This window comes from Rhodococcus sp. NPDC003383 (genome assembly GCF_053589115.1).
The window spans coordinates 1-57,266 of the sequence record NZ_JBSFRG010000036.1; the positions used below are offsets into that span (position 1 = coordinate 1).

The window sequence follows — 57,266 nt, forward strand, 5'->3', positions numbered from 1 at the left end:
CGCCCGGGTCCGTGGCAACCCCCCCCCGGGTTTTGGGGCGCATGGTGGTCCACCACCTATGCCCCCCCCTCGCCCTCGTGCGCGGTTTCGGTAGCCCCCGCTACCGAAACCGCGCACGAGCGGTGGGGCCGACGCGAGGATCGCCGACCGCGCGCGGATGACCTACCCGGTCGGCCGGAAATGCGGACCCGGGTCGGTGGCGCCGGGGTGCCGATGGGTGTTGCGTGCCCGCGCCATCCGCCATTGCAGAACGGCCACCGTCGCCAGTGCAAACACCAGCAGCAGCACGAGTTGGACGACGTTGGCGTTCATCGCAACCTCCTGCGCTACCGGGCTTCTGCTCGGCTCACGTACCCACCGCGGCACCGGTTGAAACACCTCGGTGGTGTGCCTTTGTGGCGGTGGGGGGCGCCATTAGGGCACACCGGCGCGTCAGCGCACCGGTAGGCTCCGCTCCGGGGACCCGCGCACCCGGCGAAGGAGTGACTGTGGAACTCGACGTCCGCGACTCCGGAGATCTTCCGGCATCGAAGATCGAGGAGTTCTACGATTCGGTGCTCGCGCCGTCGTTCGCCGACTCCGAACTGATCCCGCGCGCCGAATTCCTTGCCCACCTGAACGATCCCGGTGGTGACACCGTTGCCTCCGTGGCATTCGACGACGCCGGAGAGATCCTGGGTGGCGCTGTGGGCCAATGGTTTCCTCAATGCCGGGTCATGCTGACCGCGTACCTGGCGATCCGGCCGGGGCGGCGGGGCGGCGGAATCGGGGGCAGGATCCTGCGGGCGGTGCTCGCGGACTGGCAGCGACGCGTCGATCCACTGTTGATCGTGGGTGAGGTCGAGGACCCGCGACACCACACCGACATCGGCTTCGGTGACCCCGAGAGGCGGCTGAAGTTCTACGCGGCCGCCGGCGCGAAAATCATCCCTGTCCCGTACTTCCAGCCGGCCATCCAGGCCGGCGGGGAGCGTGTCCCGCACCTGTTCCTCATGACGTTCGCGGTCTCGGACGAGTGCCGCCGCGGCGAACGCGGCATCGACGCCTCGCCGGTACGCGCCTTCCTCGAGGCGAACCTCGCCGGGAACGAGGGGAGCGTCGACCGGGACGACCCCGCCACCGCGGCGTTGTTCGACGCCGTGACGGGAGCGGCGGTCGAGCTCGTCGACCCCGCCGGTCTCCACGGTGACCGGTGACGAACCGCAACCGCTCGTCCTACCGTGGAACGAGCCGCACCTCCGGCGGCCCACAAGAAGGAGGCACCAGCCATGTCCGGCAAAGTTGTGCACTTCGAGATCCCGTTCGACGACGGTGACCGCGCCCGCAGCTTCTATCGGGAAGCGTTCGGGTGGCAGATCAACGAGATGCCCGAGTTGGACTACACGATCGTCGTCACCGGCCCGACCGACGAGACCGGAATGTCGTCCGAACCCGGCTACATCGGCGGCGGCATGATGCAGCGAGGGGAAGCCGCTGCACCGGTCGTCACCATCGACGTCGACAACATCGATCAGGCACTCGAAAAGATCGAATCACTGGGTGGGAAGACCGTCTCGCCCCGTACACCCGTGGGCACGATGGGTTTCGCGGCGTACTTCAAGGATTCCGAGGGCAACCTCATGGGGCTTTGGGAGACCGCGCGCGAGAACTGATACCCGCGTGCCTGCACGCCGACGTTCGCCGGACGAGGCTGCCGGTCAGGCGGTCGCGTCCGCGACGTCGCCGCGAGCGAAGAGCTGAACGAGTGCGTCCCCGGCGCGCATGCAGGGGATCGACGAGGCGGTCACGGCACGCAGGGTCGACGCCTCCGTGGGGGTGCAGACGCCACCCAGCACGTCGTCGGTCGCGATCGCGCACGTGATCAGATCCGGCGTGAACCGCCGGGTGGTCTCCCATCCCTGCTGCGAGGCCAGATCTCGCACGGACGTCCACTGGGAGATCTCGGCCTCGTCGGGATGACCGACGAACAACAGGCGCCTCTGGGTTGTAGTCACTGGGAACCCCCTGCCAACTCTGCGTGTGACCTCTCTATCGTGTGACGCTATCGCCCTTGTTACACGGAAGTGAGGTACGACACACCCGCTGTCGCGTTTCACAGGTCGGGCGAGCGGATCGGCAGGCGAGCGCCGGTGGCGCACCCCGGTCCGCCGCGGTCCGGTGGCCGGTCCTGCCGAGAGGCGGGTTCGACTGTGGGCTGTCACGAGGGCGCGGCGGGCCTCCACGTCGGCCGATATAAAGAGACAGATCTGTCTCTATTCGAATTCTCGGGAGGATGCGGATGTCCGGACGAGTTGGTGACGCGGCCTCGGCGACCGGGGTCGCCGCCGAACCGGTCGGGGCATCGTGATCGTCGGTGCCCGCGGTCCGGCGACCGCGACGATGCGCGCCGCGCGACACGAGACCTGGGGATCACCGCTCGAGGTGGTCGAAGTACCCCGCCCCGAACCCGCCGCCGGCGAGGTGCGGGTCGCGATGGCGGCCACCGGCGTGAACCCGATCGACATCTACACCGGGAAACACGCGGGGTACGAGCAGTCCATGCGGCTTCCGTTCGTCCCCGGCTGGGATGTCGCCGGCACCGTCGACGCCGTCGGGTACGGCGTGACCCGGCATCGCGTCGGAGACCGCGTCTTCGGCCTGGCGCTGTTCCCGCACCCCGCCGGCACCTATGCGGAGTTCGTCACCGTTCCGGCGCATCAACTGGTGCGGATCCCTTCCACGATGACCTTCGCGGAGGCGGGCTCCGCACCGATGGCAGCGTTGACCGCCTGGCAGATGCTCGACGCAGCAGGCGTGGTCGCCGGTCATCGCGTGCTCGTGGACGGAGCCTCGGGCGGCGTGGGTCACCTGGCGGTCCAGATCGCGGCGGTCAGGGGAGCGACCGTCGTCGCACTGGCGAGGCCGGATCACCATGACACGCTGCATGCGCTCGGCGCGGAAACCTGCGTGGACTACGAGGATCCGGGTGCGCTGCGGGAGATCGCCCCGGTCGATGCCTTCCTCGACTACGTCGGGCACGAGTTCGGGAGAAGCCTGCTCGACCGGGTGAAACCGGGCGGCACCGCGGCGTTGGCGACCGCGTGGTCGATTCCGGCCTATCCGGAGGATGCCGAGCGCCTGGGGATTCATGTCCGATCCTGCCTGGTCGAACCCGATCCGGCGGCGCTCGGCGAGTTCGCCGCACTCGTGGACTGCGGTGCCGTTCGCTTCGTGGTCGGCGCCGAATTCGATCTCGACCACGCCGCCGACGCGCAACAGGCTGCCGTGCGGCGCGGTGGCTTCGGCAAGACGGTCATCGCGACGGCCCGGCGGGAGCCGGTGTGAGCGACAAGCCCCGGCAGCTGCGCGGAACCGCTGTCCGCGACCGGCTGGTCGACGTCGCGACGGAACTCTTCTACGTCAACGGTGTCAGGGCGGTCGGCATCGACGAGGTGCTCCGGCGATCCGGGATCTCGAAAGCCAGTCTGTACAGATGGTTTCCGAGCAAGGACGACCTGATCGTGGCAGTGCTGCAACGCCGGAACGACATGTTCTGGCGGAAATGGGATGCAGTGGCCCGCGAGAACCCGGATGCTCGGGACGAACTGGTCGCGCAGGCGACGTGGATGCGGGACCTCGCGACCTCGGAGGGATATCGCGGCTGCGTATTCGTCAACACCGCAGCGGAATTCGATTCCGATCACGCCCGCATCCGGGACAGGTGCCTCGACCACGAAGCGGAGCTCCACCGCCGGCTGCGCGGACTCACCGCGCGCCTGGATGTGGTGGACGGCGACCTGCTCGCGGACCGGCTCCACGTCGCGATCGTCGGAGCGTTCGCCGTCGGCGGGGTGTACCCGGCCGGCGGACCCGCCGATGGGCTCCCCGACCTGGTGGACGTCCTCCTCTCCGCTGCGGTCCCGGTTGGTTCGCCTACCGTTCGATCCCTACCGCCGCTTCGAGATCCGACAGCGCCCGTTCCGTGAGCGGAATGAGCGTCTCGATGTCGGGAAGTTGTTCTCGCCCCGCGACGTACCCGATGTCGAGCTTGTCGTCGTACGAGCACACGGTGATGTTGAGGGCGAGACCGTCGTACACCGTGGAGACCGGGTAGATCGCCTCGAGGTGGGCGCCGTTCCAGTACCGGTCGGTGGGCGGACCCGGCACGTTCGACAACGCCAGGTTGAACGCCGGCCGCGGAGTCGGCGCGAACGGAACCTGGGGGAGCAGCACCGTCGGCGCGATGGCGGGCAGGGCCACGGCCAGCGACGCACCCGATCCGAGATCGGCGACCTGCTCTTTCGCCTCCGACATGGACCGATGGACGGTGGCGAGCCGCTGCGCCGGATCGTCCCGTTCGGTGCCGAGCGTGCACAGCGCGACACCGAACGCATTGGCGGCGGCGTCGTCCGCGGCGGCGTCGCGGGGCCGGACCGTGATCGGGCAGATCGCGACCAGGGATTCGTCGGGAAGTTCGTCGTGGGCGAGCAGCCAGTACCGCAGCACACCGGCGACGACGGCGGTCAGGACGTCGTTGGTGGTGGTGCCCGTTTCCTGGGCGACCGCGCGGACGCGGGCACGGGAGATCTCGGCCCCGGCGACGGAGCGTGCGGGCGCGAGCCTGCCGTTGAACCTGGTGTCGGGCGCCGAGAACGGCAGGGTCGCGCTGCCTCCGGTCAACGCCTTGAAGACGTTCAGGAATCCACCCTTGCCGAGCCGCACCGCGAAGTCCGCGCCTGCCGCCGCGGCCTCGACCGTCGAGCGGGCCAGTGCGAGCGGTCCCGGGAACCGGGTGCCGGCACTCGAATCCCGTTCCCGGGAGGGCGCGGTGAACAACTGCATGCCACGGCGGTCCGGATCGTCGCACACCCAGGACTCGATCATCCGGATGCCGCCGATGCCGTCGACCACCGAATGGTGCACCTTGACGAGCAATCCGATCCGATCGCCGTCGAAACCGTCGATCACGTGCACCTGCCACATGGGCCGCGACCGATCGAGCGGCTCGGCGTGCACGTCACCGACGAACGACCACAGTGCCTCCCGGCCCGAACCGGCCGGCAGCGTCCTCCGGAACACGTGCTCGCTCATGTCCGGGTCGGCGTCGCGCCAGGTCCACGCCCCGCCCGTGTCGACGCCGCGGTGCGGACGACGGCGCAGCCGCGGGTCGAGGAGGTCCGCGTCGACACGGCACGCGCGGTGGATCTCGTCGACGAAGGCAGACCCGGCACCCTCGGGCGGTGCCAGGACGATCAGCGCAGAAATGTGCATCGGATTCGACAGCTCCTCGGCCGTCATCATCAAGGCACCCATCGCGTCCATTGCCGCCATCGCACTACCTCCCCCGCCTGTGGCCCCCGCGTCAGGACTCCCCGCCGCAGCTTCGCACGTCGGCAACCGAACGGCTCGCCGCGCAGGCGGTGTGTCGCACGCGCCGCCTACCCGGGCGGCGCCGGTGGGGCGTGGTCCGGCGCGATCTGCGCACCGATCTCCCGGAACAGGGCCTGGGCCTGATTCGAGTATGCGCCGGTGTCGGCGAACGCTTCCGGACCGTAGGTCGCCGCGACCGCGATCGCGATCTTCCGGTCCGGCAGATACGCCTCGACCGCCGAGTACCCGGCGAACAGCGGGTTCTGCAGCAGCCAGTCGCCGGAGATCACGACGCCCAGCCCGTACGTGTAGCCCTCGGTCTGTTCGGCGCACGTCGCGCAGCCGGGTTGTGCGTGTGTCCTGCCGCGCAGATCGGTCGAGACCATCGCTCGGTGCGACTCGGGGGAGAGCAACCGGCCGGTGCCCACCGCGACCGCGGTGTCGTGGAGGTCGTAGATGTTGCTGGTCTGGACGGCGCCGTTCGTGATCGTCCACGACGGATCCCAGAAGCTGGTCTCCTCGTAGAACGGAGTGGTGGGAGGAATACCCAGGAACTGGCGGCGCTCCGAACTGAACGCGTGCAGCACGGGATCCGGGATCGCCGGGGTCTGCGTCGCCTGGGTGTCGTCGAGTTGCAGTGGGTCCAGGATCCGTTCCTGCACAAGCGTTTCGACGGTCTTACCGGTGATCTTCTCGAGAGCCAGGCCGAGGATCACGTAGTTGGTGTGCGCGTAGTTCCAGTTGGTGCCGGGCTCGTACAGCAACGGTTTCGACGTCGCATACGAGAGAAGCTCCTCGGGTGTCCACGACCGGAACGGATCGGCGTAGATCGCGTTCGCGAACTCGTCGTTGCCGATGACGTAATCCGGGTAGCCCGAGGTCATCTGCGCGAGCTGGCCGAGCGTGACGCGGTCGGTGTGCGGGATGTCCGGCAGCCACCGGGACACCCGGTCGTCGAGCGTCACCGTGCCCTCGTCGACCAGCTGCAGCAGCACCGTCGAGATGTACGAGATCGCGACGGCGCCGTTGCGGAAGTGCATGTCCGGGGTCGCGGGCACCCCGGTCATCGACTCGCCGACCGCGCGCGTGACGATCTCCTCGCCGTCCTCGGTGACCCGGACGATCACCGCCCGCAGGTGACGGTCCGCCATCGCCTGCTCGACGATCCGCATGATCGCGTCGGCCTGCGCGGGGTCGGCGCTCTCGACGCCGGCGGGTGTCCGCGCCGTGTCCTGCAACCCGTTCGACGACGAACACGCAGCCAGTATCCCGAACGCGCAGAACAGCGCGAGAACCCTCCACCCGATCGACATATCGGCAGTCTGTCAGGTCCGCCGCGACACTGCCGGTATTCTCGTCCCGTCGAACCTTCCGGGAACCGTGAACGGGCGGTGCACATGGCCGAAAACGGCGTGATGGTGGTCGGAGTCGACGGATCGCGGTCCGCCACCGATGCCGCGAAATGGGCGGCGGCGGTCGCGGCGCGTCGGCGATGCGGACTCCACGTCGTGTACGTCCTGCCGGAGCGGCGCCGCCCGAGTACCGCGCCCGAGGTGGGTGGCCGGGAACCGTTGGCCGAGGAGCAATATCGCGCAGCGGAAGCGATCGTCACCGACGTCGTCACCGTCGTGCGCGCGTATTTTCCGCGGCTGGAGGTCGAGGGCCGGGTCGAATCCGGGCCGGTCACCACGGCACTGGCCGCCGCGAGCGCAGGCGCCCACCTGGTCGTGCTGGGGCACAGCGGAAGCGGCAGCGGCGCACTCGAAGCACTGCTGCGCCGGTCCACGGCGCAGGACCTGGTGCGACGTGCCTCCTGCCCGGTCGCGAGCTGGCGGGGACAGCCGGGCCGCCTTCCCGACGACGAGCGTCCGGTCGTCGTCGGTATCGAACCGGGACCGCGCGGGGCGAGCGTCGCACTGGTGGCGTTCGAGCTGGCCGCACTGTTCGGGACCTCCGTGGTGGCGGTACACGCGTGGTTCTCGCTGCCGGGGGTGACCGAGCCGTCCCGCGGCGTGCCGCCGGAGGCCCTGGCCGCTGCCCGGGAGCGGTTTCCGCAGGTGCCAGTCGTCGAAGTGTCCGTCGAGGGCGATCCGGCCGACGCGCTGCTCGGGCACGCCGCCGATGCCCAGCTGATCTGCGTCGGCAGTCACGGCCGCGGCCGGTTCGCCGGCGCGGTGATCGGGTCGGTCGGCCGCGATGTGCTGCAGCGCAGCGGATGTCCCGTGGTGATCTGTCCGCCCGCGAGATAGGAATCCCGGCCGCGGATCCGGGTGCGGGCCGCGGTGTTACGAAATCCCGTCGGGGTTCGATACCCGCTCTGTGCTCGACACGCGAGCGCATCCGACGAAGGGATGGGGAATTGAGGGGGAAGACCACGGCCGCGTTGCTCAGCAGCGCGGCCGCGATCGTGGTGGCCTGCACTGCGGTGGGGAATGCGCAGGCTGCCGTTCCGGCGCGGGACGCGTTCCCGGCGCCGCTGTTCCGCGAGGACGCGCCGTGCGACGCGCAGATCGATCTCGCGGCACCCGAGGTGTTCGCGGCGATCGACGAGCTGTCTGCGCCGCAGCAGATTCCGGACGCGACCTGGCGCTACGCGTACAACGGCAACTACAACCGCTGCACCGACCTGAGCTACGCGCAGGTCGGGATCGTCGACGCCACCGGATGGTCGCCGACGCATCTGCTGTTGTTCCACCGCGGTAGCTATCTGGGCACGGCGACCGGATGCGCGCTGCACCCGACGGTCGTGGCGGAGACGGCCGACTCGATCCACGTCGAATACCACTACCCGCGGGAAGGGGAGATCCACGCTGCCGCGACCGGCTTCGCGGCGCAGACCTTCCGCTGGTGGGAAGGGGACGTGATCACGGAGGGCGGTCTGCCCCACGACTACCTCGCGATGAACTTCTGCGACGTGTGGTGACCGGCGCGCTCCCGGGCCCGTTCTCGTGACAGGCCCGGGAGCGCGTGCGATCGTGGGAGAGCACGGAGAGCGGGACGAACATGGTCACCCACACCCTCGACACCGATTACCTGGTGGTGGGCGCCGGCGCCGCCGGGATGGCGTTCACCGATGCGCTGATCGCCGATTCCGACGCCGACGTCGTGATGGTCGACCGCAGGCACGCGCCGGGCGGGCACTGGAACGATGCCTACCCGTTCGTGAGGCTGCACCAGCCGTCGGCCTACTACGGGGTGAACTCGCTGCCGCTCGGCGCCGACACCATCGATCGGACCGGGCCGAACGCCGGCATGTACGAGCAGGCCGGGGCCGCCGAGATCTGCGGATACTACGACCGGGTCATGCGCACGTCGTTGCTCGATTCCGGTGCGGTCCGGTACTTCCCGATGTGCGAATACGTCGGTGGGGAGCGCTACGTCTCGCGCCTGTCCGGCGAGTGCTTCGAGGTGAAGGTCCGGAAGGCGGTGGTCGACGCCACCTATCTCGAACCGGCGGTCCCGGCGACCACCGCGCCGCCGTTCGCCGTCGCCCCGGACGCCCGGTGCATTCCCGTCGGCGAGTTGCCGCACGTGGCGGGACCGGCCGAATGCTACGTCGTGATCGGTGCCGGCAAGACCGCGATCGACGCGTGCCTGTGGCTGCTGCAGACCGGTGTCGACCCGGACGCGATCCGGTGGATCAAGCCGCGGGAGGCGTGGCTGCGGAACCGGTTCTTCGCGCAGGGCGGCGAACTGGTGGACGATCTGATCGAAGGCATCGCGCGGCAACTGGAATCGGCGGCGCACGCGACCTCGCCGGACGACCTGTTCGCCCGGCTCGAGGCGAGCGAACAGCTGTTCCGGGTCGACGACCGCGTCACACCCTCGATGTACAAGGCGCCGACGATGAGCACCGCCGAGCTGAAGATGCTGCGGCAGATCCGGAAAGTGGTGCAGCTCGGGCATGTACGACGCCTCGACGGCCGGGAGATCCACCTCGACGGCGGCACGGTCGCGACCGTGCCGGACGCGGTGCACGTGCACTGCGCCGCCCGCGGCCTGAATCCGGCACCGGCCGTGCCGATCTTCGCGCCCGGCCGGATCACGCTGCAGCCCGTCCGGTCGGGGCTCGTCCCGTTCAACGCCGCGATGGTCGGGTTCGTGGAGTCGACCGGCCGTCCCCTCGACGAGAAGAACCGGCTGTGCCCGACGAACCGGCTGCCCGACGTTCCGCTCGACTGGGCGCGGGGTCTGCTCGTCGAGATGTCCGCCGACCGGATGTGGTCGAAGGAACCGGACATCGCGGAGTGGCTCGAACGCGCCCGTCTCAACACGGCCCGAGGGCTGCGGCAGCATGTCGACCGGCCGAAGGTGCAGGACGCGATGGCCCGGTACCTCGCGAACGTCCGTCCCGCGCTCGCGACACTGCGCGCGATGGTCCCGTAGAACGAGCCGCGGTTTGCGATGATCGACGGGCTCGAACGGGACGGTCCCGGCGGGCAGACCGGGCCCGACCCACGGCAGGAGAACGAGTGACGACGACCAGCCCCACCCCTCGAGTTCGCCCGCGTCGGCACGTCCTGCGGTGGGTTCTGGCAGTGATCGTCGTGGTGCTCGCGATCATCGCCGCGTCCTTCGCCCTGACGCCGACGCCCGGGGCGCTTCTGGTCCGCGTGCTGTTCGAACGTGGTGCCCGTGACCAGACCGCGAAACTCGAGGTCGGGGCCCCGGTCACCGATCTCGTCGCCGACGTGCCGTATCGCGCCGGCGACCCCGACGCGTATCTCGACGTCTACACCCCGACCGGAACGACGACCGCGCTGCCGACGATCGTGTGGACGCACGGCGGCGCGTGGCTGTCCGGGGACCGGACGAACTATGCCGGTTACTACCGGCGGCTCGCGGACGCCGGGTTCACCGTGGTCTCGCTCGGCTACTCGCTCGCCCCCGAACATCGCTACCCGACGCCCGTGCACCAGCTCAACGACGCGCACGCCTACCTGGTCGAGCACGCGGACGAACTGCACATCGACCCGGATCGCATCGTCCTGGCGGGTGATTCCGCGGGCGCACAGTTGTCGGCGCAGCTCGCCGCGGCGGTCACCGACCCGGCCTATGCCGCCGCGATCGGGATCACTCCGGCGCTGACCCCGGAGCGGCTGCGCGGCGTGGTGCTCAACTGCGGAATCTACGACGTTCCCGCGATGGGCGGCAGCGGCGGCCTGATCGGGTGGGGTGTGAAGCAGGCTTTGTGGGCCTACACGGGGGCCCGGGACTTCCGCTCCTCGGAGGCGGCCGCGCAGATGTCCACGCTGCGGTGGGTCACCGGCGAGTTCCCCGCCACCTACATCACCGGCGGCAACGGCGATCCCCTGACGAACACCCAGTCGAAACCGTTGGCTGCGAAGCTCACCGACCTCGGTGTCACCGTCGACGCCCTGTTCTATCCCGAGGACCACGAGCCGGAACTGGGCCACGAGTACCAGTTCGATCTCTCGCTCGAAGACGCTCGGATCGCCCTCGAGCGGACCATCGAGTTCGCCCGCAAAGTGACCGAATCGGAGCACCCGGGCGCCTGATTCTCCGGGCCGGACGGGCCCGCGGCAGGGCGTCGTCGGCTTTGCCGGGAGCGCTGTAGGCGACCCCCGCGGGGGACGCTATTGTTTGCGCCCATGTCCAAAGAATTTTCTTTCAGCGCCGATATCGACCACGACGTGGAGCGGGTCCACGCCGCCCTGATCAGCGAGGAGTACTGGAAGGGCCGCCTGGGCGGAAGCACGACCGGCTCAGTGGAAATCGCTTCCCCGGCAGGTCCCGGCACGGTCAAGGTCACGCTCACCGACGAGACCGACACCTCGGGACTTCCGGCTGTGGTCCGCGGCATTCTGCGCGGACCGCTGGTGATGCAGCGGACCGACGAGTGGGGCCCGCTCGAGGGCGGTGCCGCACAGGGGACGCTGACCGGTGGCTCGTCCAGCTTCCCGGTGTCGATCGAGGGGCGCTCCGAGCTGCGCGCTCGCGACGGCGGTGCGGTCCTCGAGGTCCGCGGCCAGGTCACCGTCAAGGTTCCGGTCGTCGGTGGCCAGATCGAGGGTCTGGTCCTGCAGATGGTCGAGGCCATCGTCTCCGGTGACGGCAACGCTCTGAACGAGATCCTCTCCGGAAACTGATTCGTCGAGGGGCGTCGCGGGACCGCGCGTGCGGTCCGGCGGCGCCCCGAACTTCTCAGCCGACCGGCACCGAGTCCTCGAGTGCCGTGGCTTCGACCACCTTCGCGACCCGTTCGGTGTCGGCGGTGGTCCACCCGTCGGGAGGCGCGATCGCGGCCCAGCCGTACGGGATCAGATCCTCGTAGTTGTGCCCGTGCCCGACCGGTGGTGAGGTGCCGCGCATGACATCGCCGGCCACCTGCCAGAACGTGACGATCGGATACCAGCGCATCGACGGAACCCGGTCCGGGCCGGGCGGTTCGGAGAGCCAGTCGGGGCGGGTGAACAGCAGGTCCGGGCCCCACCACACGACCGGATCGGACGCGTGCTGCAGATACAGGACCCGCGGTTCGAGCCACGGCTGCCCGTTCGGTTCCAGCGCTTCCACGCTGTCGGCGAACCGGACCTCGAGACCACCGTGGTAGGTGGGCAACACCTCGGTGCTGCCGGGATCGCGCCCGTCCACCAGCGAACGCCACAGGGTGTTCGAATTCGGTGGTCCCACGAACAACGCCCCGTCGACGGACGAGCGCAGGTCCGCGATGTCGTCGAACGCGGCCTCCGCGGACTGCGACCCGAGGCTCTCTCCGTAGACGAGCAGCCGGGGACGCGCATCCTCCGGCAGCTGCGACCACCGCTCCTGCACCCCGTCGATCAGCGCCTCGCCCGCGGAAGCTGCCGCGGACCCGTCGGTGAGGAACGAAATCCAGCTCGGCAGATACGAATACTGGATCGCGGCGATCGCGGTGTCCCCGTTGTACATCAGCTCGATCGAATCCGCCGCGACGGGATTGACCCAGCCGGTGCCGGTGGTCGCGGAGACCACGAGCACCTGCCGATCCCACGCCCCGGTGCGGTCGAGTTCGTCGAGCACCAGGTCGACCTGGGCGGCGGTGTCCGGCGCCGATTCCAGCCCCGCGTACACGCGGATCGGTTCACGCGCCGGAAGGCCGTTGATCGCGGTCAGTTCGGCGGCCCGTGCGCCGCCGTCGACGAACGAGCGACCCTGCCGGCCGAGGGTGTCCCAGGGGGCCGTCGACATCGGGCTGCCGGACCGCTCGGGTTCCACCGGCTGCGTGTCGCCGGGATCGGTGCTGTTGTTGTCGCCGGAGAAGACCAGGTTCGCGGCCTTGGAACTGCCGGCCAGCAGTACCTGGTCGACGAACACGACGACGAGGACGGCCAGCAGGACCGGGGCGACCACGTGGGCGATCGGAACCGGAATGTGCAGGCGCGCACCGAGAAACCGCGCGAACGCGTCGGCGAGGCGGCGCAGGCCCCGGGCGATCAGCAGCACCACGGCGAAGACGGCGGCGACGACGAGACCGGTGCGCAGATACGCGAACGAGGAGGTTGCGTCCATGCCCATGAGGGCTTCGATCTCGTTCTGCCGATCGGCGGCGACGAGCAGCGCCGCGACCACCAGTGCGACGACGAGCACCGCCACCACGGCCTGGGTGATCTGCCGGACCGTGTGGCGGCGGCGCCACCATGTCAGGTGCGGCACGATCCACCGTCGTGCCGGGTAGGCGATCAGCACGCCGATGCCGTAGCCGGTCACGGCGGTGATGCCGCTGATCAACCCCTGATACAACCAGTCCCGGGGGATCAGGGACGGGCTCAGGCTCCACGCGAAGAACAACAGGCCGACGACGAGCCCGACGAAATCCAGTCCGAGGACCGTCACGGGATGAGCGCGCGTGTCGTCTGTGCCGGGCGCGTCCGTGCCCGGCGCGTCGGGGGTTCGTGGGGCGTTCACCCGCCGACACTAACCTGCGCGGGTGCTTCGCGCCGTCGCGACGGAGCGCCGTCAGTCGCCCACCCGTTCGCCGGTCTCGACGTCGAACAGGTGCACCGTGCCTTCGCGCTTGCGCAGGTGCACGGTGTCGGCGAGTCGGGCGGGGGTTCGGGTCAGCGCCCGCGCGACCACCTGGTTCCCGCTGCCGGGAATCCGCGTATACAGATACGACTCGCTGCCGAGTTCCTCGACGAGCTCGACGACGGCCTCGACGCCCTCGTCGGCGATCTCGAAGTCCTCCGGCCGGATACCGGCGGTGACCTCTTCGATGCCGGCCGCGCGCAGCTTGGCGATCCGCTGCCGCTCGACGGGGACGACGGTGCTGCCGACGACGACGCCGTTGTCGGCGACCCGCGCCGTGAGCAGGTTCATCGAGGGGGAGCCGATGAAACCGGCGACGAAGGCGTTGGCGGGACGGTCGTAGAGCTCGGTGGGGCTGGAGAACTGCTGCAGCACCCCCTTCTTCAACACGGCCACGCGATCGCCCATCGTCATCGCCTCCACCTGGTCGTGGGTGACGTACACGGTGGTGGTGCCCAGGCGTCGCTGCAGCGCCGCGATCTCCGTGCGGGTCTGCACGCGCAGCTTCGCGTCGAGATTCGACAGCGGCTCGTCCATGCAGAACACCTGCGGTTCACGCACGATCGCGCGTCCCATCGCGACCCGCTGACGCTGCCCGCCCGAGAGCTTGGCCGGCTTGCGGTCGAGGTAGTCGGTGAGATCGAGGATCTTCGCGGCCTCCTCGACCTTGCGGCGACGCTCGTCGGCGCTCACGCCGCGCATCTTGAGTGCGAAGCCCATGTTCTCGGCGACCGTCTTGTTCGGATACAGCGCGTAGTTCTGGAAGACCATCGCGATGTCCCGGTCCTTCGACGGCACTCCGGTCATGTCCTTACCGCCGATCGAGATCGATCCCTCGTCGATGTCCTCGAGTCCGGCGAGCATCCGCAACGCCGTGCTCTTGCCGGAGCCGGACGGTCCGACCAGGACCACGAATTCACCGTCCTCGATGTCGAGGTTCAGCGAGTCGACCGCGAACGTGTCGGAGTTCTCGTAGATGCACGAGGCGTTGGCGTAGGTGATGTCAGCCATGATGGAAGTCCTTGCTGGTAAAGAGGTTCGGGTCTACTTGATGGCGCCGAACGACAGGCCGCGTACGAGCTTGTTCTGGGCGAGCCAACCGGCGAGGACGACCGGAAGTGCCGCCATCGTCGCCGCGGCGGACAGCCGCGCCCAGTACAGGCCCTCACCGGTGATGAAGCCGACGAGGAAGACCGGAATCGTCTGTGCCTGAACGGCAGTGAGGTTGACCGCGAAGAAGAATTCGTTCCACGAGAAGATCACGCAGATCAGGGCGGTCGCGGCGATGCCGGGGGAGACCAGGGGCAGGATCAGCTCCCGCACCGCGGTCCACAGGCTCGCGCCGTCCATGCTCGCCGCTTCCAGGAGTTCGCCCGGAACCTCGAGGAAGAACGAGCGCATCATCCACACCGCGATGGGCAGGTTCATCGCCGTGTAGAGGACGATCAGGGCCCAGATGTTGTCGAGCAGACCGACCTCGGCGACGATCACGTACAGCGGGATGATCGCGGCGACGATCGGCAGCATCTTGGTGCTGATGAAGAAGAACAGCACGTCCTTGGTCTTGCGCACCGGGCGCAGCGACAGCGCGAACGCCGTCGGAATGCCCAGCAGCAGAACCAGGATCGTGGAGACGATCGTGGCGAACGCCGAGTTGAGCAGGCTCGTTCCGACTCCGGTCTCGAACACTCCGCGGAACTGGTCCAGGGTGGGGGAGAAGAAGAACTTCGGCGGGTCGGAGTAGGCGTCGGCCTCCTGCTTGAAGGCGGTGAGCACCATCCAGAAGACGGGGAAGAAGAAGCCGATGGCCGCGATCCAGGCAACGACTCCCCACGGATTCATCCGGCGGTTCTTGCGCTTGCGCGCGGTCCGGGCGACGCGGCCGGTCGGTGCCGCGGTGTCCGATGCCTGCGGCGTAGTGACGGTGGTGCTCATGCCGCCTCCTCCTTGCCGGTGAACGATGTGAAGATCAGGCGCAGGGCGAAGGTCGCGACGACGATGGTGCCGACGACGACCACCACGCCCATGGCGGCGGCCTGACCGATGTCGAAGCCCAGGAATGCGCGCTGGTAGATGTAGAACGGCAGGTTGGCGCTGGCTGTGCCGGGACCGCCCTGGGTCATCATGTAGATCGCGTCGAACGTGTTGACCAGGTAGATCGCGCCGAGTACGGTGCCGAGTTCGATGAACCGGCGCAGGTGCGGCAGCGTCAGTTCACGGAACAGGGCGAAGGCCCCGGCCCCGTCGACCCGGCCCGCCTCGAGGATGTCGCGGGGCATCGACTGCAGGCCGGCGAGGATAAGCAGCATCATGAACGGCGTCCACTGCCAGATCAGCGCGATCATGACCGCGGGCAACGGGAAGCGGCTGATCCAGTCGACCTCGCCGACACCGAACGGCGAGAGCACGAAGTTGACGATGCCGAAGACGGGATCGAACATCGCCGTCTTCCACACCAGGGCGGCGGCCACCGGGGTGACGAGGAATGGTGTGATCAGCAGCGTCCGGGCGATGCCGCGCCCGAGGAAGGCCCGGTCCAGCAGCAGGGCGAGCATCAGGCCGAGGATTACCGAGACCAGCACCGTGCCGACGATGAGGACGACGGTGTTGATCGCCACCTGCCAGAACTGGCTGTCCTGGAAGACGTCGACGTAGTTCTGGAGGCCGACGAACCGGCGGGAGCCGGGGCTGACGAGGTTCCACGACTGCGTCGAGTAGTACAGGGTGAACAGGAACGGAACCTGGGTGACCACGATCGTGAAGATCAGGGCCGGGAGCAGGGGACCGCGCCGGCGCCAGCCCTCGGCCCGCGAGACCCTCTCCTCCTTGGAGTCCCGGAGCGAACGGATGCGCTCGGTCGTGTCCGGTGTCGGACGCTGCGCTGCAGGTGCGGTCATGACGACGCCTCCCGATAGGTCTCGCCGACGGCCTCGGCGTACTTCTGTGCTTGCTCGAGTGCCTCGTCGACCGTCTGACGTCCGGCGATGGCCGCGCTGATCTGCTGGCTGACTCGGGTGCCGAGATCCTGGAACTCGGGGATGGCCACGAACTGGATGCCCGTGTAGGGAACGGGGTCGACCGTGGGGTTCTTCTGATCGGCGGTCTCGATGGATTCGAGGGTGATCGGACCGTAGGCCGCTGCGGCCTCGGCGTATTCGGGAATCTCGTAGGTCGACAACCGGCTGCCCGGCGGAACCCGTTCCCAGCCGAGTTGCTCGCCGACGGTGCGCAGGTAGTCCCGGTCGGTCATCCACGAGATGAACTTCCACGCGTCGTCGGTGTGTTCACTGCTCGCGGGGATGCCGAGCGACCACGTGTACAACCAGCCGGAGGGGTCCTTCTCCTGCACCGGAGCCGCCGCGTACCCGATCTTCCCCACGACGTTGCTCGACGCGGGATCCTCGAGCGTCGACACCGCGGACGTCGAGTCGTACCACATGGCGACCCGGCCCTGGGCGAGTTGCGTTGCGCACTCGCTGAATCCGCTCGTGGCAGCACCGGGCTGGCCGTACTCGCGGACGAGATCGACGTAGAACTGCACGGCCTCGCGGAACTCGGGACTGTTCAGCTGCGCGTTCCAGTTCTCGTCGAACCACCGGCCGCCGAACGTGTTGACGACGGTGTCGAGCGGCGCGAGCAGTTCGCCCCAGCCGGGCTTGCCGCGTAGACAGATCCCGTTCACGTCCGGGCTGTCGAGTCGCGCGGCGGCGTCGGCGACCTCGGTCCAGGTCGGGGGATCGGACAGCGTGATTCCGGCTTCCTCGAACAGATCCTTGCGGTACATGAGGAACGACGATTCGCCGTAGAACGGCACCGAATACAGATCGCCTTCGTACGACAGTGCTTCCCGCAGCGAGGGGATGATGTCGTCCGCGTCGTAGCCCTCGGTCTGCTCGATGTACGGCGACAGGTTCGTCAGCCACCCGTACTCCGCCCACTGGGGCGTCTCGTAGTTGCTGATCATCACGACGTCGAACTCGCCCCCGCCCATCGCCGTGGAGGCGGTGATCTTGGCGCGGGCCTGGTTCTCGGAGAGGGTGACGAATTTCAGGTCGATCTCGGGATTCTCGGCTTCGAACTGCGACGCGAGTTGCTGTGCGTCCTGCATCTGGGAGTTCGACACCATCGCGATGGTGACGGTCCGGCCGGATGTGCCGAGGGATCCGGCGCCGGCGCACCCGCTGAGCGCGAGGCACAGGGTTGCGGCGCCCGCGACGGCCGCGCGGGTGGATCTTCTTGCTGTAGGCACGATGGACTACCTCGTTTCGGTGCTGTTCGTCCGTCGGCGACGGGTGCTGTTCGTCCGTCGGCGACGGGTGCTGTTCATCCGTCGGCGAAGGGTGCTGCCTCGTCGTGCACGGAGGCGGTCTCGGGTGCCCGATCCGTACCGAGCAGGTACTGGGCGCAGGCGATGTCGCACACGAGCATCGTGGCGAGCCCACCGCGGAGCGCGCCGAGGACGGCGCGGTGCTTCGATTGCCCTCCGGTGACGAGAATCGTTGTGGTGCAGTCTCTTACATCTTCGAGTGGAACGGACATCGTACGTGCCTCGAGGTCGCCGCGGACGGGGGTGCCGTCGGTGTGGAAGAACCGGCCGCCGATCTCCCCGACCGCGCCGAGGCTGTCGAGTTCGTCGAGCACGGTGGTGTCGAGGAAACTGCCCTCGAACAGGGTGGTGGCCGTGGAGACGGCGCCGACCCCGTAGATCATCATGTCGGCGCTGCGGCCGATTTCCAGGGTGCGCGAGATGAGCGAGTCGGCGCGCATCGACGCCACGGTCGCCGCGTCGGCGTAGAGGGGAGTGGGAAGCCGAAGCGGTTGTGCCCGGAGCTGTTCCGCGCACCGGCCGAGGACGAACTCGGTGCCCGTCTGGTAGGTGCTCGCGGAGGCCGAGCCGTCGAGCTGGACGATCCGCGCGCATGCGGCGACACCGGAGGGCAGGGCCTGCGCGACGGCGACGGTTTCCGGTCCCCACGTGAACCCGAGGGTATCGGTCGGGCGGATGCGGCGGGTGAGCAGAGCTGCGGCGGCACGCCCGAGTGCGGCGAAGCTCGCGGAGTCCTCGACCGGGCCGGTGTCGTCGACGCGGGCGCCGACCACCACGGCCTCGGTGAGGCCGTACCGCTCCTCGAGGGCGCGTTCGAGGTCGGCGTGCAGGTCGTCGCGCAGGGATGGCGGCACGGCGACCTCGATGCGGACGATTCCCTGGGCTCGGGCCCGGGCCACCAGGCGGCCCGCGGTGGGCCGGGAGACCCCGAGGCGTTGCGCGACCTCGGCCTGGGTGAGTCCGTCGAGGTAGTAGAGCGTCGCGGCGCGCACGGCGAGGCGCAGGTCCTCGGGTGTCGCCGAGGTGTCCTTCTCTGCGGTGGTGGTCGTGCCGGGCGTGGTCACACGCTCTCCTTGATTTGTGAGCATTTGCTCATAGGTGCGTTCATTTGCTCACTACGCTAGCATCGCAGTGTGACCTACACAACAGTCGTCGCTTCGATCCCCCGAACCATGCGCGCCGCGGTTCTCGTGGAACCGGGCCGAATCGAGATGCAGGAGCGACCCGTACCCGCTCCCGACCCCGGGGACGTCCTCGTCCGGGTCACCACGGTCGGGGTGTGCGGATCGGACACGCACTACTACCGGGAAGGGCGAATCGGCGAGTTTGTCGTCACCGGCCCCCTCGTCCTGGGGCACGAAGCCGCCGGGGTCGTCGTCGCCGTCGGCAAGGGTGTGCCCGCGCACCGGATCGGAGAGCGGGTGTCGATCGAACCGCAACGCCCCGATCCGCTCACCGAGGAGACCCGGCGCGGCGACTACAACCTGTGCCCGCACATGCGGTTCTTCGCCACCCCGCCCGTCGACGGGGCGCTGTGCGAGTACGTCACCATCGGCGCCGCCTTCGCGCACCCCGTGCCGGCGACCGTCTCGGACGACGCCGCGGCCCTGTGTGAACCGTTGTCCGTCGGCATCGCCGCCGTGCGCAAGGCTCGGATCACGGGCGGATCGCGCGTCCTGGTCACCGGGGCCGGACCGGTCGGCGTCGTCGTCGCCCAGGTCGCCCGGGCATTCGGTGCGCTCGAGATCGTGGTGACCGACCTCGACGAACGACGCCGCACGAGCGCACTGTCGTACGGTGCCACCCGCGCACTCGACCCGCGCGTGGACGACCCGGCGAGCCTGCAGGTGGACAGCTACATCGACGCCTCCGGCGCTCCGAGCGCGGTGGACTCCGGGATCCGGGCGGTCCGTCCCGGAGGCACCGTCGTACTCGTCGGCGCCGGCGCGGAGACGATGACGCTTCCGGTGCAGATCATTCAGAACCGCGAACTCGTCCTCACCGGCGTGTTCCGCTATGCGAACACGTGGCCGACGGCGCTCGCCCTCGTCGAGTCGGGACGGGTGGATCTCGACACCATGGTCACCGCGCGGTTCTCGCTCGACAAGACCGCCGAGGCGCTCGAATCCGACCGGACGCCCGGGAACATCAAGGCCGTCGTCGACGTGACAGATCGGCCCGGAGAGGAATGACCACCATGCGCGTGAGCCGGCAGACACTGCCCCACCTGCAGGTACCCGTACCGAGTTATCGCCGCGAGGACGTCACCGTCGGCATCGTGCACTTCGGTGTCGGCGGCTTCCACCGCGCCCACCAGGCCATGTACGTCGACCGGCTCCTCGAGCAGGGGCTCGCGCAGGACTGGGGCATCTGCGGCGTCGGGGTGATGCCGCGCGACCGCCGGATGCAGGAGGCCCTCGACGAGCAGGACGGTCTCTACACTCTCGTCCTCACGCACCCGGACGGCAGATGGGAGCCGCGGGTGATCGGATCGATCGTCGACTACCGTTACGCCCCCGACGATCCCGAGGCCGTCGTCGAACTCCTCGCGGCGCCGACCACGCGGATCGTCTCGCTGACCATCACCGAGGGCGGCTACAACATTCGGCACCACACCGGGGAATTCGACGCCGACGATCCCGCGGTCCGGCGCGACCTCGACTCCGGCGAGCCGCCGGCCACCGTGTTCGGGCTCGTCACCGAGGCTCTCGCCCGTCGGCGTGCCCGTGGACTGCGGGCGCCGACGGTGATGTCCTGCGACAACATCGAAGGCAACGGCGACGTCGCCCGGCGGGTGTTCACCGCCTACGCCCGGCTCGTCGATCCCGAACTGGCACAGTGGATCTCCGACAACGTCCGGTTCCCGAACTCGATGGTCGACCGGATCACCCCTGTCACGACCGACGAGGTCGTGACGGCGCTGTCCGAACGCTTCGACGTGCAGGACCGCTGGCCGGTCGCCGCCGAACCGTTCGCCGCGTGGGTCCTCGAGGAGGATTTCGCGGACGGCCGGCCCCCCTTCGAGAAGGCAGGGGTGCAGGTCGTCGACGACGTCGCGCCCTACGAACTGATGAAACTGCGCCTGCTCAACGCCGGTCACCAGGGGCTCGGCTATTTCGGGTATCTGATGGGATACCGGCTCGTCCACGACGCCGCGCAGGACCCGCTCATCGCCGGATTCCTCCGCGACTACATGGACCGCGAGGCCACACCCACACTGAAACCGGTGCCGGGTATCGATCTCGACGACTACAATCGCACGCTCATCGAACGATTCGCCAACCCCGAGATCCGCGACACCGTCGCCCGGCTGTGTGCCGAATCGTCCGACCGGATCCCCAAATGGCTGGTGCCGGTGATTCGGGAGAACCTGGCCGCGGGAGGTCCCGTGCGACTGTCCGCCGCCATCGTCGCGTCGTGGGCCCGCTACGCCGAGGGCGTCGACGAACACGGGCAACCCATCGAGGTGGTCGACCGGCTCGCCGACACGCTCGTTCCCCTCGCGCGCCGGCAACGGTCGCACCCCACGGCGTTCGTCGAGAACACCGAGGTGTTCGGCGATCTCGCCGGCAACCGCCGGTTCGTCGACGCCTACACCGGGGCGCTCGACACCCTGCACCGCGACGGTGCACGGGCCACGCTGGAAGAGCTTGCGGGAGAACACCGATGAACGGGCACGCGCTGGTGGTCGGAGAAGCGCTCGTCGACATCGTGCAGCGGGACGGGAAGGAACCCGTCGAACACGTGGGTGGAAGCCCGCTCAACGTCGCGGTGGGACTCGGACGTCTCGGCCGGGCGGTGCGGTTCACGACGCGGGTCGCGGACGATCCGCGGGGCACCCGCATCATCGACCACCTTGCCGGATCCGGCGTGAGCCTGACCCCGGGCAGTGCCGCCGCCGAACGCACCGCCACCGCACAGGCCACTATCGACGACCGAGGCGCCGCCCACTACGAATTCGACATCGCCTGGGATCCCGTCGAACCCCCGCCCACGGTCGACGCCGTCCTCGTGCACACCGGGTCCATCGCCGTCGTGCTGGAACCGGGCTGCGACCTCGTCGCGGAACTGGTTGCGCAGCAGTCGAGCGCATCCACGGTGAGTTTCGACCCGAACATCCGGCCGGCGCTGATCTCCGATGTCGCCCGGGGCCGGGCCCGCATCGAACGCCTCGTCGCGCTCGCCGACGTCGTCAAGGCCAGCGACGAGGACCTCGCTTGGTTCGCGCCCGACCGCGACCCACTCGACACCGCACGCGACTGGCTCTCGCGCGGACCGGCGATCGTCGTCGTCACCCGCGGCGCGGAAGGCGCCGTGGCGGTGTGCGCGGCTGGTGTCGTCGAGGTCCCGGCGGTACAGGTCGAGGTGGCCGATACCGTCGGTGCCGGCGATGCGTTCACCGCCGGACTGCTCGACGGACTGTGGACCCGCGGCCTGCTCGGTGCCGACCGGCGGGAGGCGTTGCGTGCCATCACGGTCGACGACCTGCGCGACGTGCTCGGGACGGCGGCGTGGACGTCGGCGCTGACTGTCGCGCGTGCCGGAGCCGACCTGCCCACCCGTGCCGAGCGGGACGCCGCGCAGGAGGGCGTCGCGTGACCCCCGTCGAGGGGGTCGGCTCGTCCGTGCTCGTCGCCGGAGTCGACTCGTCCACGCAGTCCTGCAAGGTCGTCGTGTGCGACGCCGAGACCGGTGCCGTCGTGCGCGAGGGCCGCGCGGCGCATCCGTCCGGCACCGAAGTGGATCCGGTGGCGTGGCGGTCGGCCTACGAGCTGGCGTGTGCCGAGGCCGGGGGACTCGACGACGTCGCGGCCGTCGCGGTCGGTGCGCAGCAGCACGGCATGGTGTGCCTCGACGTCGAGGGTGCCGTCGTGCGCGATGCGCTGCTGTGGAACGACACCCGATCATCTTCTGCTGCACAGGATCTCGTCGATGAACTGGGTGGCGTCGCGACGTGGGCCGACGCCGTCGGCGTGGTTCCGCTCGCCGCGATCACCGTTGCGAAGGCGCGGTGGCTCGCCGACCACGAACCCGGCAACGCACGGCGCACCGCTGCCCTGTGCCTGCCGCACGACTGGCTCACCTGGACCCTGCGCACCGACCGGACCCTCGACGCTCTGGTCACCGACCGTAGCGATGCCAGCGGCACCGGATATTTCGACGCGGCAACCGACACCTACCGCCGCGATCTGCTCGAACTGGCGCTGCGCCGCCGTCCTCCGGTTCTCCCGCGGGTCGCCGGGCCGGCCGAGCAGGTGGGGCGGACCTTGTCGGGCGCGGTACTCGGCCCGGGCGCCGGTGACAACGCCGCCGCGGCCCTGGCGCTCGATGTCCGTGAGGGCGACGTCGTCGTCTCGATCGGCACCTCGGGGGTGGTGTCCGCTGTCTCGCCGACACCCGCGCGGGACGCCGACGGTTACGTCGCGGGCTTCGCCGATGCGACCGGGCGGCACCTGCCGTTGGTGTGCACGCTCAACGGTGCCCGAGTTCTCGACGCCACGGCGACGATGCTCGGCGTCGACCACGCCGAACTCTCCCGCCTGGCACTCTCGGCCCCGCCGGGCAGCGGCGGCCTGGTGCTGGTCCCGTACCTCGAGGGGGAGCGGACCCCGAACCGGCCCGACGCCACGGGCGCCCTGCACGGACTGAACCTGGCCACCGCGACCCCGGCGCATCTCGCGCGTGCCGCCGTCGAAGGTCTGCTCTGCTCGCTCGCCGAGGGCATCGACCACATCGTCGCGCAGGGCACGCACGTGCGCCGGGTGCTGCTGATCGGGGGTGGAGCCCGCTCGCGGGCACTGTGTGAAGTCGCCCCCGCCGTCCTCGGTATGCCCGTCGACGTCCCCGAACCGGGTGAGTACGTCGCGCGCGGCGCGGCGCGGCAGGCCGCCTGGACGCTGCGCGGCGGTGACGAGCCTCCGGCCTGGGAGCCGGGCGCGGTCCGGCGTTTCGAAGCCGACCCGACTCCGGATGTGCGGGAGCGCTACGCGCAGGTGCGAGACCTGACCGACGGTGCGCCGGTTCAGAAGTTGCCCTCGGCGACCTGAAAACACACCAGGCCCATCCGCCGCCACATGCGCACCACCTGATCGCGATCGTCGAGGACCGCGACGATGCGGTAGCGGTGCCGGATGTGGGCGTCGAACAACTCGGCCTTGACGATCGAATCCTTGCGATTGTCACCGGCCGCGCGCATGTACAGCTCGTCGTACGGGATCTCGTGCCGGGCGAGCCACTCCTCGGTCTCGGGACGGCAGACGCCGTCGCGGCCCGAGAGCAGCACGACGGCGAACCCGTCGGGCGCGGCGGCGAACGCTCTGACCGCGGCCTCGACGGCGGGGGAGACGGTGTCCTCACCCACCCGGTGCCAGTGATAGGGACTGCGGTCGCTCATGTGCGCGAGAGTGCCGTCGATGTCGACGAGCCAGGCCGGGGGCAGCGTCGGATCCTCGACGTACCGCGCTGGTGGCGGAGCCGCCCCGCTCGGAGGACGATGCCGTTTCCTCGCCGGGTGCTCTCGGTGTCGGGTCTTCCTGGTCACGACCGTGGATACCACCTGTTGCCTTCGGTGGAACGGAGGCGCACTGTGGGATGGCGGCGGGACGTCCCAGGTGGTGTCCGGGTAGGGGGTTCGGTGGGTGCGCCATCCGACACATCCGATCGCAGCAGGTCGGCCGCGGCTCGCCGCGTGGGTTACGTCGTGGCGGTGCTGATCGATGCCGCGATGCTGTACGCGATCAACGTCCGGCCCGGCTGGGAGGTGGTGCCCTTCCTCACCGAGGACACACCGGCGGTGCTGGGATGGGTCAACGCCTCGATCGTCGTCGGTCTCGTGGCGAATCTGGTGTATCTGGTGCGGGATCCGCGGTGGCTTAAGGCGCTCGGTGACATCGCCACCACGGCGGTCGGTCTCGTCGCGCTGCTGCGGATCTGGCAGGTGTTCCCGTTCGATTTCGGGACCGACGCGTTCGACTGGCCGCTCGTCGTGCGAATCCTGCTGGGGCTGGGCATCGTCGGCAGCGGCATCGCAATTCTCGTAACACTGTTCACGGCGGCGCGGAGGCCCTGAGCTCACGGCTCAGTCGGGTGCCTCGTCCCCGGGTTCGACGGGTTCGACATCTTCCCGGTCGGACCTGCTCCCCGGAACATCGCGTTCGTCGCGCTCACGCTCTATCTTGCGTTCCAGGTCGTCCACGATGCCGCTGAGCTCGTGGCCCGGACCCTTGTCGTCGGCTCGTGTCCCCGGACCGCTGTCGTCCGCTTGTGTCACAGTGCTGCCCTCCTCGGCTCGGCGTGAGCCAGATACCCGCGGACCGCGCGGGGCAAACTCAGCCGGTGAGCAGGACCGCGGCCTGCGCCGGAAGCTGTGCGGCGCCGCGTCGGCGGAACAGTTCGGCGGGCCGGCCGTGGCCGGGATTCGACAGCCGTCCGGTGCTGTCGAGCGCCGCGACGACGTGGCGGCGGAACGAGTCCTTCTGCAGCGGCCGGTCGAAGATCGCCTCGTACAGCAGGCGCAGATCGAGCACGGTGAACTCCTCGCCGAGCAGCCGATCGGGGTCGACCTGTGCCGCGTAGCGTGCGCGCAGGTCGTCGACGGCCAGCCGCACCATGTCGGCGTGGTCGAACGCGAGATCGCCGTCGACCGTGCCGTCGTGGACGACGTGTAGTGTCGCGTCGTCGGGCAGGTCGGTGACGGGGACCGCGGCGGTGTGCGCCATCGAGATCACCCAGCCGCGTTCGTCGCGGTCGGGATCGTCGAACATCCGCAGCTGGTGGAACTTCAGGCCGGTGATGTGTGCCTTGTCCCGGAGTGCGCGCTCGGCGGCGTCGACGAGACGCTCGCCGCGGTGCAAGAAGGTGCCGGGGAGAGCGCGACCGCCGAGATGATGATCCACGACCAGGACCCGTAGCTCGCCGTCCAGACAGGTCAGCACCGCGACATCGACGGCGACGGAGGGGCGGTCGTAGTCGGCGAGGGTCTTGCCCGCCCGATCCTTCGGTTCACTCACGTTTGCATATTAGCGCAATGCTGATCTAAACTTAGCGCAATCTTGATCTAATGAGGAGGCTGTAATGAATGTGACTGCACAGCAGAAGGATCGGGCCGTCGGGGTGCTGCTCGGAACCGCCGCAGGCGACGCCCTCGGAGCCGGTTACGAATTCACCTACCCCTCGGCCGCCACGAAGATCGACATGATCGGCGGCGGCACGTTCGCGTGGGAACCGGGGGAGTGGACCGACGACACCGCCATGGCCCTGGCGATCGCGTCGGTCGCCGCGACCGGCGTCGACATCGGTCGCGGCCGCGGCCTCGATGAGGTCGCCGCGGAGTTCGTCCGCTGGTACGACTCGAACCCGAAGGACGTCGGCAACCAGACGCGCAACGTCCTGGGCCGTCGCGCCGGCGACGCCGCCACCATGCAGGCGCATGCCCGGGCGTTGACCGGACGCAAAGCCGGGAACGGATCGCTCATGCGTACCGCTCCCGTCGCGCTCGCCTATCTGGACGACGGGGCCGGATGCCTCGAAGCTGCCGCGCAGATCAGCGCGCTCACGCACGACGATCCGACCGCGGAACAGGCGTGCCGCCTGTGGTCCCACGCCATCCGGCACGCGGTGCTGTACGGAACCTTCGACGGTGTGCGCGGCTTCCTGAAGATCGCGTCACCCGAGGTCGCCGACTTCTGGCGCCCGCTGCTCGACGAGGCGGAACGCGGCACGCCCGCCGACTTCGCCAACAACGGCTGGGTCGTGCACGCCCTGCAGACCGCGTGGTGGGCGATCACCACCACCTCCGGTGCCGGCGAGGAGCACCTGCGCGGCGCGCTCGAGGCCGCGGTGCGGGCGGGCGGCGACACCGACACCACCGCCGCGATCGCGGGTGGGCTGCTCGGAGCGCGATGGGGCGCCGCGGCGATCCCGGCACGGTGGCGTCGCATGCTGCACGGCTGGCCGGGCCACACCGCCGACGACCTGATCCGGCTCGCGCTGGACACTGTGAACGGCGGCCCGCGGGGAACCGATCCGCGGCGCCGGATCAGGGTGGTGCAGGGAGACATCACAACCCTGCGCGTCGACGCCCTCGTGAATCCGACCGACCCGAATTTCAGCGGTGACGGCGGCGTGGATCGGGCCGTGCACCGGGCCGGTGGACCGGCGATCCGCGCAGCCTGCGACACGTTGCGCGCAACCACCCTGCCGCACGGGCTGAGCGTGGGTGCCGCCGTGGCGACGACTGCCGGCAACCTCCCGGCGACGTGGATCGTCCACACGGTGGGTCCGCGCTATTCGCACTCCGAGGATCGCACTGCGCAGCTGCGCGCGGCGTATACGCGAAGCCTGGCGGCCGCCGAAGCGGTGGGCGCCCGGACGGTCGCCTTTCCGCTGATCGCCGGCGGTGCCGCGGGCTGGCCGATCGACGACGCGGTGCGCCACGCCGTCGCCGCTCTCACCGAGGTGCACACCGCGCTCGAGCAGGTGACGCTGGTCGCGGCCGACGCTCGCGCGGCCGCGCTGCTGCGCCGGGAAGTCGGGTAGAAAAAGGCGAAGGTTACGCCGGGCCTGCCGCAATCGGCCACAAAATGTGATCGCAATCATAATTAATCGAATCGTGTCCGAGTTTTCGCAAATGTCTCCGAATTGCGCACAATGCGGGATCGAGGTAACAATTGATGCGGCGCACGACGGCGTCACTGAAATACAAGATCACAATTAGGAGTTACCCGTGCTCGATCTCGCCACGCTGGCCGACATCTTCAGCAACGCCGCCGACCTGTTCGGTGCCCTCGACTTCTTCTCGGGCCTGAGCAGCCAGTAGTCTTAGCGCATCAGAGACCTGCAGGTATGTACCTGCAGGTCTCTTTTGTTTTCCGGCAAGAGATTGCTTCCGAGCATTTTGTCGGATTCCGCACGGACGTCGCGGTTCGTTCAGGGACAAATGCCATTCGTGTAATTCCGATCGTGATTCGACCGTAATTGATCTTCTGCATTCGGAAACCGAACTTCCCGGCAGGACGAAACTGATCTTCCAGGATAGTGGAAAGTGATCTTCCGACCTCTCCGAACGATTCGTGGGAAAGCGTCGAAACGGTCCCGAAAACGCAAGAGCCGGATGCTCGTTCGAGCACCCGGCTTCGTTGTTGCGGCGTACGGCAGGTCAGCGCAGCGCCGGCGGATTGTCGAGGTCCGACGCCGAGTAGGTGTCACACGCAGCGACCTGGCCGGTGCGGTAACCGGCGAGGAACCACTTCTGACGCTGCTCCGACGAACCGTGCGTCCAGCCCTCCGGATTCACCCGACCCGTCGCGGCCGCCTGGATGCGGTCGTCGCCGACCGCCGAGGCCGCGGAGAGCGCGTCACGGACGTCGTCGTTGGTGAGCGGGACGAGGAAGGGCTGACCGGTGTTCGGGTCCGCCATCTTGTCCGCGTGGTACGCCCACACGCCTGCGTAGCAGTCGGCCTGCAGTTCCGTGCGCACCGCACCGGACTCGGGGCCGCGCGGGTCGGCCTGCGCGCGGCCGATATCGCCGAGCTGCGTCTGCAGATGGTGTCCGAACTCGTGGGCGACGACGTACTCCTGCGCCAGCGGGCCCCCGCTCGATCCGAAGCGGGTCACGAGCTCCTGGAAGAAGCTGGTGTCGAAGTACGCGGTCTGGTCGGCCGGGCAGTAGAACGGGCCGACGTCGCTGGTGGCGTTGCCGCACCCGGTGGATGTCGCGCCGGAGAAGATCTCGACCTCGGGACGCACGTAGCGCACGCCCGTCTGCGCCTGCAGCTGCGATTCCCACACCAGATCGAGGCTGCCCACGGTCGCGGCGACCCGGCAGTCCACATCCTCGTTGGCGTCGGCACCGGTCTCGCAGCCCTCCAGGGTCCCGGCCCCGGCCTGGGTGTTCGGATCGACCGTGCCCGATCCGAGCAGCGAGCCGGGATCTCCACCGAACAGCAGCGCCAGGATCAGCACGAGGATGCCGCCCACGCCGCCGCCGACGGCGATCTTGCCGCCGCGTCCGCCGCCGCCCTGGCGGACCCGGCCCGCCTCGATCCGTGCCCCGTCGTTGAACGTCATCGCATCGCCTTCTTGTTGCAGGTGCTACAGCCGCACAAGCTTGGCACGTCGAATCGGGTACGGGTGTCCTCGTCGCCCTCGTGTCTTTCGTAGGATTACAGCCGACGAAGAACCTCGTTGATCATTTCGAAAGGAATTCCGTGCTGCGCACCCATCTCGCCGGCTCGTTGCGAGCCGAGCACGCCGAGCAGTCCGTCACCCTCACCGGTTGGGTTGCCCGGCGGCGCGACCACGGCGGGGTGATCTTCATCGACCTGCGTGACGCATCCGGTGTCTCCCAGGTCGTCTTCCGCGACGCCGCGGTTCTCGAACAGGCCCACCGCCTGCGCGCCGAGTTCTGCGTCAAGGTCACCGGTGTGGTCGAGGTGCGGCCCGACGGCAACCAGAACTTCGACATTCCGACCGGTGCCATCGAGGTCAACGCGACCAAGCTCGAGGTGCTCAACGAGGCTGCGCCGCTGCCGTTCCAGCTCGACGACCAGGCCGGTGAGGAAGCGCGCCTGAAGTACCGCTACCTCGATCTGCGTCGCGAAGGACCGGGCAAGGCCATCCGCCTGCGCAGCAAGGTCAACGCCGCGGCCCGCGCGGTCCTGGCGCACCACTCGTTCGTCGAGGTCGAGACGCCCACGCTGACGCGCTCCACGCCCGAGGGCGCCCGCGACTTCGTCGTGCCCGCGCGCCTGCAGCCCGGCAACTTCTACGCACTCCCGCAGAGCCCGCAGCTGTTCAAGCAGCTGCTCATGGTCGGCGGCATCGAGCGGTACTACCAGATCGCCCGCTGCTACCGCGACGAGGACTTCCGCGCCGATCGCCAGCCCGAGTTCACCCAGCTCGACGTCGAGATGGCCTTCGTGACCCAGGAGGACGTGATCCTGCTGGCCGAGGAGATCCTGCACGCCCTGTGGCGGCTCGTGGACTTCGAACTCCAGACTCCGATCCCCCGCATGACCTACGCCGAGGCGATGCGCCGGTTCGGTTCCGACAAGCCGGATCTGCGGTTCGACATCGAACTGGTCGAATGCAAGGACTTCTTCAAGGACACCACCTTCCGGGTGTTCCAGGCCGAGTACGTCGGCGCCGTCGTCATGCCGGGCGGCGCGAGCCAGCCCCGCCGCCAGCTCGACGCCTGGCAGGAATGGGCCAAGCAGCGCGGCGCGAAGGGTCTGGCCTACGTCCTGGTCGGCGAAGACGGCGAACTCTCCGGTCCGGTCGCGAAGAACCTCACCGACGCCGAGCGCGCCGGCCTCTGCGACCACGTCGGCGCGAAGCCCGGCGACTGTATCTTCTTCGCCGCCGGCGCCACCAAGCCGATGCGCGCGCTGCTGGGCGCCGCGCGCGGCGAGATCGCCCGCAAGCTCGACCTGATCGACCCCAAGGCATGGGCGTTCGTGTGGATCGTCGACGCGCCGCTGTTCGAGCCCGCCGCCGATGCCACCGCGTCCGGCGACGTCGCGCTCGGCTCGTCCGCGTGGACGGCGGTGCACCACGCGTTCACCTCGCCGAAGCCCGAGTTCCTCGACACCTTCGACACCGATCCCGGCTCAGCCCTGGCCTACGCCTACGACATCGTCTGCAACGGCAACGAGATCGGTGGCGGCTCGATCCGTATCCACCGCCCCGACGTGCAGGAACGCGTCTTCAAGGTCATGGGCATCTCGGAGGAGGAGGCGCAGGAGCAGTTCGGCTTCCTGCTCGACGCCTTCAAGTACGGCGCCCCGCCGCACGGTGGCATCGCGTTCGGGTGGGACCGCATCACGGCCCTGCTCGCCGGAGTGGACTCGATCCGCGAGGTCATCGCGTTCCCGAAGTCCGGCGGCGGCGTCGACCCGCTGACCGACGCGCCCGCCCCGATCAGCGAGGCCCAGCGCAAGGAGTCCGGCATGGACTTCAAGCCCGAGCCGAAGAAAGACGCGGCGAAGAAGGACGATTCCGCGATCTCGGCCCAGTAGAAGCGACCGGTCCGCGCCGGGACCTCGGGGCCGTACCGCTGGAACCTGCCGGTCCGTGCCCCCTGGGACCTGCCGGTCCGTGGCGTGTCGACGTCCTGCGCCGACACGCCACGGACCCGGGCAATCCGGACCTCGACCGGCCGGATCCGTCGTTCCGTCCGCCGGAGCGTCGACCGTGACGGACCTGCGGAATCGTGCGTCCGTTCCGTGTCCTTCGAACCTTAGGTCCTAGTCGGATCGAGACTTCTGCAGGACCTGCCCGAGCCTCACACCAGGTAGATTGTGAGGCGATGACTGCAACATTGGCAGACCCCATTTCAGAGGTTGTTCAGGCGGCGGAGAAGCTGCTCACCCGGCGCACCGGTGCGCCGGTGACCCTCGCCGACCCCGTGGACCTGGGTGGCAGCGGCCTCTCCACCGTCCTCCGCGTGCGAGTCGCGGCCAACCCCTTCTCGCTTCCCCGGACCCTGGTCCTCAAGCAACTGCCGCGCACCCGCGGTATCGGACACGTCGACTTCCGCGGCGCCGAAACCGACGAGGAGGTCGCGTTCCTGCGTGAGGCGGTGTCCTACCAGTTCGCGACCGCCCTCGCGAAGGACAACCGGCCCGGTGCCGAACTGCTCGCCTACGATTTCGAAACCCGCCTGCTCGTTCTCAGCGATCTCGGCGACGCGACCCCGCTCGCCTCGCTGCTGCGCAGCGGCGACGCCGACACCGTCGGCAACACCCTGATGGCCCTGGCGCAGGCCCTCGGCCGCATGCACGCCGCGACCGTTGGCCGCGAAGAGGACTTCGCCGCGCTGCTGCGCCGCGCCGACATCGGCAATTGTGCGGACGTGATGGCCCAGCAGGCGGTGCAGGCCATCCGCGCGGTGCCCGACCTGCTCGCCCGCGACTTCGGGCTCACCGTCCCGCAGTCCGTGCTCGACCGTGCGGACCGGGCCGCCAACCTGTTCACCGGCGGACGGTTCCGGGCCTTCAGCCCGTCGGAGCTGTGCCCCGACAACATCGTCGTCGGCGACGAAGGCGTGCAGTTCCTCGACTACGAGTGGGGCGGCTTCCGGGACGCCACCCTCGACATCGCCTACGCGCTCACCTCGTTCCCCGCCTGCCTGTGCACCGCACCGCTGACCCCCGACCGGGTCCGGGCGATGGCGGACGCGTGGCGCGCCGAGGTCGTGGCGATGTGGCCGCAGCTGGCGTTCGACGAAGTGTTCGTCACGCGTCTGCTCGACGCGCAGCTCGCCTGCGTGTGGCTGAGCACCGAGCTGTACCTCCCCGAGGACCACGCCCGGATCGCGTCGGTGCGGACACACCAGCTGTCGGTGCACCGGCTCGATGCGCTCGAGGCGCGGTGGTCGCTGCTCGCCGGTTTCGCCGCCGCTACCGGACACGACGACGTCGCCGAGCACGCGAACGACGTGTTGGCGTGCATCCGGGGTCGTCGCGAGGACGTCTAGACAGGGCGCGTACGTCAGGCGCTCGTCAGCGCACGACATCGCCCAGTGGGGCCGTCGGCTCGACGCGAGCCGACCCGGCGGCCACCCGCATGCTCGCGCCGTACCGCGCAGGGGTCGCCGGATCTGCCCGATCCAGCACGTACATCCAGTCCATCTGCACGGCGTCGGGCGTGACGTCGAGGACCGCGAAACCGTGCGAGTCGAGTTCCACATAGCGCACGTGACGGTTGAGCTCGCGGATCGCCGACTCGATGCCGGGAGAGGACGTGCGCGGCGGGATGCCGAGAAGATCGTCGATGTTCTGCGAGGTCACCGACGTGACGACCAGTTCGGTCGCGGCGGTGCCCGCCGCCGGATAGGCGGCCGGATCGACCGGGACGTCGCACGCCCACGACGTGTGGATGTCACCGGTGAGGAACACGACGTTGCGGCGCCCGGCCGCGGTGATCGCGTCGAGCACCCGACGGCGGTCGGCGGCGTATCCGTCCCACTGGTCCAGGTTGACGGGAACTCCGGTCGAGGGGACGCCCAGGAGCTCGGTCAACGCAGCCGTCGTGTGCGCATCGAGTGGTGGCACCAGCAGCGGTGAGAACATCACCGGATTGCCGACGAGCTGCCAGCGCGTGGGGGAGCTGGTGATCCCGGCGGTCAGCCAGGCCATCTGCTCGGCACCGGTGATCGTGCGGGCCGGGTCGTCGACCGCCCGCACGCCCGAACCGAAGTGGGCCTGCGCGGATCGGTAGCTGCGCAGATCCAGCATCGACAGTTCCGCCAGGTCACCGAACCGCAGCCGCCGATACAATCGCGGGTCCGCGCCCGTGGTCCGCACCGGCATCCATTCCAGGTACGCGCGGCGGGACGCGGCGATGCGATCGGCCCAGGAGCCTTCGATCGCGGGCTCGTGGTTCTCGGCGCCGCCGGACCAGGCATTGTCCGCGGATTCGTGATCGTCCCACGTGACGATCCACGGCAGCCGCGCGTGCAGCGCCTGAACGTCCGGATCGGTCTTGTACTCGCCGTGCCGGATGCGGTAGTCGGTGAGCGTGACGGTCTCGTGCAGCGGCGCATGGCGTCGCACCGGCCCGCTGCGCGGCGCGAACTCGCCGGTCGCGTACTCGTACAGATAGTCGCCGAGGTGCACGATCGCGTCGAGATCCGTGCGGGCCGCGAGGTGCCGGTACGCGGAGAAGTAGCCGTCCTCCCAGTTCGCGCACGAGACGACACCGAACCGGAGCCGGTCGGGGCTGGTGTCGTCGGCGGGTGCCGTGCGGGTCCGCCCGATCGGGGAGACCGCACCGGATCCGAGCACGGTGAACCGATAGAAATAGGTGGTGTCCGGGTCGAGACCGGTCGCGTCGACCTTCACGGTGTGGTCGTCCGCCGCGGTCGCGGTGACCGTGCCGGACGCGGTCACCTCGCGAAAACTCTCGTCGGACGCGACTTCCCAGCGCACCGCGGTGTCCGGGCCCAGCCCGGAGCCGGGCGTCGCCTCGGGGGACGGGGTGACCCGGGTCCACAGGATCACCCGGTCGGGAAGCGGATCTCCGGAGGCGATGCCGTGCGCGAACGCGGCCGGGACTGCCGACGCGGGAACGGACGTCCCGAAGGCGGCGACGCCGACGGCGATCGCGCCGGAACGCAGCACGACCCGCCTGGGAACCCGCGGGCCTGGCGAAGTAGGGGGCACCGGCCGATCCGACCACACCCTCGGGTCGAGGTAAAGACCGACACACGGGTATCCCCGATGTTCACGCGCGGTGGCGGCCCGTGCCGCGTGTCCGCCGGGCCTTGTAGCGTCGTGGGCGTGAGTGATCTTTTCGGGGCGGACGATCCTGCCGCTTCTCCGGATGCCCTGTTCGAGGCGCCGACGGCGCCGGAACCGGAACCCGAGCCGTCGATCCGCCGCGCGAACCTCGGGCCCAGCGGCCCGGGCGCACCGCTCGCGGCCCGGATGCGCCCGCGCAGTCTCGACGAGGTCGTCGGGCAACAGCACCTGCTCGCGCCGGGGGCGCCGCTGCGACGGCTGGTGGAGGGTTCGGGCGCGGCGTCCGTCGTGCTCTACGGGCCGCCCGGCACCGGCAAGACCACGCTCGCCTCGCTGATCTCCGGGGCCACCGGCCGCAGATTCGAGGCGTTGTCCGCGCTCTCCGCCGGCGTCAAGGACGTGCGCGGCGTGATCGAACTCGCGAGGCGTCGGCTTGCCCAGGGCGAGCAGACCGTGCTGTTCATCGACGAGGTCCACCGGTTCTCGAAGACCCAGCAGGACGCCCTGCTGGCCGCCGTCGAGAACCGCATCGTGCTGCTCGTCGCGGCCACCACCGAGAACCCGTTGTTCTCCGTGGTCGCGCCGCTGCTGTCGCGGTCGCTGGTGCTGCAGTTGCAGCCGCTCTCGCCCGAGGACATCCGCGCCCTGCTCGAACGGGCCCGCACCGATCCGCGCGGGCTCGCCGACACGGTCGCGATCACCGACGATGCGCTCGATCACCTGGTGCGGCTCGCCGGCGGTGACGCTCGGCGGGCGCTGACGGCACTCGAGGCGTCGGCCGAGACGGCGGTGGATCGGGCTGCCGGCGGCGACGCGGTCATCGATCTGCCGACCGTCGAATCGAGCATCGACAAGGCCGCGGTCCGCTACGACCGCGACGGCGACCAGCACTACGACGTGGCCAGCGCCTTCATCAAGTCGCTGCGCGGCTCGGACGTCGACGCGGCACTGCACTATCTGGCGCGGATGATCGTCGCGGGGGAGGACCCCCGGTTCATCGCGCGGCGGCTGATGATCCAGGCGAGTGAAGAGGTGGGTATGGCGGATCCGACCGCCCTGCAGACCGCGGTCGCTGCCGCGCAGGTCGTGCAGCAGGTCGGAATGCCCGAGGCGCAGCTCGCCCTGGCGCAGGCCACGATCCACATCGCGACGGCACCGAAGTCTGGGGCCGTGACCGCGGCGCTCGGCGCGGCGATCGCGGATGTGAAGGCTGGCCGGGCCGGGCCGGTGCCGCCGCACCTGCGCGACGGCCACTACAAGGGGGCGCAGGGGCTGGGCAACGCGATCGGCTACCGCTATCCGCACGATCATCCCGACGGGGTCCTGGCGCAGCAGTATCCGCCGGACGAACTCGTGGGCGTGGACTACTACAAGCCCACCGCGCACGGCGCGGAACGGGAACTGGGAGCGCGGGTGCCGAAGCTGCGGCGCATCGTGCGTGGCTAGAGGGCGGTCACGCCCGCGGGCCGGGCGGCGACGTCGAGCTGCGCTACGGTGTCGTTCCAGCCGGCCACGATCTCGGTGAGCCGCTGCAGTTCCTGCTCCGGGATGCGCCGGGTCGTCTCGATGTGGTCGAACAACGTGTCGAGCGAGGCGGCGAGTGCGTCCGCGAGGGTGCGGGCCCGCTCGGCGACCCCCCTGTCCGTGTCACACGTGTCCGTGCCGTGCGCGTTCTGTCCAGACACTGATGCTCCAATCTTCGGCACCGAGAGTCCGTTATGTCTCTCTTGCCCGAAAGGATAGAGAGCCGGCCTCACCGTGGAAAAGGCGGTCCCGGTGAGGGGACCGACGCCGCCTTCGGAAGTCGCGATAAGCTGAACGATGGCCGATTCGTCGGAGTCGGCAGCCCTACCGCGGGCACACACCACACCGCCAGACCCCGAAGGACCATGACGTGCAGACCCACGAGATCCGCAGGCGCTTTCTCGACCACTTCGTGAAGGCCGGCCACACCGAAGTGCCCAGCGCCTCGCTGATCCTCGCCGACCCGAATCTGCTGTTCGTCAACGCGGGCATGGTCCCCTTCGTCCCGTACTTCCTCGGTCAGCAGACCCCGCCGTTCCCGCGGGCCACGTCGGTGCAGAAGTGTGTGCGCACCCTCGACATCGAAGAGGTGGGCATCACCACCCGCCACAACACGTTCTTCCAGATGGCGGGCAACTTCTCCTTCGGCGACTACTTCAAGCGCGAGGCGATCAAGCACGCCTGGTCGTTGCTCACCGGGTCCGTCGAGGAGGGCGGCTACGGCATCGACCCGGAGAAGCTCTGGGCCACGGTGTACCTCGACGACGACGAGGCGTTCGGTATCTGGCGCGACGAGGTCGGTGTGCCCGAGGAACGCATCCAGCGGCGCGGCATGAAGGACAACTACTGGTCCATGGGCATCCCCGGCCCGTGCGGTCCGTGCTCGGAGATCTTCTACGACCGCGGCCCGGAATACGGTGTCGAGGGCGGCCCGGAAGCCGACGAGGACCGCTACATCGAGATCTGGAATCTCGTGTTCATGCAGAACGAGCGCGGCGAGGGCGGTGCCAAGGAGGACTACCCGATCCTCGGGCCGCTGCCGAAGAAGAACATCGACACCGGCATGGGCGTCGAGCGCGTCGCCTTCCTGCTGCAGGGCGTCGAGAACGTCTACGAGACCGATCTGCTCCGTCCCGTCATCGACAAGGCAGAGGAACTGACCGGCAGCCGCTACGGCGCCGAGCACGCCTCCGACGTGCGATTCCGGGTCATCGCCGACCACGCTCGTACCGCCGCGATGCTCATCGTCGACGGCGTCAACCCCGGCAACGACGGCCGCGGCTACGTGCTGCGCCGGCTGCTGCGCCGCATCGTGCGCTCGGCGCGCCTGCTCGGCGCGACCGCCCCGACGATGGCGCAGTTCATGGCTGTCGTGCGCGACACGATGGCCCCGTCCTACCCGGAGCTGGCCACCGACTTCTCGCGTATCGAAACGGTCGCGGTCGGTGAGGAGACGGCGTTCCTCAAGACCCTCGACACCGGCTCGAAGCTGTTCGAGGGTGCCGTCGAGGCGGTCAAGTCCGAAGGTCGGACCGTGCTCGGCGGGGCCGAGGCGTTCACGCTGCACGACACCTACGGCTTCCCGATCGACCTGACGCTGGAGATGGCGTCCGAGGCCGGCCTGTCCGTCGACGAAGAGGGCTTCCGGTCGCTCATGGCCGAGCAGCGCCAGCGCGCCAAGGACGACGCCCGTGCCCGCAAGCACGCGCACGCCGACCTCACCGTGTACAAGGAACTGCTCGACCGCGGACCCACCGAGTTCACCGGCTTCTCCGAACTGGTGTCCGAGGCGAACGTGCTCGCCGTCATCACCGGCGGCGAACGCCTCCACGCCGCGCAGGCAGGCCAGGACGTCGAGCTGATCCTCGACCGCAGCCCGCTCTACGCCGAAGCCGGCGGCCAGATCGCCGACATCGGCACCATTACCGCGACCGGACTGCGCATCAAGGTCAACGACGTGCAGAAGATCGCGAAGCAGCTGTGGGTGCACAAGGTCACGGTGCTCGAAGGTCAGGTCACCGAGGGCGACACCGTCCTCGTGCAGGTCGACCCCGATTGGCGGAAGGGTGCCACCCAGGGCCACTCCGGCACGCACCTGGTGCACGCCGCGCTGCGGCAGGTTCTCGGCCCCAACGCCGTGCAGGCCGGCTCGCTGAACAAGCCCGGCTACCTGCGCTTCGACTTCTCCTGGCCGGGCGCCCTGTCGGAGCAGCAGAAGCAGGACATCGAGGCCGTCACCAACGAGGCCGTGGCCGCGAACTTCCCGGTGAACACCTTCGTCACCGACCTGGACAAGGCCAAGAAGATGGGCGCGATGGCGCTGTTCGGCGAGAACTACGGCGACGAAGTGCGCGTCGTCGAGATCGGCGGACCGTTCTCGATGGAACTGTGCGGTGGCACCCACGTGCAGCACTCGTCGCACGTCGGCACCGTCACCCTCCTCGGGGAGCAGTCCGTCGGCTCCGGCGTCCGTCGCGTCGAGGCCTACGTCGGTCTCGATTCCTACCGGCACCTCGCGAAGGAACGCGCACTGCTCGCCGGTCTGTCCTCGACCCTGAAGGTGCCGTCCGAAGAAGTGCCCGGCCGCGTCGAATCGCTCATCGAGCGTCTCAAGGTCGCCGAGAAGGAACTCGAGAAGACCCGCGCCGCCGCGGTCCTCGCGTCGGCCGGCACCTTCGCCGAGAAGGCCCAGAGGATCGGCGATGTCCTTGTCATCGCCGAAGCGGCACCCGAGGGCGTCGCGGGCAACGACCTGCGCAGCCTCGCCACGGACGTGCGTGGTCGCCTCGGCAGCGAACCCGCTGTCGTGCTGCTGCTCGGCAGCGCCGACGGCAAGGTTCCGTTCGTGGTCGCCACCACCAAGGCGGCCCAGGAGAAGGGCATCAAGGCCGGCGAGCTGGTGTCGAGCTTCGGACCGGCGATCGGCGGCCGCGGCGGCGGCAAGCCGGACATGGCCCAGGGCTCGGGTTCGGATGCCTCCGGAATCCCCGCGGCGCTCGAAGCATTCCGGGCGCGACTGCGCGAGCTGGCCGGCTGACCGTGGCGGCAGTCGCCGGCCCGGATCGCCCGGGCGACGACGACCCCGGACGCGGCCGCCGCATCGGCATCGATGTGGGCAGCGTCCGGATCGGGGTCGCCTCGAGCGACCCCGACTGCATCCTCGCGACTCCGGTGGAGACGGTCCCGCGGTCCAAGGACCGCGGGCCCGACGCGCCCGACATCCGGCGCATTATCCAAATCGTTATGGAATACGAAGCCGTTGAGGTTATCGTCGGTCTGCCGCAGACGCTGCGCGGTGAGCCCGGCAAGGCTGCGAAACTGGCGAGCGACTTCGCGCGCCGGCTTCGGCGGCAACTTCCCGACGTTCCCGTACGGATGGCCGACGAACGCTTCACCACGGTCACTGCGGCGCGAGCCCTCCGCGAAAGCGGAGTCAGCGCGCGCGGTGCACGGCCGGTCATCGACCAGGCCGCGGCCGTCGCCATCTTGCAGGGTTGGTTGGACGAGCGGAGTGCAGCTTTGAACGTGGCCGAGGACGGCGACCAGGGGGGTGGCCGGTGACCGGACGGTCCGACGACGACAACGAGGCAACACAGCAGCATTTCTTCGGTGACGGTTTCGGGGAAGAACCCGTGGACGGTCGCCGGAAGGTCGGTGGCGCCTTCGACAGAATCCGCTCGGAGCCGGAGCAGGAGCTCCGACCGAAAACACGCCCCGACGACGAACCGACGACGGTTCTGCACTTCGAGGAGGGTGTGTTCGACGGCCCGCCGCCGAGCACCGGGAGCGCCGACGCTGGTTACCAGGTCGGCGCCGACGGTGGTTATCAGGTCGGCGCTGCCGACGGTGGTTATCAGGTCGGCGCCGCCGATGGCGGCTACGCCTCTGAGGGTGGTTACGCGTTCGGTACCTCCGACGGTGGTTATGCGGTCGGTTCGGCCGACGGTGGCTATCAGGTCGGCACCGCCGACGGTGGTTATCAGGTCGGCGCCGCCGACGGTGGTTATCAGGTCGGCACCGCCGAGGCCGACTACAGCGGTGACGGGTACGCCTACGACTACAGGGGCGACGGCTACGACGACGACGAGTACGTCGGCGGCTATCGCTATGCCGATCGCGCCGAGGTCTACGGCCGGGGAGACAGTGCCGGCGAGGAAGCCCGCTATGCCGATGAGGACCCCTACGCCGCACCCTACGAAAACGAACCCACACCGTGGCCCGACGCCGAGCGCGCCGAACCGGCCGCGGTGGGCGTGTCCCCGGCGCGGCGCGCACACGAACGGGAGGCCGGCGCACGGAAGAAGCGCGGGCGGGTCATCGGTTCGCTCGCCGTGGCGCTGCTGCTCGTCCTCGCCGTCGGCGGCGGCTTCTTCGTGTACAAGAAGATCGTCGGTCCCGACCTGCCCCCGGACTTCACCGGCCCCGCCGGTCCGGCCGTCATCGTGCAGGTCCGCTCGGGTGAAACCGCCGACGACATCGCCGTCGAACTCGCCGAGAAGGGCGTCGTCGCCAGCGCGTCCGCGTTCTTCAATGCTGCCGTGCAGAACACCGGGATGAACTCGCTGCAACCGGGCTTCTACGCCCTCGCGACGAACCTCCCGGCTGTCGAGGCCGTCGCCGAACTCGTCGATCCGACTTCCCGGGTCGGTGCGCTGGTCGTGTCCGAAGGCCGCCAGCTGCACGACATTCGCGACGTCAACACGGGCGCGGTCCGCAAGGGGATCTACACGCTGATCGCGGAAGCGAGTTGCTACGAGGACAGCGGCACCTCCCACTGCCTGACCTACGACGAACTCAACCAGGCCGGGGCGAGCACCGATCTCGCCGCGCTCGGAGTTCCCGCGTGGGCACGCCAGGCGGTCACCGGTGTGCCGGACCGTGATCGGCAGCTCGAAGGGCTCATCGCGGCGGGAAGCTGGGATTTCGATCCGTCCGCCAGCGCCACCGAGGTGCTCGCCAAGCTCGTGTCGGCCAGCGCCGAGCAGTACGACCGCACGGGGATCGCCGAGGCCGCCGCCAAGGCCGGTCTGTCGCCCTACGAACTGCTCGTCGCGGCGTCCCTCGTCGAACGTGAAGCGCTCCCTCCGGATTTCACGAAGGTCGCGCGAGTGATCCTCAACCGACTCGCGATCGACATGCCGTTGCAGTTCGACTCGACGGTCAACTACTCGCTCGACGAAACCGAACTGGCCACGACCGATGCGGACCGGGAACGGGTGACTCCGTGGAACACCTACGCGAGCCCCGGCCTGCCGGCGACGCCGATCTCGTCGCCGAGCATCGGTGCGTTGCAGGCCGTGGAGAACCCGGAGCCGGGCGACTGGATCTACTTCGTGACCATCGACGCGCAGGGCACGACCCTGTTCGCCGACAACTACGAGGAGCACCTCGTGAACACCGAACGAGCCTTGGAAAGCGGAATTCTCGACAGTGGTAGATGACAACCCGACCGGTGCGCGCAAGGCCGCGGTCCTCGGCAGCCCGATCCAGCATTCGAAGTCGCCGCTGCTGCACCTGGCCGCCTACCGGGCCCTGGGCCTGACCGACTGGACGTACGACCGGATCGAGTGCACCGGCGAGCAGCTTCCCGCATTCGTCGACTCGCTGGGCCCGGAATGGGTCGGCCTGTCGGTCACGATGCCCGGGAAGTTCGCGGCATTGGCCTACGCCGACGAACGCACCGACCGAGCGGTGACCATCGGCTCGGCGAACACCCTCGTCCGCACCCAGAGCGGTTGGCGTGCCGACTGCACCGACGTCGACGGCGTGACCGGCGCGCTCGGCACGATCGGCGTCACCGACCTCACCGGCCGTTCCGCTGTCGTCGTCGGCAACGGCGGAACGTCCCGGCCGGCCATCGTCGGACTGGCGTCCCTCGGCGTTCGGGAGATCACCGTCGTCGCCCGGTCGGAGGCTCGCGCCACCGAGACGTTCGACTGCGCCGAAGCCGTCGGGGTCACGCCGCGGTGGGTCGCATTCGACGATCCGGGCCTCGGCGACGTGTGTGCCGAGGCGGGGGCCCTGGTGTCGACCGTCCCGGCCGCGGGCGCCGCACCGTTCGCCGACGTTCTGGCGCGCGCCCCGTTCATCCTCGACGCGATCTACGACCCGTGGCCCACGCCGCTCGCGTCGGCGGCGCAGGCCCGGGGCAGCGTCGTCGTGTCCGGCTTGTACATGCTGCTGCACCAGGCGTTCGGTCAGGTCGAACAGTTCACGGGCCGTCCCGCACCGCGCGACGAGATGGCGAAGGCCGTCGGCCTGTAGGGAGTCTCACGACGATAGCGGGGTCCTCGGGCCCGCGGCATCGTCCGAGACGGGTTTCTGCCACGGCCAGCGGCCGTCGATCTCGAGTTGCAGGGACCAGCTCAGGAACGTGCGGATCAGCACGATGATCGCCAGCACCCCGACGGACGTGAAGGTGGGGGTGACGGCGACGGTCTTGATGATGTCGGCCGCCACCAGGAATTCGAGACCCAGCAGGATCGACCGGCCCAGATTGCGGCGATACGCGACGTAGATCGGTGCTCGGGGTGTGCGCCGGCGGGTGTCGTACGCGATCCAGCTGGACACGAGTGCACCGACGACGATGACGGCCACCCCGACCACGTCGATGACCGAGCCGACCGTGTCCATCACCTCGGCGATGTCCATGCACACTCCCTCCGGCGCTGCCGCGTGTCCGGATCATTGTGACCACGACAGCCCGGATGTGGGCGGGAAGCGCGCTACCTCACCGACTCTCGTGCGGTGTTCGTGTCGTCGACGGTGCGCGCATCGTCCGCCACCGCCTGTGCGCGCGCCCACCGGTAGTCGGCCTTCCCGGCCGGGCTGCGGGCGATCTCGGAACGGAACACGACGGCCTTCGGCAACTTGTACCGGGCGATCGACCGCGCGGCGTGCTCGATGACGCCGGCGGCGTCGAGTTCGGCGTCCTCGGCGGGTACGACGATCGCGACCACCTCTTGTCCCCACCGTTCACTCGGGCGCGCCGCGACCACGACGTCGACGACGTCGGGATGGGAGACGATCGCGAGTTCGACCTCCTCGGCGAAGATCTTCTCCCCGCCGGAGTTGATGGTCGCCGAGTCGCGGCCGAGAAGTTCGATGCTGCCGTCCGCCAGGTGACGGGCACGATCACCCGGCAGGGCGTACCGGATCGACCCGATGACGGGGAAGGTCGCCGCCGTCTTGGCGGCATCGCCCTTGTAACCCAGCGGTGCGAACCCCCGCTGCGCGAGCCAGCCGATGCCGTCGTGGCCGGGCTCGAGGACACCGTCGAGATCCTCGGCGACGACGCAGGTGTCGGGGCCGCCGCGGAACGTGCCCGTCGCCACGGCACCGGTCATGGACGTGTGCTGCATCTGCGCGCCGGTTTCGGACGACCCGACGCCGTCGAGCACCACGACGCCCGGCATCGCCGCGATGAGACGTTCCTTGGCGGTCGGACTCAGCACCGCGCCCCCGTTCCCCACGAGGACCAGCGACGACACGTCGGCGTCGCCGTCCTCGATCGCGGCGGCGAGCGGTCGTGCCATCGCGTCGCCGACCACGGTCACGACGGCGACCTTCTCCCGTTCGATCGTGCGGACCACCTCGGGACCGTCCAGATGATCCGGCACCGTCGAGAAGATCACCGTCTGTCCGGTGAGGGCCGCGGTCAACGCGGCCCACTGCGCGGCCCCGTGCATCAGCGGCGGCAGGATCATCATCCGCAGCCCCGGATTCGCGACCGCGTTCGCGGCGATGCGCTCGTAGGAGTCGACGAGTTCTCCGTTGTAGATGTTCCTGCCGCCGCAGCCGGCCATGAGGATGTCGTGCTGACGCCACAGCACACCCTTGGGCATGCCGGTCGTGCCGCCGGTGTAGAGGACGTACAGGTCGTCGGGGGTGGATCGTATCGGCAGCGGTTCGGGGGAACTTCCGGCAAGCACGGTCTCGTAGTCGACGGCGCCGTCGAGCAGTTCGTTGCCCGAGCCGTCGGCGATCTGGATCAACACGCGCAGCGACGGCAGGCTCGACCGCACCGCCGCGACCGTCGGGGCGAACGCCGCGTGATAGACCAACGCCGTCGCCTCCGAGTTGGCGAGAAGCTGAGCGAGTTCGCTGCCGGTGTAGCGATAGTTGACGTTGAACGGCGCGACCCGGGCGCGGAACGCGCCGAGCAGTCCCTCGATGTACTCGTTGCCGTTGTAGGCCAGACATCCCAACAGATCCTGCCCGACCTCGTGCGGGGCGAGGTCGGCGCGCTCGGTGTGACAGCCGAGTCCCTGCGAATGCAGGAACGACGCGAAGCGTCGGGCGCGCTCGTCGACCTGTGCGAAGGTGAACCTGCGGTCGCCCTGCACGATCATCTCGCGGTCGGGTATCGCGGCGGCGACGATGCTCGCCGCTCGATCGAGGGTGAATTCGACTGGTGTCGAGTCCGATTCGGTCCCGTTCGTGTGTGGCACTGCAACTCCTCGGATGGATGCCGGCGAATGCGCTACAGCAGCGTGGTGCCCGATGCTGCGGTCCCCCCGAACGGCGAACCGTCGGTCGTACAGTTCCTCGGACGATACCGCAGGCGCGGGTCGTCGATATGTGGATTCGCGCAGGTGACGGCCGTGTTCATCAGCGGATCCGCGGTGCCCGGCCGTCGCCGCCCGGGGTCTCCGCGAGCTGGGCTCTGCCGAGCGGGTTGCCGAGGCGGGTGTAGATCAGGCCGTGGTCGAGGGCGGCGCGATAGGGCTTGTCGAGCGATTCCCAGATGGCCTTGACGGTGCCCTGCGTCGCCGCGGGCGGATTTGCGGCGATGGTGGCCGCGATCTCGTGGGCCCGCCACCACAGGCATTCCGGCGCAACCACTTCCGAAACCAGCCCGATCCGCAGTGCAGTGTCGGATCCGACGCGTTCGGCGTTGCCCGTCAACGCGATCCGCAGTGTCTCGCCGAGACCCACGCGTCGCATCAGCCCGATCGGCTCGAGCGCCGACACCAGGCCGGTCGAGACGTGCGAATCGAAGAAGGTGGCGTCCGACGAGCAGATCACCACGTCGGATTCGTTGACGAAGTAGAACCCGCCGGCGGTGCACATGCCCTGCACCGCGCACACGACCGGTTTCCACATCTTCTGCCACTTGGGGCTGAGCAGCTCACCCGGATCCTCGTGGTGCCACACGCTGTTCGGCTGCCCGTAGCTCGATTTGATGTCGAGTCCGGCGCTGAACGCCCGGGTGCCGGCCGCTCGCAGCACGATCGCATGGACGTCGTCGTCCAACTTGACCAGGCGCCACGCCCGCGCCATCTCCTCGCACATCCGCCGATCGAACGCGTTGAGACGTTCGGGCCGGTTCAGGGTGATCGTCGCGACCTTGTCCTCGGGTGCGACGTCGAGCTGGATGGTCTCGAATACGGTGCCCACGGCTGCCCCCTGCGTTATCGACCCTCGAACTCCGGGTTGCGCCGCTGCCGGAACGCGGCGAGACCTTCCTTGAAATCGCTTGTTCGGCAAGCCAACTCCAGGTCGAACAGCTCCTGGTTCATCGACTCGGTGAGTGTCGCGTGCTGAGCGTGCGCCAGTGCCTGTTTCGTCAGGCCCAGTGCGACGGTCGGTCCGGAGGCGAGGCGGTCCAGCAATTCGCCCGCCGCGCTGTCGAGATCGCCCGCCGGAACCGCGTCGTGAATCAGGCCCCAGTCGGCGGCGGTACCGCCCGGGACCTTCTCGCCGAGCAGCAGCATGCGACGGGCTCGGGCGATCCCGACGAGCCGGGGCAGCAGCCAGGTCGACCCGGAGTCCGGGCTGAAGCCGCGTGCGACGAACGGCTCCCAGAACACGGCATCGTCGGCCGCGACGGTGAAATCGGCGGCGAGCGCCAGGTTGCAGCCCAGGCCGGCGGCCCAGCCCCGGACGCTGCACACGACCGGGAGGTGGACGGTGTGCACGAGTTCGATCACGCGGTGCGCGGCGTGGGGGATGCGTCGAACCAAATCGCCTGCGCGCGGGCGCGTTCCGTCAGTGTTGCGGGAAACCCAGTCGACGCCGGCGCAGAAGTCGTCGCCGGCCCCGCGGAGGTGGATCGCGCGCAACGTATCGTCCGAGGCGGCGTGCGTGAGCTGATCGACGAGGGAATCGATCATGTTCTGGCTCAGCGAATTTCGACGGTCGGTGCGATCCAGCGTGAGGTGCAGGACGGCATCCTCGCGGTGCGCGGTCACGGCACCGCCGATGCCGGGCCGGGCATCTCGGTTCGCTGTGGTCACATCCGCTCCCGGATTGATATTGTTTGTATTACGGTAATTGATACCGTTACTCCGTTCGAAGATAACAGGGGGGCGGGGTCGGAGGGAAGGAAATTCATGGGCGAGCACCAGGGTCGGGTCGTGGAGGCCGGACGGATCTCCTATGGGGCGCAACCCCTGCCGCAGCAGCTCGCGGTCGCGCCCGCGCTGCGCCGTCTCGTCGGGCTCGTGATGTCGCTCGAGGATCCGCACCCGGTCCTGGACGAGATGGCCGCGCGACTCGCCGACTGGGAGCGCGACCTCGCATCCGTGGCGCCCCCGGACCAGCGGCCGCGAATCGGTCCGGACGCCGACGATGCCCGCCGCGTCTACGTCGACCACGCGTACGACATCGGTGCATTCAACCCGTGCTTTCCCGAGTACGTCTTCGACCGGCTCGACACGGACCGTGCCGAGGGCCGTGTCACCTTCCCGCTGGCTTTCGAGGGTCCGCCCGGCCTGGTCCACGGGGGATTTCTCGGGGTGTTCTTCGACTCCGTCACCCAGCACCAGAGTTGCGCGGTCGGTGTTTCGGGCAAGACGCGATCGTTGACGGTGACCTACCGGCGGCCCACGCCGCTGGCGACGGAACTGCAATTCACCATCGACCGAACGGTGGGGGAGCGCGGCATCGACTCCACGGCGCGGTTGCTGCTCGACGGTGACGTGCTGTGCACGGGCGTCGTCAACACCGTTGCCGCCGACGTCGGAAGACTTGCCGGGGCGCGGTACGGCACGCGACGGAACGCGACCGGGTAGGGATTCGTCGGAGGCGGCGACGGCCGGGGTGCACTGCACCCCGGCCGTCGTGCCGTCCATCCCTGTTGCGTGCGTGCTCACCTGGGAGGCGGGCAGGGCGGGTTGCCGGGAACGCCACACATCTCCACGTGGAGATAGCTCGGTACCGACGGCGGAGTGATGTCGGCGTGCTGGTTGACCAGGTTGTAGCCGAGGTTGAACACCAGCATGATCGCGTTGATCACCGCGGTCAGCGCGAGGATGCGGATGATGCTCACGCCCCGCTTGGTCCGGAGCCGCTCGATCCCGGCGTCGGAGATGAGTCCGCCGTCCTTGCGCCGGAAGATGTAGATGCAGATCGAGAGCACCATCACGATCGAGCCGAACACGACGTTCTCGTAGAGGGGGAACTGGTTGATGGTGCCGGTGAAGAGCGACCACGTCTCGTTGACCCGGAAGTACGTCCACAACCCTTGGCGCTGCAGCAGTTGTTCGCCGACGGTGTCCAGGACGAGGAACAGCAGCAGCAACCCGGCGACGATGCCGGCCTTGTTCAGCCGGGGCCACCGTTTGCGGGCACGCTCGACCAGTGCGTTGATCCCGAGGACGGCCAGCGGGAAGAACAGGAAGTAGTCCCCGAGTGTGTACAGGATCGGTGCCGGGGTCTCCGGGCCCTTGCTCACCCAGCCGGGTACGAACTCGGCCCAGGTACCCATCTGGAAGAACTCCGTGTTGTAGCCGAACACCGGGCGGACCGCGTTGACGCCGACGTCCTGCCAGGCGGCCAGCAGCCACGCGACCAGGAACACCCCGATGGTGGGGAACCGGCCTTCCCGGCGGGTCTTGCGGACCAGCCAGATGATCGACGCGATGGTGCCGACGACGCAGATCCCCTCGGCGATCTTGATGATCCAGATGGTGTGCGTCGGCACCGGATCGGCACCCGGCGGCGTCGGCGTGAACCCGTCGGAGAGTATCCACCGGATGTAGATGACGGCTTGGAGCGCGACGATCAGTGCGCCCACCCGGGCCAGCCAGACGATCGGGGGAGAATCGCGCCCCACGGGGCTGCTCTCGAGCGCGGTCGTCGCGGCGGGTGCCTCGACCGTGTCCTCGCTCGTCGTCTTGCCTGTCGAATTCACCATCGTGCTGGTTTCCCTCCTGTACGAGTGGGGTGAGGGGGCGCCGTGGCGTCGCCGCGCTCGACGGTGATGGTCATCGCGCGGCCGGCCACTGGATTGTTTTGTGTTGCAAGAATTCCGAGAGTCCCGCCGCGCCGAACTCGCGGCCGATGCCGCTGCGCTTGTACCCGCCGAACGGGCCGTCGGGACTCAGTCCGCCACCACCGCCGTTGACGACGACCATGCCGGTGCGCAGCCGGCGCGCGATGCCGTGGGCGCGGAGCGGGTCGGACGACCACACGCCGCCCGCCAAACCGAAGGGGCTGTCGTTGGCGATTCGGACCGCGTCCTCGTCGTCCCGGATGGGGATGACCACACCCACAGGACCGAAGACCTCGGTCTGCGCGATGCGCATCGAGTTGTCGACGCCGACGAACAGGGTGGGCTCGACGAAGAAGCCCTTGTCCAATCCCGCCGGACGGCCACCGCCGTAGGCGATTTCCGCACCCTCGTCCTGGCCGACCCGGATCAACTCCTCCACACGCCGGCGCTGTGTCTCCCGGATCAGCGGGCCCATCGTCACCGCAGGATCGGCCGGGTCGCCGACCGTGACGTAGTCGAGTGCCATCTTGACCCTGGCGACGAGTTCGTCGTGGAGGGACTCGTGGACCAGGATCCGTGTCAGCAGGGCGCAGCCCTGTCCTGCATGCGTGATGAAGCCGCCGAGCACGCTCTGCATCACGTCGTCGAGGTCGGCGTCGTCGAGGAGGATGTTCGCGGACTTGCCACCGAGTTCGAGGACGACCTTCTTCAAGCTCTGGGCGCTCTGCCCGTAGACCTTGGTGCCCACGGTGTCGCTGCCGGTGAAGCTGACGATGTCGACACCGGGATTTGTGGTCAGTGCCGCGCCCGCCTCGACGTCGCCGGTGATGATGTTCAGCACGCCGTCGGGAAGACCCGCGGCCTCGGCGACCTCTCCGAAGACGAGTGCTTCGAAGGGGGTGTACGGCGAGCACTTGAGCACTGCGGTGCATCCGGCTGCGAGTGCCGGGGCCACCTTGAAGACGTTGAGGAAGAACGGGAAGTTGAAGGGCGTGATCAGGGCGGCGACGCCGTACGGTTCCCGGACCACCGTGCCCTGCCCGATGCCGTTGCCGACTATCGGCGGCATCGGAGTCTCGAACGGGAAGGCGCCGATCACGCGGTCGACGAGGTCGGCGAAGTGGTCGATCGGTGTGCCGACCTGGATGAACTCGGCGAGCGTGCGGGTCGATCCCGCTTCGGCGATGCTGAGGTCGACGAGTTCGGCGCGTCGGCGCTGGAGCTCGTCGACCATCCGCCGGAGGACCGTGGCCCGTTCACGCGGGCTCATCTGCGGCCACGGTCCCTCGTCGAAGGCGGTCCGCGCCGCGCGGACCGCGTCGTCGACGTCGGCGGCCGTGGCCTGGGGCACGGTGCCGATCACTGCCTCGGTCGCGGGATTGACGACCGTGAGCGTTTCCGTGCCCCGGCCGTCGACCCATTTGCCCCCGATGTAGAGCTGCCCTGCTCGCTCACTCGCCATGCGCGCACCCCCGCAATCTTGCAATTGAGTTATCTGATTCAACCGTACAATGGTGCAGTTGAATCGAGTGCCGAAACGGCGAAGTGAAGTGACGTCCGTCGGTGTTAGGCTGATCCGGCTTGCTGGTCAGGGAATTCGGAAGGCGTAGAGAAATTGTCGAACCGCTCCGTCGATGAGAACGAACTTCCCCACCGGATCCAGGTGCCGAAGACCGCAGAGGTGATCGCCCAGCAGCTTCGTAGCCAGATCGTGCGCGGCATCCTCAAGCCGGGGGACACGCTTCCGCCCGAAACCGTGTTGGGGCAGCGGTTCGACGTCTCCCGTCCCACCTTGCGCGAGGCGTTCCGGATCCTGGAGAACGAGTCGCTGATCGTGGTGCGGCGCGGTTCGCGCGGTGGCGTGCAGGTCATGTCCCCGGACGTCGCGGTGGCCGCGCGGTACGTCGGGTTGCTGTTGCAGATCGAGAGCACGACGCTGGCCGACCTCTACGAGGCGCGCACCGTGCTCGAGCCCGCTGCTGTGCGAATGCTGGCGACCCGGCGCAGCGAGGAGGACATCAAGGACCTCACCGCGGTCATCGACAAGCTCGCGATCCTGGTCGACGCGGGCACGGAAGGGGCCGACTTCGACGAGTGGTCCGCGACGGCGTTCCGCTTCCACGACCTCATCCTCGAGCGTGCCGGCAACCGGACGCTCGGGCTGCTGGGTCGGATCATCGGTGACGTGGTCTCGACCCACATGTCACGGGTGGTGTCCCGCACGACCGACACGACCGAGGTCGAGGTTCAGTTCAAGCGCACCATCCGGGCGTTCCGCAAGACTGTCAAACTCGTCGAGGCGGGCGATGCCGATGCGGCGGAACAGCATTGGCAGCGACATATGGCCACGTCCGCCAAGAAGATGCTCTGGGGCCGGTTCGCTTCGGAGTCGGTCGTCGACCTCTTCAACTGACGTCCGAGTCCGGCCGTACACGGAACTTCGTGTAGGAGTGCGGCTTTCGTATCGTCGGTGTGATCGTCCCGACGCCGGGACGCGAACTCCTCGCTCACGCCTCCTGGCTTCGGATCGCGCGCAGGGCGTTCATCAACTTCGTCCAGTGGGACCGAGTCCAGCCGTCCTGGTCTTCACCCCAGCCGATCTCGCCGTCGAACTCCCATCGCATGAGCGCGTTGCTGCCTCGTCCGCCCTCGCACATGTGGGCCACGGAGAAGCCTTCGGCGGTCATGGTGCGTCCGGTGAGATCCGTCAGGTCGACCTCCATGTGCGCGCTCCAGCCGGTGCGAGGATCACGGAAGTTGCGCATCCGCGACGCCGTCTTGTCGAGACGCTCGAACCGGCCGTCCCGCAACAGCCATCCGTGGTTGAGGGGTGACCAGCCCGCCGCGTCCCCGTCCTGGGGGCGGACGAAGCCGAGGAACCCGGTGTTCGGTCCGGAGTGCCCGAAGATGTACTGGATCCGGCCGCGTCCGCGTTCGCGTTCGATCTCCCGCCATCGGGGACCACCCGGATGCAGCACCCGGTGCTCTCCGCGCTGGTAGGCCGGTTTAGGGCTCCGCATGTGGTGACCACCGCGGGGACCCCACGTGCGGTCCCTGATCGAGTAGGAGTCGATGGTGATCGACTCGCCGCGCAGCACCAGCTCGCCGACCTGGTGCCCCAGTTGGTCCAGGTGCGGGCTGTACATCGCGGGTGGCTCGCCCGGGGTGAACCGGCGGGGCGGGTGGACGGCCCGGTGCTCGAACGCGACGGCGAAACCGTTGTCCGGATCGGAATACCCGAGCTCGTAGCGCTTCAGCGGTTCGACCATCTTCACCGAGAAACCCCCGCCCGGGAACGTGATGTCCCGCAGGTCGGGATGCTCCGGCATGGGCTGATCGACGCCGGTGCGGTAGTAGGCGAGGCGACCGAGGTCGGCGCCGCTGGGGTCCCACACGAACACGCGCCAGGTGACCACTCCGCGGTTGACGTCGAACCGCGCGTGCAGCCACCCGCCGATGTGGCGTTCGGGGATGTTGAAGGACCACCAGTTGGTTTCGACCCAGTACGGATCGTCGTTCGGCGGCTGGTGATACATGTCGTCGTCGGGCGTGAAGGGGGTGTCGGCGGTGATCTCGCCCGGGCTCGGGACATCGTCGTTCACCTGGCCGACCGTAGCAGCGAGCCGACTGATTCGGAGCATTTTCGGGCTCCAAATCAGATAACTTATTGCACTGCTGATTTCGGGTGCGGAGTCGGCCGCGCGGCGGCGAACCCGGTGATCAATGCGTCGACGGCGGCGTCGAATCGAGCTGTCGGCCCACGTCCGGCACTGTCCCTGGCGGCGGCGGTCAGGAGCGGATAGTCCTCGGGCGACAGTTCGGCGAGGCGGCTGGTCTGGCCTTCCTCACCGTGCGGCTGCGGGGAATCGGACCCAGCGCGGACGGCACCGTGGACCACGATCAGGGAATTGAGTGCGTACAGCAGGTCCAGCGCGGTGCACGGATCGAATCCCGCCCGGGTCAGAACCTGCAGCAGCGTCTCCATCACCCGATGGTTTCCGGCCGTGGTGCCGGGCCGAGACAGCATGAGCGGGACCAGGTTCGGGTGGGCTGCGAGAGTGTCCAACCCGGACCGGGCATAGCGACGCAGTCCGTCCTTCCAGTCCGTATCGGTCCCGATCGGCAGCTCCGCCGCGGACACGAGCCGTTCGACGATGCCGTCCAGCAGTGCAGCCTTGTTCGGGAAGTAGTGGTACAGCGTCATCGCCTCGACCTCGAGTGTGGCGCCGAGGCGTCGCATCGACAGTGCCGCGAGTCCCTGCGAGTCGGCCAAGTCGATGGCGGCGTCCAGGATGACCTGTGGATTCAGGCCCGCATGCTGTCCGTGGGGGCGGTGACCGGGCATTGCGGCTCCTCGATCCGTTGACATGTTTTACGGCGTAAGTCTACCGTGGAAGCAGTAAGACTTACGGCGTAAGACTTTGCATCCAGAGAGCCCACGGTCATGAACACGACACGCATTTCCCGCTCCTCGACAGTGGCCCTGCTCGTCGGGTGCGTCCTCACGGTCGTCTCCGCGATCGCCGTCTACGGCGGCCAGACGAACTCCGGCATCCTCACCGCACACGTCCGCGCGGGCTACCCGTCCTTCACCCAGGACCGCATCGATGCGGCCACCGACATCTACCTGACCTACCTGATCGTTCTGGGTGTCCTCGGCACCCTGGGCTGGCTCACCACCCTCTGGGTGGCACGCCGGAACGCATCGTGGGCGCGACTGCTCGCCACCGGCCTGTGGATCGTCGCCACCGGTATCGCCCTGTTGGACCTGACCGTCCGGGACACCTCCGGCGACACCGCGCTGCCCGCCATCGTCGGGTGGACGGGACTGGCGCCGTGCGTGGCCGGACTCGTCGCGGTCGTCCTGCTGTGGCGCCGCACCTCCGAACGGAAGGAGACACTCCGATGACCGACCTCGTCCGAACCGGCGCCCTGGAAACCACTGTTCTGGAAGCCGCGGCCGGCGACGTCCACGCTGCAGGCATCCCGGGGATCTTCGCCGAAGTCCGTGTGCGTGACGATGTGTGGCGCGGCGCCGCAGGCGTCGCCGATCTCGTCACGCGCGCACCCGTGACCCCCGGGATGCGTCACCGCGTGGGCAGCATCTCCAAGACCTTCGTCGCGGCCGCCGTTCTGCAACTCGTGGAGCGGCGTGCCGTCGATCTCGACGCACCGATCCGCAGGTATCTGCCGAACCTCGTCCCCGGCGGCCGCGGTGATGCCATCACCGTGCGGATGCTGCTGAACCACACCAGCGGTCTCGCCGACTACCTGCCGACGGCCTATCCGTCGCTGGCCGCGTTCCCGGTGGTGGCCGACACCTCACCGCGCAGCCTCGACGACAATCGATTCACACGATTCGACCCGCTGGACCTGATCGAGATGGGCGTCCGCGCGTCGACGGCCGCCGCTCCCGGTACGTCACCAGGCCGATATTCCAACACCAACTACCTTCTGTTGTGCCAACTCATCGAGTTGATCACCGGTGTATCCGCCGAACAGCACATCGACGACGCCCTCATCGCCCGGGCGGGCTTGGCGGACACCGGATTCCCGTCCGGTCCCGAGGTCGACGGCCCGCATTCGCGGTTGTACGAGTCGTGGTTCGGCATGAACCAGCCGCTGAGCGACTACAGCGTCTTCGACATGTCCTGGGTCGGGCCGGCCGCATCGTTGATCTCCACCACTGCCGATCTCAACCGGTTCTTCGCCGCCCTGCTGGCCGGCGACATCCTCGGCCCGGACATGCTGACGCAGATGCAGCAGACCGTGCCTGTCGTCTCGTTCGAAGGCACGATCGTCGACTACGGGCTCGGCCTGCACCGCAAGGAGGTTCCCGGTCAGGGGACGTTCTAGGGTCACGACGGTTCCGTATGGGGTGGCGGCGCGATCACGATGACGCGGGCCGATGGGAGGAGACAGATGACGGTGGCGATCAACCGGCAGCGCTGGAACGAACTCGACGCCTCCGGCAGGCCCACACCGCATCCCATCGATGGAGCGCTCGACGCGTTCCACCGCGTGGCCTTCGGCGCGCAGGCGTCGAAGTGGAACGTCGAGCCTCCCCGCTGATCGGACGGACTCGGCAACTCCTCCGCGATGAGGACCGGAGGCGGTACGCGGTTCGGCAATGCCGTTCGGCCTGGTGCAGCAGACTCGGGTCATGGCCTCTGTCTCCCCTCGGCTGTCCCCGATGTTGGCGACCCTCGGTGAACCACCGAGCGGCAATCGGGTGTTCGAGATGAAGTGGGACGGCCAACGCGCCCTGATCACTGTCGAGGGCGGACAGTGCCGGTTGACCAGCCGCGCCGGCAACGACATCAGTCGCACCTTTCCCGAGCTCCCGGATCCGGTGCTCACCGCGGTCGGGGGCAGGGACTGCGTCCTCGACGGGGAGATCGTCGCCCTCGACAGCGATGGGCGGCCGTCTTTCGCTCGGCTGCAACGCCGGATGCATGTCCAGCGCCCCACCGAACAGCTGCGCGCTGATGTGCCGGTCATGGTGTACCTGTTCGACGTGCTCGCCGTCGACAGCGACTGCACAATCGATCTGCCCTATCTCGAACGGCGGGCCGTGCTCGACGACCTGATCACCCCCAGTGCACGGGTGCAGCTGTCGCCCTATTGGAGCGACGTCGACGCCGCGACCATGCTCGAGGTGGCGCGGGAGAACGGTCTCGAAGGCATCGTCGCCAAAGACCCCGACAGCCCGTATCTGCCGGGCACCCGCGCGTCGAGCTGGATCAAGACTCCGCTGCGCCGCACTACCGAGGGGGTGGTCGTCGGTTGGATCCTACGCGAAGAATTGCATCCAATGCACGAACCCCGCTCCGAAAACCCCTGTAGCTGACGATCATAGGGCATGGCCGCTCGTCCATAAAGACGCTTGGTGACCTGCGCCCTTGCCAAGAAACACGCATCTATTGCATGATTCGACCACCAAACGAGGGTGGGACAGATGGCTTCGTTGAACGGTGAGCCGCCGGGATCGGCGCGGTTGGAGTTGGTCGATGGCGTGGCATTGCTACGCGCAGAGGACGCCGTTCTGAAGGCGATGTTGCAGGGATGGGAAGCACAGCAGGTTGGCGGCAGGGGTTTGCGGCCGGCCACGGTGCGTGATCGTCGCGGGGTGGTTCAACGATTTCTCGACTACACGAACGAGTACCCGTGGCACTGGACCGCGCAGCACCTGGACGAGTGGATGCTTGAACTCGTGAGTCAACGCCACCGGGTGAGGTCCACGATTCGCAACTACCAGTACGCGGTGAAGGCGTTCTGTGACTATCTGACGCGGCCGGAGTATCACTGGGTTGCCGAGTGTGAGAAGAGATTTGGGACTCATCCGGTCCAGATCTGCCAGGAGTGGAACACACTTGCGCATCTGGTGGACTACGAAGGCAATCCGGACCGGCGACCGATGACCCGGCATGAGTTGCAGAGGTTCTTCGACTACGCCGACGACCAGGTCGACGTCGCGGTCCGGCGACAACGCAAGGGCGCCCTGTCCGCCTACCGTGACGCGACATTGTTCAAGGTGATCTATGCGTACGGACTGCGGTGCCGCGAGGCCTCGAAGCTGGACGTGTCGGATTGGTACCGCAATCCGCAGGCTCCGGAACTTGGCCGGTTCGGCAAGCTCGAGGTGCGATGGGGCAAGGCATCCAAGGGCAGCCCACCCAAGCGGCGCACAGTGCATACGGTGATGCCGTGGATCGTCGACGTTGTCGAGGACTACCTCGACAACGTCCGCCCCCGGTACGACCTCGGCGATCATCCGGCGTTGTGGCTGACCGAGCGGGGAGGCCGGGTCACGCCTCGCCACATCCAGCAGCGTTTCGCCGACTACCGCACCGCGTTGAACATGGACTCGGCGTTGGTGCCGCACTGCTTGCGCCACAGTCACGTCACCCATCAGATCGAGGACGGTGTGGACGCCAGGTTCGTGCAAGAACAGGTCGGCCACCGTTTCGCGTCGACTACTGCGATCTACACCGGCGTCAGTGGCGACTTCATGAACACGATGATGAACAGGGCGCTGACCAAGGCGTTCGAGATCGAAGACACGGAGGCTCGATGACCGCCAAACTGGACTACCGGTGGAACCTACGCGAGCTGATGGCCCGCCAGGAAATGTACCTGACCACTCACCTATGCCCGAAGCTGACCGAGCGTGGCATACACCTGTCCGACAGTCAGGTCTACCGCCTCGTCGTCGACACCCCCGAGCGATTGAGCCTGAAAACCCTTGTCGCCCTCGTCGACATCCTCGGGTGCACGATGGAGGAACTCATCGAACCCGTCGCCACCCGACAGCAGCCGCGAAAACGGAAAGCCGCCGGGGAATCGAACACCGACAGCGGGCTGGGGCCGATGCGACCCAAACGTGCCAGGATTGTCCGCGACGAACAGTGACTACTGACGGAGGTGCCTCAGCGAAGTGCATGACCGATCCCATCGCGGTGATCGTCGAGGTCGTCGGACGGGTCGATCCCGAAATGGACCCGGAAGTCGTCGCAGCGGCAGTCCGGGAAGTCACGACCACCCGAGCGGGACGACGCAAGCTGGCCAAAGCGCTCGAAAGCAATCCGTCGCTGCTCACTTCGGGCCGGACCGAGGGGCCACCGATGGTCGATCGCCTGATCCGCACGCTCCGCGATCGCGGCGCGGCGGGCGTGGTTCAGCCGTGCTGTTCCGGTTGCGGCAAACCGGCACGGGCCATGCGGGCCCGCAATGGCGATGGGCTTCGAATCTGCGTCACCTGCCACAACAAGGCACTCGGAAGCTTCGCGCCCCGTCCATGTGCGGTGTGCGGTCGCGAGGTCACGCCGCGCTTCTACGACCGTCACGGCCAACCCCGGTGCGGACAGTGCCCGCCCGATCCCGGCGTCGACCACCTGGAGGTCATCTGCGACCTAATCCTGGCGGTCAGTTCCGATTCCGACCGCGATCAGATCCGCACTGTCATCGCGAGAACAGTTCGGCAGGCTGCCCGGCGCCGGCGGATTGCCTGGGACCTCCAAGACCGTCCCACCCTACTGACCGGCGAGGCCGCCGACGGACCGCTCGCCATTCGGCGACTCATAGCTGCGCTCACCGCGCACGGCGTCACCAGCCTCATCACACCGAGCTGTCCGTTCTGCACGATGATCCGCCCGCTCAAAGCCCGCCGCGAGGGGCGAGCATGCTGCCATTCCTGCTATCAAGCTGCTCGGGCCACGCAGTGCGTGCGGTGCAATGTGGTCAAGCCCGTCTCCACGCGCACCCACGCAGGGGAACCACTGTGCTGGGCGTGCTCACTCCAGGAGGAGACCAACAAGGAAATCTGTTCTTCCTGTGGGCAATTCACTGCGGTCGCCACACACCAAGGGGAGCTCGCGGTGTGCTTCTCGTGCCGCACGACACCGTCGGCGGTCTGTTCGCTCTGCGGCCTCTACAAGCCGTGCACCAGCGCCCACACGCTCACACCGCGGTGCCTTAACTGTGCCCACCGCGCGAGGTCCGCGCAGTGCGTCCGATGCGGGAAGATCCATCCCATTGCAGGGCGGGACGCCGACGGCAACGCGTTGTGCGGCAACTGCG

The 57,266-nt window shown here is 68.6% G+C and carries 54 protein-coding genes and 2 pseudogenes (1 of these 56 running past the window's edge); 32 read left to right on the top strand and 24 right to left on the bottom strand.

The window, feature by feature from the left end:
* Window positions 1-162 precede the first annotated feature (162 nt).
* Window positions 163-312: a hypothetical protein gene (locus ACWDTS_RS24225; RefSeq protein WP_197250450.1), complete on the bottom strand. Its 150-nt coding sequence runs from the start codon at window positions 310-312 to the stop codon at window positions 163-165.
* Window positions 313-488: 176 nt separating this feature from the next.
* On the opposite strand from ACWDTS_RS24225, the gene ACWDTS_RS24230 reads away from it, so the two are divergent.
* Window positions 489-1,196 carry a hypothetical protein gene (locus tag ACWDTS_RS24230; RefSeq protein ID WP_450119165.1) on the top strand — a complete coding sequence of 236 codons (708 nt, stop codon included), beginning with the start codon at window positions 489-491 and terminating at the stop codon, window positions 1,194-1,196.
* 72 nt (window positions 1,197-1,268) lie between these two features.
* Window positions 1,269-1,652, top strand: coding sequence for a VOC family protein (locus ACWDTS_RS24235; RefSeq protein WP_450119166.1), 384 nt, complete (start codon window positions 1,269-1,271; stop codon window positions 1,650-1,652).
* A 45-nt stretch (window positions 1,653-1,697) separates the two neighbouring features.
* On the opposite strand, the gene ACWDTS_RS24240 is transcribed toward ACWDTS_RS24235, so the two are convergent.
* Entirely contained in the window at window positions 1,698-1,994 is a 297-nt protein-coding gene (locus ACWDTS_RS24240; RefSeq protein ID WP_197256219.1) for a hypothetical protein, read from the bottom strand.
* Between the two features lie 349 nt (window positions 1,995-2,343).
* On the opposite strand from ACWDTS_RS24240, the gene ACWDTS_RS24245 reads away from it, so the two are divergent.
* Window positions 2,344-3,324 carry an NADP-dependent oxidoreductase gene (locus ACWDTS_RS24245; protein WP_450119167.1) on the top strand — a complete coding sequence of 327 codons (981 nt, stop codon included), beginning with the start codon at window positions 2,344-2,346 and terminating at the stop codon, window positions 3,322-3,324.
* Window positions 3,321-3,965 carry a TetR/AcrR family transcriptional regulator gene (locus ACWDTS_RS24250; RefSeq protein WP_450119168.1) on the top strand — a complete coding sequence of 215 codons (645 nt, stop codon included), beginning with the start codon at window positions 3,321-3,323 and terminating at the stop codon, window positions 3,963-3,965. Before ACWDTS_RS24245 ends, ACWDTS_RS24250 begins: the two co-directional genes overlap by 4 nt.
* On the opposite strand, the gene ACWDTS_RS24255 is transcribed toward ACWDTS_RS24250, so the two are convergent.
* Entirely contained in the window at window positions 3,913-5,310 is a 1,398-nt protein-coding gene (locus tag ACWDTS_RS24255) for a wax ester/triacylglycerol synthase family O-acyltransferase (protein ID WP_450119169.1), read from the bottom strand. The two genes, ACWDTS_RS24250 and ACWDTS_RS24255, sit on opposite strands and share 53 nt — an antisense overlap.
* Before the next feature lie 107 nt (window positions 5,311-5,417).
* Window positions 5,418-6,662 (bottom strand): serine hydrolase domain-containing protein, encoded by a 1,245-nt coding sequence (locus ACWDTS_RS24260; protein ID WP_197256229.1) that lies wholly within the window; start codon window positions 6,660-6,662, stop codon window positions 5,418-5,420.
* Between the two features lie 84 nt (window positions 6,663-6,746).
* Here ACWDTS_RS24260 and ACWDTS_RS24265 point away from each other — a divergent pair, with 84 nt between their 5' ends.
* The 5 genes from ACWDTS_RS24265 to ACWDTS_RS24285 all read left to right on the top strand — a co-directional run bounded on the left by ACWDTS_RS24265 (window position 6,747) and on the right by ACWDTS_RS24285 (window position 11,459).
* On the top strand, window positions 6,747-7,598 hold the full coding sequence (locus ACWDTS_RS24265) for a universal stress protein (RefSeq protein WP_197256231.1): 852 nt from the start codon (window positions 6,747-6,749) through the stop codon (window positions 7,596-7,598).
* Window positions 7,599-7,708: 110 nt separating this feature from the next.
* On the top strand, window positions 7,709-8,272 hold the full coding sequence (locus tag ACWDTS_RS24270) for an LppP/LprE family lipoprotein (protein WP_450119170.1): 564 nt from the start codon (window positions 7,709-7,711) through the stop codon (window positions 8,270-8,272).
* An 80-nt stretch (window positions 8,273-8,352) separates the two neighbouring features.
* A complete protein-coding gene (locus tag ACWDTS_RS24275; protein WP_450119171.1) occupies window positions 8,353-9,735 on the top strand; it encodes an NAD(P)-binding protein in 1,383 nt (460 codons plus the stop codon).
* Window positions 9,736-9,821: 86 nt separating this feature from the next.
* The gene (locus ACWDTS_RS24280; RefSeq protein ID WP_248675006.1) at window positions 9,822-10,868 is read left to right on the top strand and encodes an alpha/beta hydrolase; all 1,047 of its coding nucleotides are present in this window, start codon (window positions 9,822-9,824) and stop codon (window positions 10,866-10,868) included.
* Between the two features lie 93 nt (window positions 10,869-10,961).
* Window positions 10,962-11,459 (top strand): DUF2505 domain-containing protein, encoded by a 498-nt coding sequence (locus ACWDTS_RS24285; RefSeq protein WP_197256237.1) that lies wholly within the window; start codon window positions 10,962-10,964, stop codon window positions 11,457-11,459.
* A 55-nt stretch (window positions 11,460-11,514) separates the two neighbouring features.
* Here ACWDTS_RS24285 and ACWDTS_RS24290 read toward each other — a convergent pair whose 3' ends face one another.
* From ACWDTS_RS24290 to ACWDTS_RS24315, 6 genes are all read right to left on the bottom strand, one after another.
* Window positions 11,515-13,257 (bottom strand): alpha/beta hydrolase, encoded by a 1,743-nt coding sequence (locus ACWDTS_RS24290; protein WP_450119172.1) that lies wholly within the window; start codon window positions 13,255-13,257, stop codon window positions 11,515-11,517.
* 51 nt (window positions 13,258-13,308) lie between these two features.
* Window positions 13,309-14,388 carry an ABC transporter ATP-binding protein gene (locus ACWDTS_RS24295; protein WP_197256240.1) on the bottom strand — a complete coding sequence of 360 codons (1,080 nt, stop codon included), beginning with the start codon at window positions 14,386-14,388 and terminating at the stop codon, window positions 13,309-13,311.
* 33 nt (window positions 14,389-14,421) lie between these two features.
* Window positions 14,422-15,312 (bottom strand): carbohydrate ABC transporter permease, encoded by an 891-nt coding sequence (locus ACWDTS_RS24300; RefSeq protein ID WP_450119173.1) that lies wholly within the window; start codon window positions 15,310-15,312, stop codon window positions 14,422-14,424.
* Window positions 15,309-16,274, bottom strand: a complete 966-nt coding sequence (locus tag ACWDTS_RS24305; protein WP_450119174.1) for a carbohydrate ABC transporter permease — start codon at window positions 16,272-16,274, stop codon at window positions 15,309-15,311. Before ACWDTS_RS24305 ends, ACWDTS_RS24300 begins: the two co-directional genes overlap by 4 nt.
* A complete protein-coding gene (locus tag ACWDTS_RS24310; protein ID WP_450109196.1) occupies window positions 16,271-17,626 on the bottom strand; it encodes an ABC transporter substrate-binding protein in 1,356 nt (451 codons plus the stop codon). The genes ACWDTS_RS24305 and ACWDTS_RS24310 overlap by 4 nt, the downstream gene beginning before the upstream one ends.
* A 74-nt stretch (window positions 17,627-17,700) precedes the next feature.
* Window positions 17,701-18,768 (bottom strand): sugar-binding transcriptional regulator, encoded by a 1,068-nt coding sequence (locus ACWDTS_RS24315; protein ID WP_248675005.1) that lies wholly within the window; start codon window positions 18,766-18,768, stop codon window positions 17,701-17,703.
* A 108-nt stretch (window positions 18,769-18,876) separates the two neighbouring features.
* Between ACWDTS_RS24315 and ACWDTS_RS24320 the strand changes: the two genes are divergently transcribed.
* From ACWDTS_RS24320 to ACWDTS_RS24335, 4 genes are read left to right on the top strand one after another with little or no spacing between them, the layout of a single operon-like run.
* Window positions 18,877-19,896 (top strand): NAD(P)-dependent alcohol dehydrogenase, encoded by a 1,020-nt coding sequence (locus tag ACWDTS_RS24320; protein ID WP_450119191.1) that lies wholly within the window; start codon window positions 18,877-18,879, stop codon window positions 19,894-19,896.
* A gap of 5 nt (window positions 19,897-19,901) precedes the next feature.
* On the top strand, window positions 19,902-21,374 hold the full coding sequence (locus ACWDTS_RS24325) for a mannitol dehydrogenase family protein (RefSeq protein WP_450119192.1): 1,473 nt from the start codon (window positions 19,902-19,904) through the stop codon (window positions 21,372-21,374).
* Complete coding sequence (locus ACWDTS_RS24330; RefSeq protein WP_450119175.1) at window positions 21,371-22,303, top strand: carbohydrate kinase family protein; 933 nt, start codon at window positions 21,371-21,373, stop codon at window positions 22,301-22,303. The genes ACWDTS_RS24325 and ACWDTS_RS24330 overlap by 4 nt, the downstream gene beginning before the upstream one ends.
* Window positions 22,300-23,751 carry a xylulokinase gene (locus ACWDTS_RS24335; protein WP_450119176.1) on the top strand — a complete coding sequence of 484 codons (1,452 nt, stop codon included), beginning with the start codon at window positions 22,300-22,302 and terminating at the stop codon, window positions 23,749-23,751. Before ACWDTS_RS24330 ends, ACWDTS_RS24335 begins: the two co-directional genes overlap by 4 nt.
* Here the strand turns inward: ACWDTS_RS24335 and ACWDTS_RS24340 are convergent.
* Complete coding sequence (locus tag ACWDTS_RS24340; protein WP_231611489.1) at window positions 23,727-24,098, bottom strand: phosphatase domain-containing protein; 372 nt, start codon at window positions 24,096-24,098, stop codon at window positions 23,727-23,729. The two genes, ACWDTS_RS24335 and ACWDTS_RS24340, sit on opposite strands and share 25 nt — an antisense overlap.
* 294 nt (window positions 24,099-24,392) lie before the next feature.
* Here ACWDTS_RS24340 and ACWDTS_RS24345 point away from each other — a divergent pair, with 294 nt between their 5' ends.
* Window positions 24,393-24,773 (top strand): hypothetical protein, encoded by a 381-nt coding sequence (locus ACWDTS_RS24345; RefSeq protein ID WP_248675001.1) that lies wholly within the window; start codon window positions 24,393-24,395, stop codon window positions 24,771-24,773.
* A 9-nt stretch (window positions 24,774-24,782) separates the two neighbouring features.
* On the opposite strand, the gene ACWDTS_RS24350 is transcribed toward ACWDTS_RS24345, so the two are convergent.
* Window positions 24,783-24,974: a hypothetical protein gene (locus ACWDTS_RS24350; RefSeq protein WP_197255815.1), complete on the bottom strand. Its 192-nt coding sequence runs from the start codon at window positions 24,972-24,974 to the stop codon at window positions 24,783-24,785.
* Between the two features lie 58 nt (window positions 24,975-25,032).
* Window positions 25,033-25,713, bottom strand: a complete 681-nt coding sequence (locus ACWDTS_RS24355) for an NUDIX hydrolase (RefSeq protein WP_450119177.1) — start codon at window positions 25,711-25,713, stop codon at window positions 25,033-25,035.
* Window positions 25,714-25,777: 64 nt separating this feature from the next.
* On the opposite strand from ACWDTS_RS24355, the pseudogene ACWDTS_RS24360 reads away from it, so the two are divergent.
* Window positions 25,778-26,719, top strand: a pseudogene (locus ACWDTS_RS24360) (ADP-ribosylglycohydrolase family protein); the annotation flags it as partial.
* Between the two features lie 21 nt (window positions 26,720-26,740).
* A complete protein-coding gene (locus ACWDTS_RS24365; protein WP_248675025.1) occupies window positions 26,741-27,241 on the top strand; it encodes a macro domain-containing protein in 501 nt (166 codons plus the stop codon).
* Window positions 27,242-27,860: 619 nt separating this feature from the next.
* Here the strand turns inward: ACWDTS_RS24365 and ypfJ are convergent.
* Entirely contained in the window at window positions 27,861-28,772 is a 912-nt protein-coding gene (ypfJ, locus tag ACWDTS_RS24370; protein ID WP_197255809.1) for a KPN_02809 family neutral zinc metallopeptidase, read from the bottom strand.
* Window positions 28,773-28,912: 140 nt separating this feature from the next.
* Here ypfJ and aspS point away from each other — a divergent pair, with 140 nt between their 5' ends.
* Together aspS and ACWDTS_RS24380 are read left to right on the top strand one after the other, a co-directional pair.
* Complete coding sequence (gene aspS / locus ACWDTS_RS24375) at window positions 28,913-30,721, top strand: aspartate--tRNA ligase (protein WP_248675000.1); 1,809 nt, start codon at window positions 28,913-28,915, stop codon at window positions 30,719-30,721.
* 290 nt (window positions 30,722-31,011) lie between these two features.
* Window positions 31,012-32,181, top strand: a complete 1,170-nt coding sequence (locus ACWDTS_RS24380) for a kinase (RefSeq protein ID WP_248674999.1) — start codon at window positions 31,012-31,014, stop codon at window positions 32,179-32,181.
* 25 nt (window positions 32,182-32,206) lie between these two features.
* Here the strand turns inward: ACWDTS_RS24380 and ACWDTS_RS24385 are convergent, their stop codons facing one another.
* Complete coding sequence (locus ACWDTS_RS24385; RefSeq protein ID WP_450119178.1) at window positions 32,207-33,826, bottom strand: alkaline phosphatase D family protein; 1,620 nt, start codon at window positions 33,824-33,826, stop codon at window positions 32,207-32,209.
* Window positions 33,827-33,985: 159 nt separating this feature from the next.
* On the opposite strand from ACWDTS_RS24385, the gene ACWDTS_RS24390 reads away from it, so the two are divergent.
* Window positions 33,986-35,392 carry a replication-associated recombination protein A gene (locus ACWDTS_RS24390; protein WP_450119179.1) on the top strand — a complete coding sequence of 469 codons (1,407 nt, stop codon included), beginning with the start codon at window positions 33,986-33,988 and terminating at the stop codon, window positions 35,390-35,392.
* Here ACWDTS_RS24390 and ACWDTS_RS24395 read toward each other — a convergent pair.
* Window positions 35,389-35,631 carry a hypothetical protein gene (locus ACWDTS_RS24395; protein ID WP_197255801.1) on the bottom strand — a complete coding sequence of 81 codons (243 nt, stop codon included), beginning with the start codon at window positions 35,629-35,631 and terminating at the stop codon, window positions 35,389-35,391. The two genes, ACWDTS_RS24390 and ACWDTS_RS24395, sit on opposite strands and share 4 nt — an antisense overlap.
* 209 nt (window positions 35,632-35,840) lie before the next feature.
* On the opposite strand from ACWDTS_RS24395, the gene alaS reads away from it, so the two are divergent.
* Genes alaS through ACWDTS_RS24415 form a run of 4 tightly spaced genes read left to right on the top strand, consistent with a single transcriptional unit; the run spans window position 35,841 to window position 41,734 of the window.
* Entirely contained in the window at window positions 35,841-38,507 is a 2,667-nt protein-coding gene (alaS, locus tag ACWDTS_RS24400; RefSeq protein ID WP_197255799.1) for an alanine--tRNA ligase, read from the top strand.
* 2 nt (window positions 38,508-38,509) lie between these two features.
* A complete protein-coding gene (gene ruvX / locus ACWDTS_RS24405; RefSeq protein WP_197255797.1) occupies window positions 38,510-39,031 on the top strand; it encodes a Holliday junction resolvase RuvX in 522 nt (173 codons plus the stop codon).
* Window positions 39,028-40,911, top strand: coding sequence for an endolytic transglycosylase MltG (gene mltG / locus ACWDTS_RS24410; protein WP_450119180.1), 1,884 nt, complete (start codon window positions 39,028-39,030; stop codon window positions 40,909-40,911). The genes ruvX and mltG overlap by 4 nt, the downstream gene beginning before the upstream one ends.
* Window positions 40,901-41,734: a shikimate dehydrogenase gene (locus ACWDTS_RS24415; protein WP_450110678.1), complete on the top strand. Its 834-nt coding sequence runs from the start codon at window positions 40,901-40,903 to the stop codon at window positions 41,732-41,734. The genes mltG and ACWDTS_RS24415 overlap by 11 nt, the downstream gene beginning before the upstream one ends.
* Window positions 41,735-41,740: 6 nt before the next feature.
* Here ACWDTS_RS24415 and ACWDTS_RS24420 read toward each other — a convergent pair whose 3' ends face one another.
* The 4 genes from ACWDTS_RS24420 to ACWDTS_RS24435 form a co-directional block, all read right to left on the bottom strand.
* Window positions 41,741-42,121 carry a DUF1622 domain-containing protein gene (locus ACWDTS_RS24420; protein ID WP_450110679.1) on the bottom strand — a complete coding sequence of 127 codons (381 nt, stop codon included), beginning with the start codon at window positions 42,119-42,121 and terminating at the stop codon, window positions 41,741-41,743.
* A 74-nt stretch (window positions 42,122-42,195) separates the two neighbouring features.
* Window positions 42,196-43,920, bottom strand: a complete 1,725-nt coding sequence (locus ACWDTS_RS24425; RefSeq protein ID WP_450119181.1) for an acyl-CoA synthetase — start codon at window positions 43,918-43,920, stop codon at window positions 42,196-42,198.
* 160 nt (window positions 43,921-44,080) lie between these two features.
* Window positions 44,081-44,869: an enoyl-CoA hydratase/isomerase family protein gene (locus ACWDTS_RS24430; RefSeq protein WP_450119182.1), complete on the bottom strand. Its 789-nt coding sequence runs from the start codon at window positions 44,867-44,869 to the stop codon at window positions 44,081-44,083.
* A gap of 14 nt (window positions 44,870-44,883) precedes the next feature.
* Entirely contained in the window at window positions 44,884-45,726 is an 843-nt protein-coding gene (locus tag ACWDTS_RS24435) for an enoyl-CoA hydratase/isomerase family protein (protein WP_450119193.1), read from the bottom strand.
* A 78-nt stretch (window positions 45,727-45,804) separates the two neighbouring features.
* Here ACWDTS_RS24435 and ACWDTS_RS24440 point away from each other — a divergent pair, with 78 nt between their 5' ends.
* Window positions 45,805-46,485, top strand: coding sequence for a hypothetical protein (locus ACWDTS_RS24440; RefSeq protein ID WP_450119183.1), 681 nt, complete (start codon window positions 45,805-45,807; stop codon window positions 46,483-46,485).
* 77 nt (window positions 46,486-46,562) lie between these two features.
* Here the strand turns inward: ACWDTS_RS24440 and ACWDTS_RS24445 are convergent, their stop codons facing one another.
* Both ACWDTS_RS24445 and ACWDTS_RS24450 read right to left on the bottom strand, forming a co-directional pair.
* Window positions 46,563-47,609: a spirocyclase AveC family protein gene (locus tag ACWDTS_RS24445; RefSeq protein WP_450119184.1), complete on the bottom strand. Its 1,047-nt coding sequence runs from the start codon at window positions 47,607-47,609 to the stop codon at window positions 46,563-46,565.
* A 70-nt stretch (window positions 47,610-47,679) separates the two neighbouring features.
* Window positions 47,680-49,149 (bottom strand): aldehyde dehydrogenase family protein, encoded by a 1,470-nt coding sequence (locus ACWDTS_RS24450; RefSeq protein WP_450119185.1) that lies wholly within the window; start codon window positions 49,147-49,149, stop codon window positions 47,680-47,682.
* 201 nt (window positions 49,150-49,350) lie between these two features.
* On the opposite strand from ACWDTS_RS24450, the gene ACWDTS_RS24455 reads away from it, so the two are divergent.
* A complete protein-coding gene (locus tag ACWDTS_RS24455) occupies window positions 49,351-50,100 on the top strand; it encodes a FadR/GntR family transcriptional regulator (RefSeq protein WP_248674420.1) in 750 nt (249 codons plus the stop codon).
* Window positions 50,101-50,194: 94 nt separating this feature from the next.
* Here the strand turns inward: ACWDTS_RS24455 and ACWDTS_RS24460 are convergent, their stop codons facing one another.
* Complete coding sequence (locus ACWDTS_RS24460; RefSeq protein ID WP_231611384.1) at window positions 50,195-51,289, bottom strand: DUF7065 domain-containing protein; 1,095 nt, start codon at window positions 51,287-51,289, stop codon at window positions 50,195-50,197.
* Between the two features lie 62 nt (window positions 51,290-51,351).
* Window positions 51,352-52,032, bottom strand: coding sequence for a TetR/AcrR family transcriptional regulator C-terminal domain-containing protein (locus ACWDTS_RS24465; RefSeq protein WP_450110685.1), 681 nt, complete (start codon window positions 52,030-52,032; stop codon window positions 51,352-51,354).
* 99 nt (window positions 52,033-52,131) lie between these two features.
* On the opposite strand from ACWDTS_RS24465, the gene ACWDTS_RS24470 reads away from it, so the two are divergent.
* The 7 genes and pseudogenes from ACWDTS_RS24470 to ACWDTS_RS24500 all read left to right on the top strand — a co-directional run.
* Window positions 52,132-52,596, top strand: a complete 465-nt coding sequence (locus ACWDTS_RS24470; RefSeq protein ID WP_197255774.1) for a hypothetical protein — start codon at window positions 52,132-52,134, stop codon at window positions 52,594-52,596.
* Window positions 52,593-53,543 (top strand): serine hydrolase domain-containing protein, encoded by a 951-nt coding sequence (locus tag ACWDTS_RS24475; RefSeq protein WP_450119186.1) that lies wholly within the window; start codon window positions 52,593-52,595, stop codon window positions 53,541-53,543. The genes ACWDTS_RS24470 and ACWDTS_RS24475 overlap by 4 nt, the downstream gene beginning before the upstream one ends.
* A gap of 66 nt (window positions 53,544-53,609) precedes the next feature.
* The gene (locus ACWDTS_RS24480; protein WP_450119187.1) at window positions 53,610-53,759 is read left to right on the top strand and encodes a hypothetical protein; all 150 of its coding nucleotides are present in this window, start codon (window positions 53,610-53,612) and stop codon (window positions 53,757-53,759) included.
* A gap of 91 nt (window positions 53,760-53,850) precedes the next feature.
* Entirely contained in the window at window positions 53,851-54,537 is a 687-nt protein-coding gene (locus ACWDTS_RS24485) for an ATP-dependent DNA ligase (RefSeq protein WP_450119188.1), read from the top strand.
* Window positions 54,538-54,645: 108 nt separating this feature from the next.
* Window positions 54,646-55,764: a tyrosine-type recombinase/integrase gene (locus ACWDTS_RS24490; protein ID WP_450119189.1), complete on the top strand. Its 1,119-nt coding sequence runs from the start codon at window positions 54,646-54,648 to the stop codon at window positions 55,762-55,764.
* Entirely contained in the window at window positions 55,761-56,099 is a 339-nt protein-coding gene (locus ACWDTS_RS24495) for a helix-turn-helix domain-containing protein (protein WP_450119190.1), read from the top strand. Before ACWDTS_RS24490 ends, ACWDTS_RS24495 begins: the two co-directional genes overlap by 4 nt.
* Before the next feature lie 29 nt (window positions 56,100-56,128).
* A pseudogene (locus ACWDTS_RS24500) lies at window positions 56,129-57,266 on the top strand (hypothetical protein); its annotated part runs 635 nt beyond the window's last position; the annotation flags it as partial.

Excerpts from the sequence above, each read along its gene's own strand:
- ACWDTS_RS24420 (WP_450110679.1), bottom strand. The coding sequence starts at position 42,121 with ATGGACATCGCCGAGGTGATGGACACGGTCGGCTCGGTCATCGACGTG.
- ACWDTS_RS24225 (WP_197250450.1), bottom strand. The coding sequence starts at position 312 with ATGAACGCCAACGTCGTCCAACTCGTGCTGCTGCTGGTGTTTGCACTG.
- ACWDTS_RS24480 (WP_450119187.1), top strand. The coding sequence starts at position 53,610 with ATGACGGTGGCGATCAACCGGCAGCGCTGGAACGAACTCGACGCCTCC.
- ACWDTS_RS24300 (WP_450119173.1), bottom strand. The coding sequence starts at position 15,312 with ATGAGCACCACCGTCACTACGCCGCAGGCATCGGACACCGCGGCACCG.
- ACWDTS_RS24265 (WP_197256231.1), top strand. The coding sequence starts at position 6,747 with ATGGCCGAAAACGGCGTGATGGTGGTCGGAGTCGACGGATCGCGGTCC.
- ACWDTS_RS24285 (WP_197256237.1), top strand. The coding sequence starts at position 10,962 with ATGTCCAAAGAATTTTCTTTCAGCGCCGATATCGACCACGACGTGGAG.
- ACWDTS_RS24440 (WP_450119183.1), top strand. The coding sequence starts at position 45,805 with ATGGGCGAGCACCAGGGTCGGGTCGTGGAGGCCGGACGGATCTCCTAT.
- ACWDTS_RS24340 (WP_231611489.1), bottom strand. The coding sequence starts at position 24,098 with ATGAGCGACCGCAGTCCCTATCACTGGCACCGGGTGGGTGAGGACACC.
- ACWDTS_RS24475 (WP_450119186.1), top strand. The coding sequence starts at position 52,593 with ATGACCGACCTCGTCCGAACCGGCGCCCTGGAAACCACTGTTCTGGAA.
- ACWDTS_RS24490 (WP_450119189.1), top strand. The coding sequence starts at position 54,646 with ATGGCTTCGTTGAACGGTGAGCCGCCGGGATCGGCGCGGTTGGAGTTG.
- ACWDTS_RS24305 (WP_450119174.1), bottom strand. The coding sequence starts at position 16,274 with ATGACCGCACCTGCAGCGCAGCGTCCGACACCGGACACGACCGAGCGC.
- ACWDTS_RS24255 (WP_450119169.1), bottom strand. The coding sequence starts at position 5,310 with ATGGCGGCAATGGACGCGATGGGTGCCTTGATGATGACGGCCGAGGAG.
- ACWDTS_RS24235 (WP_450119166.1), top strand. The coding sequence starts at position 1,269 with ATGTCCGGCAAAGTTGTGCACTTCGAGATCCCGTTCGACGACGGTGAC.
- ACWDTS_RS24260 (WP_197256229.1), bottom strand. The coding sequence starts at position 6,662 with ATGTCGATCGGGTGGAGGGTTCTCGCGCTGTTCTGCGCGTTCGGGATA.
- ACWDTS_RS24445 (WP_450119184.1), bottom strand. The coding sequence starts at position 47,609 with ATGGTGAATTCGACAGGCAAGACGACGAGCGAGGACACGGTCGAGGCA.
- ACWDTS_RS24450 (WP_450119185.1), bottom strand. The coding sequence starts at position 49,149 with ATGGCGAGTGAGCGAGCAGGGCAGCTCTACATCGGGGGCAAATGGGTC.
- ACWDTS_RS24485 (WP_450119188.1), top strand. The coding sequence starts at position 53,851 with ATGGCCTCTGTCTCCCCTCGGCTGTCCCCGATGTTGGCGACCCTCGGT.
- ACWDTS_RS24330 (WP_450119175.1), top strand. The coding sequence starts at position 21,371 with ATGAACGGGCACGCGCTGGTGGTCGGAGAAGCGCTCGTCGACATCGTG.
- ACWDTS_RS24275 (WP_450119171.1), top strand. The coding sequence starts at position 8,353 with ATGGTCACCCACACCCTCGACACCGATTACCTGGTGGTGGGCGCCGGC.
- ACWDTS_RS24380 (WP_248674999.1), top strand. The coding sequence starts at position 31,012 with ATGACTGCAACATTGGCAGACCCCATTTCAGAGGTTGTTCAGGCGGCG.
- ACWDTS_RS24495 (WP_450119190.1), top strand. The coding sequence starts at position 55,761 with ATGACCGCCAAACTGGACTACCGGTGGAACCTACGCGAGCTGATGGCC.
- ACWDTS_RS24295 (WP_197256240.1), bottom strand. The coding sequence starts at position 14,388 with ATGGCTGACATCACCTACGCCAACGCCTCGTGCATCTACGAGAACTCC.
- ACWDTS_RS24470 (WP_197255774.1), top strand. The coding sequence starts at position 52,132 with ATGAACACGACACGCATTTCCCGCTCCTCGACAGTGGCCCTGCTCGTC.
- ypfJ (WP_197255809.1), bottom strand. The coding sequence starts at position 28,772 with ATGACGTTCAACGACGGGGCACGGATCGAGGCGGGCCGGGTCCGCCAG.
- ACWDTS_RS24320 (WP_450119191.1), top strand. The coding sequence starts at position 18,877 with ATGCGCGCCGCGGTTCTCGTGGAACCGGGCCGAATCGAGATGCAGGAG.
- ACWDTS_RS24325 (WP_450119192.1), top strand. The coding sequence starts at position 19,902 with ATGCGCGTGAGCCGGCAGACACTGCCCCACCTGCAGGTACCCGTACCG.
- ACWDTS_RS24465 (WP_450110685.1), bottom strand. The coding sequence starts at position 52,032 with ATGCCCGGTCACCGCCCCCACGGACAGCATGCGGGCCTGAATCCACAG.